At 42.4% G+C, this 44,436-nt stretch carries 40 protein-coding genes; 9 read left to right on the top strand and 31 right to left on the bottom strand.

The genetic code is table 11. The annotated features are described in order from the left end of the window. Positions 1–254 precede the first annotated feature (254 nt). From WCW66_05750 to WCW66_05845, 20 genes are all read right to left on the bottom strand, one after another. A complete protein-coding gene (locus WCW66_05750) occupies positions 255–1,691 on the bottom strand; it encodes a PEP-utilizing enzyme (protein MFA6392215.1) in 1,437 nt (478 codons plus the stop codon). Between the two features lie 28 nt (positions 1,692–1,719). After that, positions 1,720–2,514 (bottom strand): heliorhodopsin HeR, encoded by a 795-nt coding sequence (gene heR / locus WCW66_05755; protein ID MFA6392216.1) that lies wholly within the window; start codon positions 2,512–2,514, stop codon positions 1,720–1,722. 516 nt (positions 2,515–3,030) lie between these two features. Then, positions 3,031–3,792: a hypothetical protein gene (locus WCW66_05760; GenBank protein MFA6392217.1), complete on the bottom strand. Its 762-nt coding sequence runs from the start codon at positions 3,790–3,792 to the stop codon at positions 3,031–3,033. Further along, positions 3,789–5,090 carry a UDP-N-acetylmuramoyl-L-alanyl-D-glutamate--2,6-diaminopimelate ligase gene (locus tag WCW66_05765; GenBank protein MFA6392218.1) on the bottom strand — a complete coding sequence of 434 codons (1,302 nt, stop codon included), beginning with the start codon at positions 5,088–5,090 and terminating at the stop codon, positions 3,789–3,791. The genes WCW66_05760 and WCW66_05765 overlap by 4 nt, the downstream gene beginning before the upstream one ends. A 132-nt stretch (positions 5,091–5,222) precedes the next feature. Continuing rightward, positions 5,223–5,639 (bottom strand): secondary thiamine-phosphate synthase enzyme YjbQ, encoded by a 417-nt coding sequence (locus WCW66_05770; GenBank protein MFA6392219.1) that lies wholly within the window; start codon positions 5,637–5,639, stop codon positions 5,223–5,225. Between the two features lie 50 nt (positions 5,640–5,689). Further along, entirely contained in the window at positions 5,690–6,052 is a 363-nt protein-coding gene (locus WCW66_05775; protein ID MFA6392220.1) for a riboflavin kinase, read from the bottom strand. Continuing rightward, positions 6,053–8,653, bottom strand: a complete 2,601-nt coding sequence (locus WCW66_05780) for a S8 family serine peptidase (GenBank protein ID MFA6392221.1) — start codon at positions 8,651–8,653, stop codon at positions 6,053–6,055. Positions 8,654–8,720: 67 nt separating this feature from the next. Continuing rightward, complete coding sequence (locus tag WCW66_05785) at positions 8,721–9,044, bottom strand: hypothetical protein (protein MFA6392222.1); 324 nt, start codon at positions 9,042–9,044, stop codon at positions 8,721–8,723. 3 nt (positions 9,045–9,047) lie between these two features. Continuing rightward, the gene (locus tag WCW66_05790) at positions 9,048–9,641 is read right to left on the bottom strand and encodes a hypothetical protein (protein MFA6392223.1); all 594 of its coding nucleotides are present in this window, start codon (positions 9,639–9,641) and stop codon (positions 9,048–9,050) included. Between the two features lie 10 nt (positions 9,642–9,651). Next, positions 9,652–10,269: a CDP-alcohol phosphatidyltransferase family protein gene (locus WCW66_05795; protein MFA6392224.1), complete on the bottom strand. Its 618-nt coding sequence runs from the start codon at positions 10,267–10,269 to the stop codon at positions 9,652–9,654. Between the two features lie 9 nt (positions 10,270–10,278). Continuing rightward, complete coding sequence (locus tag WCW66_05800; GenBank protein MFA6392225.1) at positions 10,279–10,521, bottom strand: hypothetical protein; 243 nt, start codon at positions 10,519–10,521, stop codon at positions 10,279–10,281. Between the two features lie 35 nt (positions 10,522–10,556). Further along, positions 10,557–11,186 carry an HAD family hydrolase gene (locus WCW66_05805; protein MFA6392226.1) on the bottom strand — a complete coding sequence of 210 codons (630 nt, stop codon included), beginning with the start codon at positions 11,184–11,186 and terminating at the stop codon, positions 10,557–10,559. Further along, positions 11,183–12,184, bottom strand: a complete 1,002-nt coding sequence (locus WCW66_05810; GenBank protein MFA6392227.1) for a gluconeogenesis factor YvcK family protein — start codon at positions 12,182–12,184, stop codon at positions 11,183–11,185. Before WCW66_05810 ends, WCW66_05805 begins: the two co-directional genes overlap by 4 nt. A 5-nt stretch (positions 12,185–12,189) precedes the next feature. Beyond that, the gene (locus WCW66_05815) at positions 12,190–12,903 is read right to left on the bottom strand and encodes a sugar phosphate nucleotidyltransferase (protein MFA6392228.1); all 714 of its coding nucleotides are present in this window, start codon (positions 12,901–12,903) and stop codon (positions 12,190–12,192) included. Positions 12,904–12,998: 95 nt separating this feature from the next. After that, positions 12,999–13,997 (bottom strand): peptidoglycan bridge formation glycyltransferase FemA/FemB family protein, encoded by a 999-nt coding sequence (locus tag WCW66_05820; protein ID MFA6392229.1) that lies wholly within the window; start codon positions 13,995–13,997, stop codon positions 12,999–13,001. 7 nt (positions 13,998–14,004) lie between these two features. Further along, positions 14,005–14,592, bottom strand: coding sequence for a Holliday junction branch migration protein RuvA (gene ruvA, locus WCW66_05825; GenBank protein MFA6392230.1), 588 nt, complete (start codon positions 14,590–14,592; stop codon positions 14,005–14,007). A gap of 136 nt (positions 14,593–14,728) precedes the next feature. Continuing rightward, entirely contained in the window at positions 14,729–14,953 is a 225-nt protein-coding gene (locus WCW66_05830; protein ID MFA6392231.1) for a hypothetical protein, read from the bottom strand. 129 nt (positions 14,954–15,082) lie between these two features. After that, positions 15,083–15,274, bottom strand: coding sequence for a hypothetical protein (locus WCW66_05835; protein MFA6392232.1), 192 nt, complete (start codon positions 15,272–15,274; stop codon positions 15,083–15,085). Between the two features lie 341 nt (positions 15,275–15,615). Further along, positions 15,616–16,602 (bottom strand): pilin, encoded by a 987-nt coding sequence (locus WCW66_05840; GenBank protein MFA6392233.1) that lies wholly within the window; start codon positions 16,600–16,602, stop codon positions 15,616–15,618. Between the two features lie 104 nt (positions 16,603–16,706). Then, a complete protein-coding gene (locus tag WCW66_05845; GenBank protein ID MFA6392234.1) occupies positions 16,707–17,291 on the bottom strand; it encodes an HD domain-containing protein in 585 nt (194 codons plus the stop codon). Between the two features lie 303 nt (positions 17,292–17,594). On the opposite strand from WCW66_05845, the gene uvrB reads away from it, so the two are divergent. Beyond that, a complete protein-coding gene (gene uvrB / locus WCW66_05850) occupies positions 17,595–19,571 on the top strand; it encodes an excinuclease ABC subunit UvrB (GenBank protein ID MFA6392235.1) in 1,977 nt (658 codons plus the stop codon). Then, positions 19,568–19,969, top strand: a complete 402-nt coding sequence (locus WCW66_05855; GenBank protein MFA6392236.1) for an adenylyltransferase/cytidyltransferase family protein — start codon at positions 19,568–19,570, stop codon at positions 19,967–19,969. Before uvrB ends, WCW66_05855 begins: the two co-directional genes overlap by 4 nt. Positions 19,970–20,084: 115 nt before the next feature. Here WCW66_05855 and WCW66_05860 read toward each other — a convergent pair whose 3' ends face one another. The 3 genes from WCW66_05860 to WCW66_05870 form a co-directional block, all read right to left on the bottom strand. Then, positions 20,085–20,696: a hypothetical protein gene (locus tag WCW66_05860; GenBank protein MFA6392237.1), complete on the bottom strand. Its 612-nt coding sequence runs from the start codon at positions 20,694–20,696 to the stop codon at positions 20,085–20,087. A gap of 264 nt (positions 20,697–20,960) precedes the next feature. Further along, positions 20,961–21,596, bottom strand: a complete 636-nt coding sequence (locus WCW66_05865; protein ID MFA6392238.1) for a hypothetical protein — start codon at positions 21,594–21,596, stop codon at positions 20,961–20,963. A gap of 309 nt (positions 21,597–21,905) precedes the next feature. Next, the gene (locus tag WCW66_05870; protein ID MFA6392239.1) at positions 21,906–22,265 is read right to left on the bottom strand and encodes a hypothetical protein; all 360 of its coding nucleotides are present in this window, start codon (positions 22,263–22,265) and stop codon (positions 21,906–21,908) included. A 1,251-nt stretch (positions 22,266–23,516) separates the two neighbouring features. On the opposite strand from WCW66_05870, the gene WCW66_05875 reads away from it, so the two are divergent. Next, positions 23,517–24,389, top strand: a complete 873-nt coding sequence (locus WCW66_05875) for a helix-turn-helix domain-containing protein (protein ID MFA6392240.1) — start codon at positions 23,517–23,519, stop codon at positions 24,387–24,389. Here the strand turns inward: WCW66_05875 and WCW66_05880 are convergent. Together WCW66_05880 and WCW66_05885 are read right to left on the bottom strand one after the other, a co-directional pair. Then, positions 24,320–27,793, bottom strand: coding sequence for a hypothetical protein (locus tag WCW66_05880; protein ID MFA6392241.1), 3,474 nt, complete (start codon positions 27,791–27,793; stop codon positions 24,320–24,322). The two genes, WCW66_05875 and WCW66_05880, sit on opposite strands and share 70 nt — an antisense overlap. Positions 27,794–27,909: 116 nt before the next feature. Next, a complete protein-coding gene (locus tag WCW66_05885; GenBank protein ID MFA6392242.1) occupies positions 27,910–29,421 on the bottom strand; it encodes an amidophosphoribosyltransferase in 1,512 nt (503 codons plus the stop codon). 166 nt (positions 29,422–29,587) lie between these two features. On the opposite strand from WCW66_05885, the gene rpsT reads away from it, so the two are divergent. After that, the gene (gene rpsT / locus WCW66_05890) at positions 29,588–29,851 is read left to right on the top strand and encodes a 30S ribosomal protein S20 (GenBank protein ID MFA6392243.1); all 264 of its coding nucleotides are present in this window, start codon (positions 29,588–29,590) and stop codon (positions 29,849–29,851) included. A gap of 49 nt (positions 29,852–29,900) precedes the next feature. On the opposite strand, the gene holA is transcribed toward rpsT, so the two are convergent. Beyond that, positions 29,901–30,884, bottom strand: a complete 984-nt coding sequence (gene holA / locus WCW66_05895; GenBank protein ID MFA6392244.1) for a DNA polymerase III subunit delta — start codon at positions 30,882–30,884, stop codon at positions 29,901–29,903. Position 30,885: 1 nt separating this feature from the next. Continuing rightward, positions 30,886–33,654, bottom strand: a complete 2,769-nt coding sequence (gene polA, locus WCW66_05900; GenBank protein MFA6392245.1) for a DNA polymerase I — start codon at positions 33,652–33,654, stop codon at positions 30,886–30,888. A 104-nt stretch (positions 33,655–33,758) separates the two neighbouring features. On the opposite strand from polA, the gene WCW66_05905 reads away from it, so the two are divergent. Genes WCW66_05905 through WCW66_05915 form a run of 3 tightly spaced genes read left to right on the top strand, consistent with a single transcriptional unit; the run spans position 33,759 to position 36,457 of the window. After that, on the top strand, positions 33,759–34,667 hold the full coding sequence (locus tag WCW66_05905) for a hypothetical protein (GenBank protein ID MFA6392246.1): 909 nt from the start codon (positions 33,759–33,761) through the stop codon (positions 34,665–34,667). 45 nt (positions 34,668–34,712) lie between these two features. Further along, positions 34,713–35,624 (top strand): hypothetical protein, encoded by a 912-nt coding sequence (locus tag WCW66_05910; protein ID MFA6392247.1) that lies wholly within the window; start codon positions 34,713–34,715, stop codon positions 35,622–35,624. 59 nt (positions 35,625–35,683) lie between these two features. Continuing rightward, positions 35,684–36,457: a hypothetical protein gene (locus WCW66_05915; protein MFA6392248.1), complete on the top strand. Its 774-nt coding sequence runs from the start codon at positions 35,684–35,686 to the stop codon at positions 36,455–36,457. 451 nt (positions 36,458–36,908) lie between these two features. On the opposite strand, the gene WCW66_05920 is transcribed toward WCW66_05915, so the two are convergent. The 4 genes from WCW66_05920 to WCW66_05935 all read right to left on the bottom strand — a co-directional run bounded on the left by WCW66_05920 (position 36,909) and on the right by WCW66_05935 (position 42,922). Next, positions 36,909–38,138, bottom strand: a complete 1,230-nt coding sequence (locus WCW66_05920; GenBank protein MFA6392249.1) for an acyltransferase — start codon at positions 38,136–38,138, stop codon at positions 36,909–36,911. Between the two features lie 17 nt (positions 38,139–38,155). Next, positions 38,156–39,517 carry a F390 synthetase-related protein gene (locus tag WCW66_05925; protein MFA6392250.1) on the bottom strand — a complete coding sequence of 454 codons (1,362 nt, stop codon included), beginning with the start codon at positions 39,515–39,517 and terminating at the stop codon, positions 38,156–38,158. A gap of 110 nt (positions 39,518–39,627) precedes the next feature. Next, positions 39,628–42,348: a lamin tail domain-containing protein gene (locus tag WCW66_05930; GenBank protein MFA6392251.1), complete on the bottom strand. Its 2,721-nt coding sequence runs from the start codon at positions 42,346–42,348 to the stop codon at positions 39,628–39,630. A 10-nt stretch (positions 42,349–42,358) separates the two neighbouring features. After that, positions 42,359–42,922, bottom strand: coding sequence for a transposase (locus WCW66_05935; GenBank protein MFA6392252.1), 564 nt, complete (start codon positions 42,920–42,922; stop codon positions 42,359–42,361). A 282-nt stretch (positions 42,923–43,204) separates the two neighbouring features. Between WCW66_05935 and WCW66_05940 the strand changes: the two genes are divergently transcribed. Next, complete coding sequence (locus tag WCW66_05940; protein MFA6392253.1) at positions 43,205–43,942, top strand: hypothetical protein; 738 nt, start codon at positions 43,205–43,207, stop codon at positions 43,940–43,942. 341 nt (positions 43,943–44,283) lie between these two features. Continuing rightward, positions 44,284–44,436 carry a hypothetical protein gene (locus tag WCW66_05945; GenBank protein ID MFA6392254.1) on the top strand — a complete coding sequence of 51 codons (153 nt, stop codon included), beginning with the start codon at positions 44,284–44,286 and terminating at the stop codon, positions 44,434–44,436.

The raw sequence follows: 44,436 nt of genomic DNA on the forward strand, positions 1-44,436 counted from the left end.
ATTAAAACAACTTCCTCATTATTTGTTTGCGAGGAAGAATCGTTAAGACTATTCCAGTCGTGTTTTTATTAGATTGTTGATAAATAGATACTAACAGCTATTTTTCAGTTCTGTCAAGTATTTTGTCTAAAAAATGATCCAATTATTTAATATTTGCTAATATTAGCCTTTTTTGTAATCTGAAAGATGATGGTTTTTCAGTTTTTATTAAGTTTTTTATGTTTTTTTTCTGCCCTAAAACCACAACTCACAGGTTATCCACAGATTTTAATAATGCCTTTCTCCGAGCTGGCATCGACTATCACTCTATCCCCGTCTTTAAGCACCCGGGTTGCATGTTTTGTAGCGACAATACATGGTATTTCGAGCTCTCTGGCAATAATTGCCGCGTGGCAGGTAATACTTCCCTCATCCGTAATCAATGCAACGGCTTTTCTAATCGCCGGGACGAAATCTTGTCTGGTCATCGCGGTTACCAAAACATCCCCCTTCTTTACTTTTGCTAAATCTCGATTCGTATAAACTATCTGCACTTTTCCTTTCGCCCTGCCTATCGAACCGACCACCCCGTTTAATTCCTTCAACCTGCTGTGTGATATTACATTCAGCTCTGTTTTTGCTTTGCTCCTCGCTTTATTGCCGGAAAAAATTTCCACCGTATCCTTTTTCTGGATCAACAGATAAAACTTTTCCCGTGCCAGGATTTCCCGTTTCGGAAATTTTTTTTCTGACTTAATGTATTCAACAATTTCAGAATTTGTTAATGTGGCTGTCTGTTTGATTGTTAATCCAAGTCGAGAACCGATCTCCAGGTAAAATTTTCTTAATTCAATGTTCAGCTTCTGCCTGATCATATCCCGATAATCACGCAAAAAGACGTTTTCCTTCATGAACACCAGTAATTGACGTAGCTTTGCATCCGGCTTCAGCCGTAATAGTCTCGTTTTGAATTCTCGACCGCGCATCGAGAAATGTTTTTTTATTTCTTTTAATTCCTTCTCCGGATTTTTTATTTGTAGAAGCTCCTCCGTAAACTGTTTTTCATGATACGGCGTGTGATCAAAATCAAACATAGGAATATGCCGGTATTTGAGAACATGATTATTCAGCCGGCGGTTAAAATCTGCACTTTTCAGCTTTTTTCTCAATATCGCTAATTTTAAAAGATCTATACGTTCATTAATTACATCGTTTGGTTTGAGGGGAGAAGAAAAACTTAAAAGATATTCAGTAATTTTTGTCTGATATGAATTTTTTTTCTTCAAATGATTTAATACAACGTTGGATAAAGGCTCACCAATATTGAAAACTGTCCACATATAGATATAAAATTCCTCGGTATTCGGCAGAATAAATTTCTGGTACAAATTCAGCAATTCATGATTATTGAGAAGTGAAAGATCCTGATTTAATTCCTTTTTCGTAGTTATTAAGATTCTTTCCAATCTGTTTTGAGCTTTTTTGTGAAAACCCCTGATAAAATTCTTATCCGCAAGTAACAGATAAAGACCTTGGATGTATATCTCCTGTTGCTTTTTATTCACATAATACTCCGTCTTTTTTCCGTCACGATAAACTAAGGTATCGGTGATGGAAAGACCCAACGTCTCTTTCATCGCTTTTCCGAAACCATAGTTCCACTGCTGAGCAACCTGCACGCCCAGCCTTCTCGTAATATACTTATTCCACATTGAAGAATATTATCGATATTTTAATTTTCTATACCGGTCGGAGCGTTCCAGCCCAGACCTGCCAGGCTAAAAGCGACTTGGCCACCAGGCTTAAAATAATATAAGCCCTTTCTCCATACAGATAATCTTTCCACTTGCCGACTTTTTTGTATTGCAGAACCATGTTGATGGCAAAGACATTGAAAAATAGGAATAGTGAGACAAAAATCCAGTACACAAATGTCGGCGGTCCTTGGGTTTCTGATCCGGCATTGAATAAGTATATGGCAATCGCGACCCAGGGAATAGCTCCGGCCAGCGAACCGAACCAGAAAGAAGTCCAGTTGGTTTTTTCCGTTCTCTGATTATGTAACTCCATTACCCAACCGAACAGGATCATCATGGCGTTGAGAAAGAACATCAGCATCAGACTGACTCCGTCGTACATTCCCGTTATCATCGCAATTACTACGATCATTAGCGATGAACTGAAAGAATATTCAATCCATCGAGCGTAGTTTGCGCCTTTTTTGAGATTTTTTACATACCAGCGGTTAATACTCGGCATTGATATCATAAAATGGGCAATTGCTGACAAGAAAAGAAAACCGGCAATCAAAGGACCAATTGTCAATTGAAATACTTCCTTCAAAACCGGCTCTAGCTTCATAGTTTGTGTATTAAACTCTACAAATACTGAAGTTATTGGTAATGCAAAATCACTGCTCAAGATGACCATGGCGATACCCTGCGCCAGATGAAAAAATCCCATGATCAGGTTGAATTTCCTTAACCCTTTGAAACGCTTGTCATCGATTTGAGAATCTTGAACAGTCTGTTCCATTTTTATGTTATTTAATCATTATAAATTAATTATAGCAAAATTAAGGAATAATAATACTGCCAGTGTAGTTTGACTAATATAATATATTTATTTAAAATTACCGCAAGATGAACTATTCGATAACGCTACTAGTTAAACGCTCAAAGAAACACCCAACCGAATGTTGTGGAGTCTCTTTCTGCATTAACACATAGAATATCGTTTAATCGATAATGCAACCGGAACCTCTACAACAGAGGTTTTTTTCTTTGCCCTTTCAACCCAGGAGGAGAAACCGATGTCTCGCCAAGTAAAACCCAAGTACAAGTCGGCTGCCCCCTGCCAAAACGCTTCCGACACCCTAGTGGAAATCCCCATCCAGGACCGTCTGGGCGGTGAAGCGCTCGAGCTTTTTCTGCAGGGGCTGATCCTCCAGGACAAGATCCGAGCAAAATGAAAAACGGCTGCAAACCGCTCTTTTCTGAAGACACTCCGCTACTAAAACCAGCGGAGTTTTTTTATTGGTCTTAAATCCGATTACTTAATAAATGCGTGCCGATTCCACCATGTTTGGTTGTATTCTAATTCTTCTGCGGATTGCGTTTCCGGGCGAGGAAGACTAGGTGCAAGCGTCCCTGTATATGCGGTATATAAGTAAGGCGCGGAATTTTCCTCACGTTTTTTAATTTCTATAATCAAAGTATCTGTTTGAGGAGTAGGAATATTTTCAATTACATTGATTTGCACAAGATCTTTTGCCTCACCCTTACCTCTCTGTTGTTTGGAAACCTTTTCTTCAATTTCCGGAGTGATCGGGATCACAGATGCGGTTCCTAATTTGTCATCGACAGAAAGTCCAATTTGTTTTTTCATTTCTGCTGAAACATCCACCTGGAGTTTCGCGGAAAAATCTCCTCCCGTCTCCTTTACCCATGCTACGTCTTTCCCGGATTGAACTGAATGAATAATAAGATCTTTACATAATTGAATTATTTGATCAGGATCCTGCAATTTATCATTAAACTTTGATCCTGTTGATTCCAGTTGGGCATTTACAAACGTATCATCAATAATTTGCCGTTGTTCTCCGTTCTGCAGCTCCTGACCAACTAACTTACTTCGGGATTCAACACTCAGCCCGGTAAAATGGCGGACGATATGCATGATATTCTCTATTTTTATTTCCAATTGTTTTAATTCCTCTACTCTTAATGATCCAGAATGTTCTCCATAAACACGGACATCATCGACTTCAAAGAAACTGTTTTGTTTTTTAGGACTGTCAGGCTTAAAGTTCATACATTCTTTCTTAATAATTCACGCACAATTTTCCTATCATCCCAGGAAATCTTTCTGCCGTTTGCTACCGCCATCTGCTGTTCCGCGCCCTTGCCCGTAATTAATACTAAATCATCCTGACTGGCTAAACTCAGAGCCTTGGCGATTGCCTGTTTTCGGTCTTCGATAGTAAATAAATTTTGATTCAATACTTTACCGGCACTTTCTGCACCTTTGGCGACATTATTGATTATCTCCATCGGATCATCATCATAAGGATCTTCGTTGGTGACTATTACAACATCTGCAGTTTTACCGGACATCTGCCCCAAGACCGGTTGGCGGGCTTTGTCCCGTCCGCCACCGCAGGAACCTAAAACATGAATCAGACTGTTTCTGGAAATATCACTTAGCGCTTCATATAACAAACCGAGACTGGTCGGCTCCGGTGCATAGTCCACCATCACTTTGAACTTCTGACTCCCACTCTCTGACGTAATCCACTCCTGCCGACCCGGTACTCCCTGCAAATTTACTTTTGCCAGCGCGGATAGTGGAAATCCTAGTTGGACTACCGAGGTAATACTTGCCAAAATATTATACGCATTGAATTTGGCAATAAATGTACTGCTGATACGCTCACCATTCAATGCGAAAGAAGCTCCACTGCTTAGATCCAGGCCATCCGCCTGATAGTCAGCTGTGTGATCCAGAGCGTAGGTAACAAATTTATCAGCAGTAAAGCTCCTGAGTCTTTCTGTCTCCATATCATCTGCATTGCTGACAATAATCTTATCAATCAGTTTTCCATCTATGTTTTTCTTCTTGCACTTTGCCAGATGGTCGAACAGTTTTTCTTTGGCATCTCTGTAATTTTCAAAACCGCCGTGTGCCTCAATATGTTCCGGCGTGAGATTAGTAAAGACTAGTAGGTCGTAGTTGATATTAACGTGGCGGAATTGTTCCACGCCTTGCGAGGAAGTTTCGATCACCGCGTACGCGCAGCCCGCCCGCACCATATCACGCAGAAGTTTTTGCGTTTGAAAACGGCCGAGCATGGTCATTTTCTTGTCATTGAGCCACTCTTTTTTATCAACCTTAAAATTCACCGTGGAAGCCAGGCCGGTTTTCTGACCCTGGGATTCCAGATACTGGGAAATAAAATTAACGGTGGTTGTTTTACCGTTGGTTCCGGTAATGCCAATTACAATCAGTTTTCGAGATGGGTTACCATAATACAAAGCTCCCAATAAGGATAATGTCCGGTGGTAATACTGAATTGCGAATTTTGGAATAAGTTTTCTTATAAATGATTTCATTTTGTTTGGTAACGGGTAATCGGTAATTAGTAACAAGTAACTAATACTATTACTATTTACAAATTACATATTACTGATTACGAGTTACTAGTTACGAATTACATATTACTAATTACGATTTACAAAAACCAACTATTTCTCCCCAAATATCTTAATCATGACCTCCCTATTTGCACGCGGACCGTCCAGTTCCACAAAAAAGATGTTTTGCCATTTACCACGGACTAGCCTTCCTTCTTCAATTGTTAATGTTAGGCTAGTACCCAAGATACTGGCAATCACATGGGCACGCGCGTTGTTATCAATACGGTTGTGCTGATAATTTTCCCCATCCGGTGCCAGTGCCAAAATTCTATTTAAAATATCCTCCTTCAGCCCCGACTCGTTTTCATTAATGATCAGCGACGATGTGGCATGCGTAGATGTAATGATACAAATTCCCTGTTTAATCTCAGAATCATAAACTTCGTTCTCAATTTCGGATGTTAAATCCAGCAATTCAAATTGTTTCTGGGTTTCCAGACGGATTATCTGCGTTTTCCATTTCATACCTTTAAGACTACTTAAACTTAGGTAAAATAACAAGCTTTGCAAACAAATTACAAATCCAGTATCAACCTTGCCTGCTGACAGTCATTTTTAATTGTCTTCAACAATAAATTGCGCCGGTTGAATTTTTTTAACGGCCTGATCTTTTTGACTATTTGCACTGAAAGCCAATGATTATAAATCATCTTGCTGAAATCCAGAATATAGACTTCCAGTTTAGGTTTTTTTTCAACTTGCGAAGGCATCCCAATAACAACCAGTCCTCTATATTTAATCCCTTTAAACTTTACGTATCCCGCATAAACACCGCTGGGGATTGTTTTTTTCGGCATACGCAAATTGGCCGTAGGATATCCTAAGGGGGCGCCGAAGCCGTCACCGTGAATCACTTTTCCCCTGACATTCAGTTTCATTTACTTCACCCTCCCGGCAGAAATAATAATGCCGTTCGTAAAAGACTGTGGTAAGCCATAGAACTGGCTTTCAATCGTCGCACCGGTTTGATTGAAAACTCTGATTAATGGTGCGCTCCCCGAACCGACGCTTACTATTATTTCATCCAACCCGTCCTGGTTAGTATCGCCTCCGGCGACAAAAGACCCCCCGCTGAAACTTTTTTCAAAAGCAAAAAATCCATTTGTCACACTAGCTCTGCCATAACGGTCAAATACCCTGACCTGCGGACCACCGCCGATTCCAGGAACGGTCAAAATTTCTTCACGCCCGTTGCCGTCCAGGTCACCAACTCCCACTCTGACGCCACCGCGAAATGCAGAATTATAGGGAAAGAAACCCGGGGTAAAAACTGCATTGCCGATATAGTTGAAGGTTCGGACGTGCGGACCGGAACCTTTGCCAGTGCCGGTAATAATTTCATCCCTTCCGTTGCCGTCCAGATCTCCGCATGCTACATAAACTCCATTGCGGACGTGATCCGCGTAGGCAAAGAATCCGGGTGAAAAAACTGATTTACCAAAACGGTCAAAAGTACGCACATGCGGGCCGGAGCCCGTGCCAGTACCAGTAACTATTTCTCCTCTGCCGTCACCATTCAAATCGCCGACAGCCACATACACACCGTTGCGGACGTGATCCGCGTAGGCAAAAAATCCGTTGGTGAATTTTGGTACTCCACGGTAATCAAACACCCGTACTTGAGGACCGCCGCCGATTCCGGCACCTGTCACGATCTCATCAATTCCGTCCCCGTCCAGATCACCAACCGCTACATTCACACCCCCACGGAAACTTTCTCCATATGCGAAGAATTGTGAAACTAGCGTTCCATCCTGTTCAAAAACACGGACTTGCGGTCCACCGCCGGGACTCGGACCAATGACGATATAATCCGGTTCAGTATCAATGATATAGACAAACTGTTTTGCACTTGAAGCAATATTACCGTTGGTGTCTTCTGTCTTTAGATTTAAGTAATATGTTATATCATCCTCGCCCGAGAGATTGTCTGCGGTATAAAAATTATCATCTATAAACTCTCCTTCTAATACGGGATCCGCATTTCTATCCGTACCAAAATAAACATAATAACCGGCAATCCCGTTAATATCATCAACCGCCCTTTCCCATTCAAAATACGGAGTCAGATAATCATAGCGATCACCGCTTGTTAACGAATGTAATTTTTCTGAAGTATCAAATCCCATAATCTCCGGGTTAGCGGGCGGCATGGAATCTCCAGCCACATAACTGAAGGCGGTGCCAATATCAAGCCTGCCATATCCAAACGTGGTGTCATATCCGATACTGCCTAAATCTTCAGCATTGTCCTGTAATGCCACTTGAATATTTACAGGATCAACACCATATGCTAAAAGAAGTGCCACTGATGCAGATACGTGTGGGGTAGCCATGGATGTCCCATTAAAATATGCATATTGCACTGATGAACAATCACCCAGACCTTCACCAATGACTCTGCATGTCTGCTGATAAATCAAATTCCCCGGTGCCACCAGATCAATCCCCGTGCCATAATTCGAATAACTGGCAATTTCATCATTTACTCCTGTTGCACCGACCGCGATTACTTCATCATAACCTGCAGGATATAATAAGGTAGGAGTGCTACTGTTCCCGGTGGCTGCCACAATAACCACATTGGCAGCAAAAGCATCTTGGATAGCCTCTCTTAAAACAGCTGAGTCAACTGTTCCCCCCAAACTCAAATTAATAACATCCGCCCCGTTTGTAACAGCAAAATTTATGCCTTGCGCAATTGTCGCCATATCGCCGTTTCCCTCAGAGTTCAGAACTTTAACAGGCATAATCGAACTGTTAAAAGCAATACCGGCGGTCCCTAAACTGTTGTTGGTGTTTTGCGCAATAGTGCCGGTTATGTGAGTGCCATGTCCGTTGTCATCGTTAGGATGCGTGTCGCTATTAACAAAATCATACCCGCTGACAAAATTTGTATCCGCTAAATCCGATGCCTGGATATATGTATCATTGTTTTCATAAGCTACACCGGTATCCAGTACAGCCACAATAACTGACGGGTCACCTCCATACTCCGGCAATGTAATATCATAATTCCATGCATCTGGAACATTAATTTTTTCAAAATTCCATTGATTGGCGAAGTAAGGATCATTCGGCGCAAATGTTTGTGCCTGCACTGAATAGTTCGGTTCCGCAAATTCAACTAAAACATTATTTTGAAAATCATTCAGCAGTATCTGTAGATCATTTTCAGAATTAAAAGACAATTTATAAACTTGGTTTTCTGCCCCTTCTGGAAACAGCGGTTCTATAGAATTCAGCTCGTATTTCGCATTGAGATGGTTAACGCTCGGCAGATTAACTTTTTGCGCTTCAAGGTTGATTGCTTCTTTGACAGCTGGATTAAATTTTACCAGCAGAGTTCCTTTTTCAAATTCACCATTAACATTTTTTTCTTCTACATTTTCCGCAAATGTAATATTCTGCATGAACAAAAATATACCCATGCATACCAGGGCAATAATCGGCGATTTATAGGTAAACAATTTAATCATGCCAACAAAAATAGAGAATAATTTGCTATTCTCTAGTATAACGTATTTCAGCAGTTATTTTAAGCTGCTAGGTCAGATTTTCAACAGGATAAACATCATAGGCAACTTTTTCATACGGGTGTGCTTCAATCATTGCCTTTATCACCGCATTTACTTTTTCCCGGGGGCAAAGCACTTCAATCCGCTCTTCTTCAACTTCTTCCAATTTACCAATTTTGCCAATTGCCGGATCGGATCCTTTGATGGGTCTAAAACGACCAATCCCTTTGCTGGAAAAACTGCAAAAATCGTAATTACCCACATGGCCGGCTCCGGATTTAGCCAGAGCATCACGGACACGGTCAGCATAACTCACGGGCACATATACCACCAGTTTTACATTCTGGTTCATAAATTATTCCAACCCAAAATACTCTTTTAGTTCTCTGATCAAAGGGATCAGTTCAATGCAGGCTTGTTTTAAAGCGGATATTTTAAATGATGATCCGATTCTTTCAGATTCAAAATTCTCTAATGTGATTACGGTGTTTTCTATATGGATCGACACTAAATCAAACTGCCTACTGGCCAAATGGGGCTGAATAGTCTGCAAGAATATGCCCTCCGTAACCTTCAGTCCAATTTTAAAACTGTCATGCTGGAACTCTTGAATATAATTTCGAGCCACTTTCCTCTGTTCCAGTTCCGCGCTGAAAGCCACAATTAAATCATTAGTCCTGATTAATTGATTAATAATATGCGGTGGCATTTCGATACCTTCCGGGTGTTCTCCTCCATGCATATGTTGATTAGATCCTAAAAATGATTGCCCTTTACTGCTTTGATCCTTATTAAAAGGAAAGGGTGAAGTCGAAAACGGCGGTTTGGAAAACTGGTTGCCTCTGCCTATCGAGCGCGTTTCTGAAGACGGATCCATGAGAATCTTCAGGGAATGTTGGGGAAACTTTCGCGGAGTTTCATCAATTCTGATCATTTTGATCTTTTTCATTTTTTCTGATCTATTGTTGGGGATAATTTTTTGATTTTGTGACCGTCAGATAGATTGTTTGAAAAGTTGTAATAATAGAAAATATCGTAGTAAATACAATAATATACATTGACCAATCCAAACTAAACACAGCCATAATCAATGCAATCACAAACAATGGGTACATTTCCGTTCGGTGCAATATGCGCCAGATAACTTTTTCCGTCGGATCTGGAACTGCCAGGCGATGATTGGCGTAAGCCACGATAAAAGTCGGCATCAGGGCAAAATAAACAGCAATCACAATCCACCAGGAAATTGGCATAAAAAAATCCGGCAACTCTAAAAATAAAAAGCTGAAGATTAATAAAAAATCAATAAAACGGTCAACGGTCCCGTCTAAAAATGCGCCCAGGTGGGTTGTGCGGTTCTGTGAACGAGCTACCGCACCATCAATCGAATCCATCGCCCCTGCCAGAAAAAACATGATGATCCCCCAGATAATATTTCCCCAAGCGACCAAAACAAACCCGATAACCGCGGGGACAAAGGAAATTACCGTCCAAACGTTTGGCCGGGGAGTTATTTTTGCCGCTAAACGACCCAACCCTAAAGTAAACCGATCCGGATTTAAAAATTCTTTGATCATATTTTTTTGTTAGAACCAACCTCCGCCATCTTTTCTCTTTTCGACAGTATATGTCGCATCCGAATTCCTAGTTAAAGTATAGTTCTTACCGTGCCCATCTTCAAACTCAACCGATCCGTGCATTTTTGCCTGAGCAAAAAAAACCTCCGCCTCAGCTCTATCCAGTTTATGGTCCAAGTGATTGATCCCGTCCTTAGCATCGCTTTCGCCAAGTACGTGATGACCATGGACGTCCTGATTTATTTCACTCATATATTTGAAGTTAAGGATAAAGTAAGCAGCTAAAACTATTTTTTTGTATCGGAAATATATTTCAAAGCCTCACTGAGAGAATCCACCTGGAAATCCGTCCGTTCACAACCCTCATCATCGTAAGGAGTATTTGTCCGTTTGATCCATATAGTAATAATTTTTGGGTACTTTGTTTTAATCTCGTCGATTGTCTTACCGCGATTATCCAAAAATATTGCGCTTTGGAGATTCTCATTTTGATCAAAAAAAACCAGTTTAGATTCTATTGTATCGGCAACTTCGGCAAAATACGGTTTAATCCCGCTTGCCTCAACTTTTGCCTGTTGAAATTCATCCTGACCAAAAGTCAGTAAATAAAGTTCTGCGTCTGGTATTGATTTTAATTTTTTTAAAAAATTAAGCGCATCCGGATATAGAAATTCGTTGGCTGAACTGACAACCTCATTAAAGTTCAATAACAGATCATTCTCGTCGATCTTTACGTCTTTCGCCAGCAGTTTCAGATGTTCCTTGTAATTATAATATCCCAGTTGTTCTTTTATTATCCGATAATTTGAATTGAACTGGTTCGTTGTGACACCAAACAAAGACAGCCGGTCCTGCAGAGCCTGCTTAAACATCTCGGTATCAAAGAGTGTATGGTCGAAATCTAATACTATTTTCATTTGGATGCTTTTTGGATAATCTGCATAATTATTGTAGCAAGCTTTTTTGGATCGTGTCTAATCCCGGTCCGTTTCAACAAAACATCAGATTTTTTCTGTTGATAGACTTCCGTGGCAAGTAATAATGCGGAGACGGCCTGATAATCAGCGCTGTTTAATTTTTTCTCGTTGATTGGCATTATAACTTCATCATCAAGTTTACTTTTTTTCAGCATCTTTCCGCTGATTTTCTCAGAATTGTATATTACATAATCAATCACGCCCTTGCCAATGTATTTTTCAAAAAAATCTACTACTTCAGCTAAATCCATTGAATCGGTCTGACCTTTTTTATTTAATAGGTTTGCACAAAATATTACCGGTGCCTTTGAATTTTTAAATGCCTGCCGGATCCCACCTACCAAAAAGTTCGGTAATACGCTCCGCAGCGGATTACCCGGACAAATGATAATTGCATCTGCCTTTTTAATAGCGCTGATTGCGCGCGGGTTCGCTGAAGCCCTTTTGCTTAATAGTAATTTTTGAAATGTATTTTTTTTCTTAACCAAATCGTCAAATGAATGTTCCTGGAATATTTTTCTGCCCCCGGCAAGCTGCGCTACTAATTCGGTTCTGGTTAATGTCACCGGAATTACCTCGCCTTCTACTTCCAGATATTCGTATGCCTTCTTTATTGCCTGCTCAAAACTACCTAACTGTTTTTCGTATCCGGCTAAAAACAAATTTCCGGCATTATGGCCAAGCAGGTTAGCCTGATCAAAGCGGAATTCAAAAAAATCCCTGCGCTCTTTTTCCGCGCGGGACAATGCAAGTAATGCCTGACGAACATCCCCCATCGGATGGACATTGAAATCACGAACTAACTGGCCGGTTGAACCACCGCTGTCCATCATGGTTACAATCGCAGACAGTTTAACCGGATATTTCCTTAAGCCAGACAAAACTACAGAGGTCCCCGTCCCTCCGCCGATTGTGACAACATTCTTTTTCTTCGGCATTTAAATTATTTCTGCTTATTTTTGAGAAAATCACTGACCGCGATAACGTCTTCCGGACGGGTAAATTCAAGCCAATATTCTTTTATTTTTTTCACTTTTACTTTCTTCTGTTTTGCCAGATAGGAAATGCTGTCCGTCAGTTCATATTCTCCCCGTGATGACAGCCGGACCCCTTTAACTATTTCAAAAATTTCCGGGGTAAACTTATACATCCCGGTATTAACCAGGTCACCGACAAATTCTTTTGGTTTCTCAATAATCTTTTCCAAATATCCGTCGTTCGTGATCAAAACACCTTTTGTTTCCGGTGTTTCAGAAACTTTTCCGGCAACGTAATGGAAATTGTCGTTCACCATCATATTTTTCAAATCCGGAACTGAATACAGATCATCGCCACATACAGAAATAAACTGCTCGTTCCCAATCAGGTCCTCAACACATTTAATCGGACACGCAGTGCCATATTCATCACCCAATTTTTCAAATTGATTGATGATTGTCATAGTTGGATCATATTTGTTGGCAAATTTTTCCAGCACTTCTTTTTTATATCCAACCACAATAATAATTTCCGTAAGCCCTGCGGCTTTAAGATTCTCCAATAGATAATATAAAAACGGTTTGCCGTTGACCTCAATCAAATGTTTCGGCTTATCCTTGCTTAAACCCTGCATTCTGGTACCACGACCTGCCGCAGCTATTACCACTTTTTTGATCATTTTATAGTAAATATAAGTCTTAAAAAAATCACCCTTATCAGGCTAACGTACTCTATATTAAGTGATATTCTGTTTTCGTGCAAGACATGTAAATATTACCTGAATTTTCTTACTGTCGTATATAACCGGTACCAAAATGGACTGTAAACAGTATCATACGTCCCGACACTGTTGATTTGCCTTCCGCCAAAACCTCTTTTAAAACGGGAAATACCGGACCATTTATGGACATCATCATTTTCCGGTGAGACACCACCGAAGTCATAAATTTTGCTACCTTCATTTTTTGCATCCTGAATCGCCTGCCATTGCAATAAATATGGCGCCATCAGATTACGGAATTCGGAATTAGACCCACCATGTAGATATGTGGCTACACCGCCGAAATAAAGCATGAAATTGGCAGCGATAGTTTTACCGTCATATTCAGCAAGATACAGTTTGACCAAGCCGTGCGCAGACAGTGACTCCATCATTTTAGTATAGTAATTTTTACTATGCGTATTAATTCCGTTTCTTTTTGCCGTCTCATCAGCCAGGGCAAAAAACAATTCTATATCCTTAGCATCACATGATTTTCTGATGGCTAATTTCTTTTTCTCCGCCAGATGGATATTATAGCGTGTTTTCTGTTTCATCGCCGACAACAATTCATCACCAGATTTCGTAACATCCAAAACCCAGTTTGATTTTGGCTGAACCTCTTTAACTATTCTGGCTTTCAACTGAGATTGGATTTTTTGTGAAAATTCTTCCGGGAAGGCTGGTTCAAAACGCAGAAACAGCGAACCTTCGTTCTTTGCTATATGACCTATCTCTGAAAGTAGTACACCCAATGCACCACTGCCCGGATCGACAACTGGTCCCTTCGGACAGTATAAATAGCTTTTCCCGAGAGGAAGAGAAATTTTTAATACCAAAGCGACTCCTCTCAAATCTTCACCATCAAACGCGCCGAGATACCAATAAGACAAACCGCATTCCTTCTGGAACTCTCCCCAAAATTGTGTCTGTAAAAAAGCCCCGCTGGCCAGTGCGTGGTTAGAAACGAATTCATGCGCAGCCGCAAAATTCTCAATTTTTTTTATTTCCATAAATATTCTACTTTCTGCCTAAAACTTTGAGTGATGCTTTAACTTTTTCTTCCACCGTTTTTGCCTCTTTTGGAATATGCTTAATTGCCTCTCTTGCCTCTCTGAGCGAATACCCCAAACTGACCAGACCATCAATCGCATCCGCATCTTCTTGAAAACCGGATTCCTGCAAAAATTCCTTATTCTCTTTGTCCGAAATATCAATTTTATTTTTCAACTCCAAGATAATCCGCTCAGCCGTCTTTTTCCCGATACCGGAAACACTTGTCAGCATTGATGAGTCGCCATGAATAATCGCTCGTTTGATATCTTCGATACTTGCCTGGTTCATGACACCAATGGCTGATTTCGGTCCGATCCCGGAAATCTGGATCAACTGTACAAAAAATTCCAATTCTGAGATATTCCTGAAACCATACAACTCAACTTTATTTTCTGTAACATTCTGATATGTATAGAGTTCAATCCCCGAATCAACAATTGATTTTTCAAGCAAAAGAGGCAATACAAAAACCTGATATCCGACATCGTGAACATCCAGAACAATATATCCTTTATTCTTATACTTGATAGTCCCCTTTAAATACGTAATCATAGTCCAATTATGGCAAACTCAAGGCAGTTACGCAAGCAATAAAAAAATGGGTAACCGTGGGGCTACCCTGACTCTCGTATCTTGTTCGGGCGAACGATTTTTGGGACTGTTTCCTGAATTGAATTCGGGTGTTGGGCTAGTCTGCCTTGGGACTGGAATCGACCAGCTCGTTTGCCGGATCAAATTCAGGATCGAAGTCCTTTTCCGACCTCGGAACGAAGGTGTGGTGACAGCCGCACGGCAACCCCCTCATCTTGGGGGCATACGCCGATCTTGCGGCCACTTCGTCTGCGAACACATCGCCTGCTTGGAACAAATCGCTCCATTCAGGATAGGTCGAACCTGTTGATGAGCCTTCCATGGCACCCTCCCACTTTGAAAACAATGCAACGAGAGTCAATTATAATTTACTTGAATAAAGTGCCTTTGTCAATCCAAAAAAAAGCGCAACATCCAGGGAGAAGTGCGCCTTATGATCATATAGCGGGACTTAAGTCACCGCATCAAAGAAGGGCCAGCGAAGGAGATCCTTCGCAACAGAAATGGTTTTCAGATCAGGATCGGCAGGATCCAGAGCAACCATCTTACTTTCGGAGCACACAACTTCATCTCGCGCCCCGATATGGTAGACTCTACCAACTACCAGATGAACAGAAGCGCGCGGGCGTTGCGTACAACGCACAAACCCGGAAGTAATTAGCTCGATAGGAGCAGTGGTTTTGGACATGGCAACGCCTCCGCTTCTGGATGACGAACGCCACCCTCTAAAACCTGTTATGAGCGATTTACTACTTACATTATATTCCTAAATATTAAATAAAAAAATAGGGTAGAGGTTCTGACATAGTATCTAAGGTTAATAATTACTAATTTTCATAATGTTTGGATACTGCGATTATCTTACATTGGTATTTATTCATCAAATACTACTCAGAACAATTAGAAAATAAAAAATAGCATAAGCACAATTATTAACTAAAATCAGAGGAGAGCCTCTGATTTATACTTTTTTAAGCTTATTATTTAATTTCCATCACATGCTGTTGTACTCAAATGAGTGTGTGCATGATTATAAGAACCATCAGCCTTTTTATATATTTCAAATAAATCATAGCCAACAAGCGAATTACACGGACCATCTACCGCTGCCTTTATTTGATTATAGAGAATCGTTTCCCCATGTAGTGAATTGTCTCTTGCATTATAGTCAATTGCCTCTGCACCATTACTTCCACTAGTCCCACCATAGTGACAAGATGGTCTCTTTTTGGAAGAATGAGAACATTTGCCACTTGTTTCACATACTGGTTTACCTCGAGTATAATTACATGAATCATGTGAAACATCATAGGTAAAAATTTGATCAGTATCAACCAGACTCCAGGTAATATTAGTCTGAATACACGTTTTTAATCTCTCAACTTCGGGAGAATTCTGTCTAGGATATGGCACTCCGTATGCAGCCGCAACTGTTTTTAAATCAGAACATTCCGGTGTAACAAGAACTTCATTCCCCTGATCATCGCTAATATATACAGCCGGGATTATTTCTATTGGCGGATATTCTTTTAAATCAAACCAATTTTTTCCGAAAACAGTTCCATTTCCACCAGCCGCAAAAAAATAAATTGTATTAATAATCAGCCATGTCATCATGACAATAGCTGTACCGACAAATGAACCGGAGAGAATCTTTTTACCCATTTCTAGTCTCTGTGAACTTCCACCCGATGTCATCATCATGATACCGGCAAGGATAATAAACCCAACAGAAACTGCTCCAAGCAAACTGATTGCCATCTGAAAAATATTTACTCCCAGAACAAGCATATCTTCAAGTCTACAATTACCATCACACGTGCAAGGAGGAAGTATTTTACTTTCAACACATGCCTCTGCCTCTGCTTCAGATTCATCTACCGCCATACTGATGTGAGGGATTATCAACACAACAAATAACGCAAATATTGTTAAAAATCTGGGTAAAATATTCTTTGTTTTTTTATTCATATTCTTCATATTACTTATTAAGAATAAAACAATTTACCGATTTGGGCAAATAAAAAAAGAAGCGCTCCGAGGAGTGCTTCAAGAAAGGAACACTGGTAGCTGAGCTACCACTCCAGGCAGGCCTGCTGGATCACTCCGGCGAACTGCGGATTGACATACGCCATTTCGCATACCTGCCGGAATTTCTCAGCGACTTGTGGCCGCTGGACACACTGCGCATCCGTCCAGCCCTTGCCGGCCGTGTCGCAGGCAGCGATCGCCAGCAGATGACGCAACATCCCGACATCGCCCGCACACAGCTTGGACAGAATGTTGTCCGGCTTGTGCTGGTACGAGATGTCGTGATACCGGATGATGTGGAGTACGTCACCGCTCAAACCCTGCTCTTCCGCCAGCTTGACCGAGAGTTGCTCGTGGCCGGCGAAAAAGTAGTCGCCGGTGGCGATCGCGTTGTCGAACATGCCGAGCTTCCCCAGATCGTGGAAGACGGCCGCGGTTACCACGTCGACGCCGGTCAGTGCCAGGATGCGTTGAGCAGACTCCACAACCAACGCGTTGTGGCGCATGAGCGAGTGCTCGTGCCACGTGGTGTTGTGGTGGGCGGGATCGAACAGGAGCGGCTGGTTCTCCTCCGACACCCCATTCTGCACGAGCTTGCGCAGAAAGTCATGTGTCCATAGAACGTTCACAATGATCAACTTTCGTCAGGGTACATTCGACCAGGATGTTTAGAACTGAACGGAATGCCCAGATCTAAACAGGGGATGGTATAATATATTAATCATTTTGTCAAGCCTGTTTAGAAACAAAATTTCTAACGGGCTCAACCCTTTTCGCATCAGGATTCTACTGATATAATCATAGAGCGCCGCGAATTAATTCGCGGCTAACCATCACATTATGGTTCGACTTCGTCCCGCTCAGCGGGACTTCACTCACCACAGGCGGTCAGGATTTGTGCAGAAGAAATACTAATCTAATATTTACCTTCGATGAATAAATTTAAGCTGGAGTCTAGTTTTAAACCAACCGGCGATCAACCGCAGGCGATTGAGAAGATTGTGGCGGGACTGAACAAAGGTATGCGCGATCAGACCCTGCTCGGCGTTACCGGCAGTGGAAAAACATTTACCATGGCCAATGTCATTGCTAGGGTGCAGCGGCCAACTTTGATTATCTCCCATAACAAAACCCTGGCGGCACAACTGGCTTCCGAATTCCGGGATTTCTTTCCCCATAACGCCGTTCAGTATTTTGTATCATATTATGACTACTACCAGCCAGAAGCATACATCGCCCGCACTGATACATATATTGAAAAAGAAACTGACATCAACCAGGAAATTGACCGCCTGCGTCACGCTTCCACCCAGGAACTGATTTCGCGACGGGATGTAATAATTGTTGCTTCCGTTTCCTGTATTTACGGACTTGGCGAACCGACGGAATATAAGGATGAAGGAATTGTTATCAACAAAAAAAATAATCTTAATCGGAAGCAATTTTTAAAAGATCTGGTCACGATCCAATATAAAAGAAATGATACATTCCTCGGCCGTGGGACATTCCGCATCCGTGGGGATGTCGTCGATATCTTCCCGATATTTTCGGAAAAGATCGCCTATCAGATTCAGTTCTGGGGCGACAGTGTTGACCAGATCAAGGAAATTGACGCACTGACCGGTGCGGTACATGGAAATCTAGATGAGATTGTCATTTATCCTGCCACGCATTATCTGGTTCCTTTTGCCAAGCAGGAATTGGCCATGAAAAATATCAGGGCGGATATGAAAAAGCAGGTGGCACAATTCCAGCAAGAAAATAAATTGATTGAAGCGCAAAGGATAGAACAGCGGACCAAATATGATTTGGAGATGATTAAAGAAACCGGATTCTGCAGTGGGATTGAAAACTATTCCCGCTATTTTGACGGCCGGAATGCCGGCGACCCTCCCTATACTCTGTTGGATTATTTCCCGGATGATTTTCTGATGTTCATCGATGAATCGCACATGACCGTTCCACAAATCGGCGCGATGTACGGCGGTGACCGTTCACGCAAAAATTCGCTGGTTGATTTTGGCTTCCGCCTGCCGTCCGCGAAAGACAACCGTCCGCTCAATTTTGAAGAGTTTGATAAAAAAATAAAGCAGGTCGTTTATGTTTCCGCCACTCCGGCTGATTATGAACGAAAGCTAAGTAAGCAGATTGTAGAACAGCTGGTCCGACCGACCGGGCTTCTGGATCCAACTATTGAGATCAAACCGACCAAGCATCAGATAGACGATCTGCTGGCGGAAATACAAAAACGGGTGAAGAAACACCAACGGGTTTTGGTTACCGTACTGACGAAAAGAATGGCAGAAGAGATGTCAGAATACCTGAAAGAAATGGGGATCGCCGTTCACTATTTGCATTCGGAAATCGATACTTTCAAAAGATTAGAAATTTTAAGAGAACTTCGTTTGGGCACATACGACGTAATAGTGGGAATCAATTTATTACGTGAGGGACTGGATATCCCTGAAGTATCTTTGATTGCGATACTGGACGCGGACAAGGAAGGATTTTTAAGAAGTGCCACAGCGCTGGTCCAGACCATGGGCCGGGCTGCCCGTCATCAGGAGGGCCACATTATAATGTATGCGGACAGACTGACCGATTCTATGCGGAAAGCGATCAGCGAAACCAACCGCCGGAGAGATAACCAGATTAAATATAATAAGGAACGCGGGATTACCCCTCAATCAATCATTAAAGCAATTAAAACTGAACGGCTTTCGGGAGGAAAAATTGAGGAAGAGGAGACAGATAAATTTGATGCCAGTATTGTACCGAAGGAAGAATTATCCTATGTAATAAATAGTATGCAAAACCAGATGGATCTGGCCGCCAAGAACCTGGAATTCGAAAAGGCGGCGATGCTACGTGATCAGATAATGGAACTGAAAAAGGAGCAGAAAAAATGAGGAAAGTCATGGTGTTCGGCGCATTCGACATTCTCCATCCCGGGCATGTTGATTTTTTTGAACAAGCAAAAAAACACGGAGATTATTTAGTGGCTGTTGTTGCCAGAGACAATACCATCAGCCAGGTTAAAAACCATATCCCGCAAAAACCGCAAAATGAAAGGCTGGAAGCGGTACAAAATCAACCCACTGTTGACCGGGCGGTACTGGGATATGAAGGTGATAAGTACCAAATCATCCGAGAGATCGCACCAGACGTTATCTGTCTGGGATATGATCAGATAGCTTTCACTGAACTTCTGGAGACCAAACTGAAAGAGTTCAATTTAAATACTAAAATTGTCCGGCTTAAACCTTTTCATCCGGAAAAATTCAAAAGTTCCAAATTAAACAAATAAAAAACCGCCAGTAATTCGCAGAGCATTTTAAAGATTATGATATATTCTAAAGAGAGAGATTAAAGAATATACTTTTAACCTTCTTTGCCCTGCGAATTACTGGCGGTTTTAATCATTAATTATTTTTTTCCTCTGCTAAAGACTTTGTGGTAATCTGCCCGAACAACTTCTTGCGAAGCTCGTAACCATTTACGGCTATGGCATAGAACACGATGTCCGCCGCCAATTTTCCGATCATGATTCCTCCCAATACAGAACCGGTACCTGACTGGGCAGCTAGCATAAATCCTGGGCGAACCAGCGAGCTGTCTATGAATTCAGCAGGACCGAATTCCATAACTAAATTGCGAAACGTCCGCCAGGCGATTTTCCAAATCGAGCTGTTCTCCGAACGCCTGAGGAGATGAATTTCCCGGATTACAGCGAGGCCGTAGAAACCGACATTTTCACCAGCCGTTCCCGCATAGGAGATCACGATGGGATTCGAGGTGAACAATTGGGCAATGAATGCACCAACAATCGCGGTCGCCGTCCCGAGAATTTCTTGCGGAAGATACCGCTTGGTCCACTCGGGTAGCTCCACAGCAAGTCCATTCACAGAATTGTGCCTTTTACTAGATTCTAAAACAACATCTCCCATAGAATATGCACCCATTTCTGTATTACTTAGATGAGCAAATTTTGGAATTTGGAGATTCAGATGCAACTGTTTAATTTTTATCTTCATTTGGCTAAAATATTTAATTATTTGAAAAATCATTTTTCAGCTATTTTTACATTTTTTAGGAACAAGATTTTTCTATTTTCCTCCTCTGCTTCAGCATATTATTCTTCTGAATAATAGTCTGAAGATAAGAGGGAAGTTTTTGCGAGAGAAACTTCCGGAAACTCTTTAACCTTTTTAACCTCCCTTGAAAAAGAACGATGATGGAGAGGGAAGCCGTATCTTCTCTCCCCAGAACCTTGAAGCGCTTACACGGAGCGCTGGTGTTTACTCGGAGACTTCTTCGATCTCGATCTCCCTCTCCGGCGGAGCGAGGAGGGAGGTAACCACCCGGTGGATCGGTAGAGTGTGCATCGGGTCTACCAAACAGCCGTCATCGTCCGCCTGGTACGTCCTCACCAGAACATACTCGGAGAGCGTACTCCCCTCGTAGGTGTGGATCCATGCGTACCCGGGCAACGCGGAGTTCACCTCGTTGTGCCGGACGTACCCGCGTTCGGTCATAACCGGATCGAGGATGATGTACCCCCCAATCCGACCACTCCAATTCCAGACGAGGAGCGGTAGGAGACAGGGTTTATTCGCACCCAGGGCAATCGGTTCACCCCAGGAGTCCTTCCTTTGGGGTGCAATCGGTTCACCGCGGAGCTCGCGTGTCACGCTGCCAGCGGTCACTAACGAGCCGACCCCGCCGGCGCAGATCCTGAGGGTCGGTACGTAGATGCCCTCAGGGGCGTCCTCCCTCACCTCGGCGACGAACAGTCGCCGCGTGCTGGCGCCGCTGGCCGGAGAGTGGAACTCGACGAGCTCCACACGGGCAAACTTGCCCGAGATCGACTCGAAGTTGTCCCCAGTCCAAAGCTTTCCGGGGGTTCCAGTACCCATCTCAATCTTCGTCCACATGGCTTTCTCCTCTTGTTTGACCCCACGGGTAGGATCATTTTTGTTTGCAGGGGATTCCTGCGCTCAAGAAACAAATCATTATTTCCTAAGCGCAGAAATTTACACTAATTTTCGTACACTTTCCTTTTCGCCCTGCATTATTTGGTTATGGGCTCATCAGTGCCGAACTCATCGGCAGAAGGATGGAAGTTTTTGCGAGAGAAACTTCCGGAAAACTCTTAACCTCCTAAAAGAACGATGATTGGGAGAGAAGCCGTATCTTCTCTCCCCAGAACCTTGAAGCGCTTACACGGAGCGCTATTGAAGGGCCTAGCGCGTGAAGCGCTTGACACCCAGAATCTTCCCCTCACCGTCGCGAACGACGGACTGGGGACCCGTGTCCGGGGAGACGACGTCCCCCCGGTTGATGCCCAGCGCCCGGAGGGCGCCGATGACGAGAATGGACACCACGAACGTGGTACCCTCCTCGACCTCGGGCAGGTTCTCCACCTGCCCGTAGCTGGTTTTCACGACGGGGATTTCGACCCCGTCGATCGAGACGACCCCCGCCTCGGTCGTCTCGGTCAGTACCCGAGCGACCTTGCCGCTCGCCTCGACATGGGCGACTTCCGTCGCACCGGTCGAGTCGAAGATCACCATAGCGTGGGGGGTCAAGTTCATGATCTTCATGGATTTCTCCTTATGAAGTTTCACCGATCGGCTCGGTGAATGGCCAAAAGTCGCACCATGCGACTCCTTATCAAATGACGCGGACACATCATCTTATAAGGAGCCACATTTTTTACAAACTTCTGACCTGATTTTCTTATCAAGGAGATTCCTGGAGACAAAAGGGGGTTAATCTCTTTTCTCCAGCCGATCTCCTTATGAGAACAGTTGATAGGTTTGCCTTTCAGCGGTCTGCTTCCCCGAAACGGGACTCTCGACACTCACTTACTTGGAACAATGTACCGACACAAATTGGCTCGCTTCTGCCAACTTGATAAGTACCGGCTTCAAAAATTGAAGCGTTTATCCTATCGAGCGAATTAGCAAAGTATTGCGCTTAGGAAATGAACTCTCTCCTATTCCACAAATCCATTTCTCTCATGAATCGGACTGCGGAATATATAATGTTGGTTCATTTTAATTACCTAAATTCGATACCATTGCTTGAATAAAGAACAACTTCGATAAAGAACGATGTAACTCTTAATTTTAGAAGAGTTTGGTGAGGAGACAGGAGGCGGTATTTTTATGATTTCTGCGCCTCTTCAAATACCTCTCTCCTCGCCAAACCTGCTAAATCAAAACGGGCCCTTTCATTTTGGATGAGAGGGCCCGCGTCAAATTTAATACTATCTTATTATTTTGATAATCATTAGGCTAACAGTTTTCACTGTTGGTCCATCATGTCCCGATAGATTGGGATTTAGATGCTCTCTCCGTTTTGATTACCATATTCAGTTGTCAAATTGCTTGATTGTCTTAAAGTCGCTTCTATACTTAGCACTGGCTCCCCGGCCACTTGATGGTGATCGGGAAATACACTGACAAGTATTTTCTAGAAGATTTATTCCTGCTTCACCAAAGCCTGTCTCTCTTTGACCAAGCTTTGAGTAAGCAGTGAGGATAAACCTTTTGAAAATATTACCCGCTTGATTGATGACTTAGTCATCTAATCTAGTTGGGATAATCGAGTGTTTAAAAAGAACAAAATTTATGTTAACTAGACAGTATATACCCATTCGCAATTCTTGTCAATACCTTGCGCCATTCTTTATTGATTTTTGTCATTATTCAATATTATCAGTGCATTTTGTTTATATTTTATTGATTACTTTTGTCATTTTCTATTGACATTTATTTATTACGATGCTATCATAAAAGCAGAAATATCCTTTCTGTGATAAGCATTTAATAAAATTAATCTTCACTTCCATGCCCAAACCTGGCTCCCCTATTTCGAAAATCCTGGTCCAAATCGGCTTAACTGACAAAGAAGCAGTCGTCTATGAAGCGCTCCTTACGCTGGGCAAGGCCGGCATGGGAGAACTATTAAAAAAAATACCCTACAAAAGAGGGAATACTTACGATTTAATGCGTGCATTAATTGACAAGGGCCTCGTAACAGAAACGATGACAAAAGGTAAGAAAGTTTTTGTGATCGAACCTCCGGAAAGAATAAAAGTCCTGCTAGATGAAAGAGAGAAGACAGTTCAACAACAGGCAAAAACTTTAAACGCCAACTATGAATCATTGAATTCACTTTACCGTATTACAATGAATAAACCGGGAGTACGATTTTATGAAGGCATTGAGGGTATTAAGCTAGTGCTTAAAGATACAATTGTAAATAATACATCTAAACAGATTAAAACATTTTCAGATGTGGCAGGCTATGCTAAATATCTTAAAGTATGGAACCAGTCATATTATGCACCGCTCAGGAAAAAACTTGGGATCATAGAAAGAGTAATTATTCCTGACAATGCCGAAGCGCTTGCCCATATGCGCAGTTATCAAGCAAATGAAGTTACTCAGATCCTCTTCATTGATCACAAGAACTATCCTTTCGCAACAGAGATAAATATTTATGAAAACAAAGTTTCCTTTGTGACTTTCTCAGATCGAGCGCACATCGGGATCATTATTGATAATATGGAAATCTTTCAAACATTTTCGTCAGTGTTCGAACTCTGCTGGTCACTCGGGTCTGTTGCACTAAAGAATCGTCAGCCCGATTATGCGGCATTATCAAATTCTGTGCCGGCGAGTGTTGAAAGACGGGATTCAACTGGTTCGACCACATAGTGTTGAATAAATCGCAATAGATCTATTAACGTACGCGATTTCTGGCATTCCGCGATCAAAGCTTCCCGATTACTCTGCACGGAATCGAAGTATGACTGAGGAGCGTGATCGAGAACTTTAAAGAAGTGACGAAGAAGCGGCATAACTACTTCTAATGTATATCTTTCTTGTTCTTGGGGCGGAAGCGCAAGGATTTTTCCGGCAATCGTACCTTTTGCTACAGCAACAATCTGGTCACTATTAAGAAAAAGTTCGGCACCGTCCCGAAAAAAATATGTACTGTATGGTTCTTTGAATTTACGCACCCCTTCTTCCCCTTGTGACCCTGTAGAACGCCACCCGAAACTTTGCGCGCCCGTAGAAGGAATCGCCACGTTTAAGCGTACGCTCTTCCGGTCAAAATTATCCGGTACCCGTGTGGCGTTAGGAAGATGAATAAGTCCAAGATGTCGCCGAAAAGCATCACAGTACTGCGCGGTCGGAGAGCCCTTATCTGCTTTCGCTTTAAGCCGATTGAGCTGGTCGGAGAGTACCCGTTGCACACCATAAACCAGCGAATTGAATGCCTCCCTTTGCGAGGAATCGTGCAAATCAATCTGGTTTTCTTCAGCCAACTTTTCACAATTTTTTAGAACTGTTGCAATCGCATCATAACGAGCTTCATTCGGATGACTTACCTTTGTTCCATCCGCAGCCATAATCCAGCTCAGCTCCTCTATCGCATAGGGCAGATACTCCTTTTTTTCATCTAATGTCATTGGATGTCCAACAGACTCTTGCACCATGCCTGTAAAGGCATCCACCCAATTTGGATCCTGACTTAGTTGCTCGCACCATGTTCGATACAGATCAACTCGTTCCTGCTGATCAGTAATAAATGGTTCATAACCCTGGACCTCTATGTTAGAAAGGCCGAAGGTTTCACACATTGCTTGATACATAACTTGTTCGCTTTCGCCAATTCTTTGTGCATATTCCTGAGCGGTTTTTTCCGGTTGATCCCCCAAAAGATCAGGATAGAGCTTTTGGTAATTCGAAGATTGTATAGTATCGCAAACTACAAGACGGGACGAACGACCTTGGTTTTGTAACCAGAAAAGGTAGCTAAATATCTCAATAGGTTTTGCGGTTTTGCTTTCACCATTCCAGACTCCTTCCCAAGCTGGAAGATCTTTGGAAATTCCTACGGGAAAATACAGCGGTTCAGCATCCGAGAGATTTTCTGATTCGAGTGCTTGCGATTCTTGTTCCAGATTAACTAATAATTTTGATGGTAATCGATATTCCTGCTCACCGAGGACCAGATGACGGAAAGACTGTTCTAGTCTTAAAAAAAGTTGCGAACCGCGTGGATGTTCTGCTTTTTTTACTTCTGCAGCAGTATTGATAAATTCCTGCGTCATCTGCTGTAATAAATCACCTTCTTCATGAAACGCATCAATCGTTTGTGAAACAGCAAGTTTCGGATCCACGCCATCTTCTAGTTGTGTGATCAATGTTGGGAAAAGATGATTCACACGTCGAAGCAAATGTTGTGCTACATCTGCAGATAGAGATGTAAGATTATCAAATACTTGTCGCCCTACCTCAAGGAGTTGATCTGATTTTTGGTTTATTTGATCAACAAGTTGTACATAAGTTGAAAAAATCTTTTGCGCTTCCTCTGGACTATTTTTCTGTAAATATTCTGCAATATCTAGGATATCATCACCGCTTTTTGAACTTTCGGCCACCGCAAAAAATGCTTCAGCTGTTACTTGAGCAGATTCCTGATTGGATTGAAAAACTCCTTGTAGTCGCTCGAATTTGTCTGCATCTTCTCCGGCAAGATACCTTAATAAATGAACTTGCGATCGCAACGGTAACTCACGCAATGAAAAACCAATTGATTCTTCAATCTGCTCCCTAATTGCAGGGCGATGGAGATGCTGGAGCAAGAGCATAATGTCCTCACCCCTTTCAATTGGAAAGGGAAACACGCTTTCATCTGACACAAGGCTCTCATAATGATCAAAGTGTACGGTCGGTAGTTTTTCACGATGCTCTTTATTAATTGGAGCTAGGTATGTCTTTGCGCACTCGGTAAACGCCGTAAACTGTTCTCGAAGTATATTCCATGTTTCATGCGTCCGATAATCGTACTCAGGAGCATTGCCATTAAGGATTTCATCCCATTGATCAACAGATAGTTGCGGTGCAAAATCGTAAAATGCTTGACCAAGCGATCCTGAATGCTCAACGGTTTTTTCGGATTGTAAACGACGAACAACACGGTCACGCAAACCTCTAACAATTTTTCCAATATATTTGTAATCCGAAGCGTCCGGCCGATCAATCGCCTCTTGGATATTCTGAGTATCCATAGGAGACACTAATACACTCTCCGGTAAATTCTTTACATCAAAACGACCGATAGAGCGGGGTAAGCCACTATGGTCAAACACGCCGATTGCATCCCGTGCAATTACCTGTAATCGGCCACCGTTTTCAAACGGAGATAATGTATCAGGAATCAATGCGGTGCGCAACCTATTGTGTTCATCTGCTTCCTGGTGACTATAATCAATAAGACGCCCTTCAGATCGATTTCCTTGCAGTTTGACCAATCCAACATTTGGATCGATTTCTTCCTTTTCCAGACGTTTTAATGCGGAGTCAACAGCAAAATCAATAATTGGTAATGATGCAGCGTCTTTCATTATCCTGAGAATTGCCCGACTGTTTTTGAGTGCCGGTCTTGCGTTTTCACGATCGACTGTCTCAAGCGTACGAAGCGCCGGAAAGCCTCGAGTGGTCGCATTTGCTCCGATCACCGTAAATTGGTGAATAATATCAAGTTGTTCAGAAAGTGGCGCGTTAATAAGCTGTTCGGCAATAACTTGTATATCAGCTTCCGAGCACCCGTCAAGTTCATCGGTCAATTCTCCAACCATAGTTGAACCCATCCATCCTTGAGTTTCAGGTTGCCGAGAAAATTTTGCAGTCGTTAGTATTTGTTCTGGAAGTGGAAGATGATTGATAAGACATGGCGATACAGAGAACAATCGTTCTTGAATATTTACAATAAATGCAGATAACTGATCATGATCCTTTGGATCCTGAGATCGGAATGTAACAAATTTTAATAGTTCATCCAGAAATGCTTGGGTGACATCAGTTGGAAGATAATGAGATTTGTCAGTTTGAGCAATTGAATAAAGATCCTGCATTAAATCATTATCTGTAAAAAATTGATCATTTGTAGTAAATGGGTCAGAGTCTTCATATAAATCTTCAAACCAATCACGTGCAAATAAACGCGTCCGATTTTCTGGCGAATTTAGTTGTTCTGCATTGTCTTCCAGGTAATCATCTTCCTCGGTATCAGAATCTTCAATAATTGGTGAATTGTCTTTTAATTCCATTTTCATATTAGCTAGTTAGTATAATTTCATCCTAGCAGATTATTTGTATCGTGCAAACTCTTCCCAAATAAACCTCCGGCAATAAAAAAACCGGGAAAGTTTTCAGATTCCCGGGGTCAGACGATGGGATAGACCCCCGTCCAACACGATGTGCAATAGTTGCCGGCGTCAGTGCCGAGCACTTTTTTCATTCCCTCAAGAGAGAGGAACCGCAGACTGGTAAGACCCAGCATCTGCTGAATCTGCTCAACCGACATGTCTGCGGCAATCAGTTTGCCCTTTGATGTCATGTCGATGCCGTACTTACAGGGCGCAATCACCGGCGGACAGCTCAGGCGGGCATGTACTTCCCGCGCACCGGCCGCCATGAACATGCGGGTCAGCTGTTCGAAGGTTGTACCGTAGACGAGCGAGTCGTCCACGACCACGATCCGCTGATATTTGGAAAACAGGCCACGCATCGGCCGATACTTCAGAGCGGCTTGTTCTCTGCGTGCATCCCTGCCCGGAACGATGAAGGTCCGAGCCACATAGGGACTCTGGACCAGACCGATCTGGTAAGGGACTTTGCTTTCATCAGCGAATCCGAGTGCCGCGAAATTACCCGAGTTGGGCACCGAGATGACACAGTCCGCGCCATCAACCGGATGCTCACGAGCCAGCTGTTTGCCCAGGCGGAAACGGAAACTGCCTACTTCTTCGATGCCGTCAGTCAGCATCTGGATGCTGTAACGGCCGTCTTCGCCGTGTTGGACCAGCAGTTTATAAAACAACCGCTGGGTTGCATTGTGCGGAGCGCCGAAAACGTGACCGTCGGGGCGTGCGAAGTAGACGAGCTCGAAAGCACACATTGCAAATTGCGTCATTGGCGCCACGCCCTCGAGATATTCGATCTCACCGTGCATGGTGATTCGGATGATCTCGCCCGGGAGCACCTGGTTGATCTCGACCGTCCCGTCCTTGTGCCCCTGATTCGCCCGGTGCACCAGAATCGCGTGCAAAGCACAGTCCTCCGACGCAAAGACGAAGTAGTTGCCGACCCGCATGTAGTACAGCGGGCGGTTCGCAAACGGATCACGGAACAGGTAGACGCTATCCTTGGTTGCAAGCCAGGCTGAGTAGGAAGCAGGGACCTCCCGCATCAGACTCACGATGCCTTCATGCAGTCTGTCCGGGTTGTCCTGGGCATTCAGAATGATGTGATGCAGAAGTGCCTCGCTATCATTCCTGCTGACAAATTCGCACTTTGCCTTTTCCAGCCTAGCGCGATGACCGGCATAGTCCGGAATGTCTCCGTTCGCTCCCAGAGCAATCGTGCCCCAACGCGGACGCATGTAGTGCGGCTGCGCGTTGACGGCGGTACTGCGACCCTGAGTTGAGAAACGGGTCTGGAACAGCATCATCTGCGGAGCAGCATCCTGCATCTTGGTAACCATCCTGGGGTTACCTAAGAGTGAGGCAATCAAACCAACCTGCTTCTCCACATGGAGCATGTCTCCGCCCGAGTACGCGACACCGACCCACTCATGGCCGCGATGTTGCAGATCGGGAGCGCCGACCCAGCTGAACTCCATAACCTCGTGCGGGTCCGCGTTTTTCAACGCGATGACCCCGAAAATCGAGCACATAAAGGCACCCTCCTCTCACCTCTGGTTGAAGCTAGAAAGATCAAACACCCCTCAAAACGTGAGGCTCTTCACCTTATCATTTACTTAATTGTACGTCAAAGACCCTTGCACATTAATATTCTGTATGTTACGATTGGTTTACTTTAAAAATAATTAAGGATATTTTATGCCAATTAAAAAAGCCGGTATCAAGGCTCTAAGACAGTCGAAGAAACACCGGATCCGAAACGTTTCGGCAAAAAACAGCTTGAAGGATCTTACTAAGAAAACGGAAAAATCATTGTTATCCGGAAAAAAAGAAGAATCAAAAGAGCTGGTTCAAAAAACCATCAAAGCACTGGCCAAAGCAGCTAAGACCAATCTGATCAAAAAGAACACTGCTTCCCGAAGGAAATCAAGACTGATGAAAAAACTGAACAAATTAAAATAACATACAAAAAAGGCGGAGCATCAAAAGTGCTCCGTTTTTTTATTACTGATTATTTACAAACATCCATTACCATCAAATCAAACAGCAATTCCGGTTTGGTTTGTGAATTTTTCAGTTCAAAATCAATATCCGCCAATTTTTGATAAATAAATTTCAATTGACCGGCCGTGAATCTTTTCGCCTGCGGAACAGTTTTCTGAACTACAAATGGATGCAGTTTTAATGTATCAGCGATTTCTTTTTGCGTTTTATTCGCTCCCAGCATTTCGTTGATCAGAATTAAATTTCTGAATTGCCATATAAATTTAGAAAGTAACTGAAGCGGTTCAGTCCCCAGCGCCAGCTGGTCACGCACCAGACGCAGTGCCTGTTCTTTATTCTTCTGTCCCAGAGCATCCGTCAGATGGAAAATATTTTCATCATATTTTGATTTTACAAATTCTTCCACTTGCTTTGCGGTAATAATCTGATCACCGACATAGTTGACCAGTTTTTCAATCTCGCTGTCCATCTGCCAAAGATCTGTTCCTACTTTAGCGACCAGTTCTTCCACAGCGCTTCTCTCAATTTTACCGCCCCGGTCCTTTACTTCAGTTTGAATCCAGGTAGAAAGCTGGCTGTTCGAAAGCAATGGGAATACTTCTTCCCGCTCTTTTTTTAACTGCGCAAGCAGTAATTTTTTGGTCTTGGCTCCGCCTTTGATTTTAGCCTTCCCTTTTTCTTCAATAACACCCTCCCAGACAATTAATACATTATCTTCAGGAAATTTTTTTTCTTTCAATATCTCTGATACGCCATCAACTAATTCTGCATTACCTCCAGAGATCAGATTCTTAATCACAATCAGCCGTTTACTGTCCAATAACCCGCCGGTAAAACTAACGGACCGGAATTTTTCTAAAGTTGTTTCCGCGCCGTCAAGCTGAACCACATTAAAACCGGATGAATTGTATTTTTCAATAAATGCATCCTTTAAATGTTTCAGACGTTTCAGCGAACGGAAAGTATCTTCGCCGTGAACTAATATTATCATCTTAAACTTTTAATTCTGTTAAATCCCCCCAATTTTTACCGGACTTGGCTTCCGCGATTATCGGGACTTTTAATTTATACACTGTTTCCATAATTATTTTGATCATCTTGGCCATTTTTTCCAGCATATCATCCCGCACTTCAAATACTAACTCATCGTGAACCTGCAAAATCATTTTTACCAGTTTCCCATCTTCGTTTCCTTCCATATTTTTCAACTTTTTTTGCACTTCAATCATGGCAATCTTGATCAGATCCGCCGCGGTGCCCTGGACCGGCATATTGACCGCCATGCGTTCCGCCGAATTCCTGATCATCGGCACTCCGGAATTAATTTCGGGCAGATATCTGCGCCGGCCGAACAGTGTCTCCACATAACCAAGCGTCCTTGCCAGTGTTTTTGTGCTATCCAGATATTCCTTAACTCCTTTGAAACTCTTAAAATATTTTTCAATAAAATCCCTGGCCTTGTCCCGGTCGATGTGGGCGCGCCAAGCCAGACCGTATGCTCCCATGCCGTAGAGAATCCCGAAATTTACTTCCTTGGCGGCATAGCGCATTTCTTTTGTAACTTGCTCAAGTGGCACGCCATTGATCTCTGCCGCGGTACTTTTATGGATATCTTCACCGGCATTAAATATTTCAATCGCTTTTTTATCATTAGCCAGCGACGCCACAATTCTTAACTCAATCTGTGAATAGTCAATCGCCAGAATGCTATATCCCTTGTTCGCTACAAATGCTTTTCTGATTTCTCTGCCCATTTCCGTGCGGATCGGAATGTTCTGTAAGTTAGGATCAGATGAGGAAAGGCGCCCGGTTGCGGCAACTGTCTGGTTAAAACTGGTATGCACTCTACCGGTCTTCTTATTGATTAATTCGGGCAGGGCATCAATATAGGTTGACTGCAGTTTAGTGTATTCACGGTATTGGGAAATCAGATCAATAATCGGATGCAAATCACGCATTTTTTCCAGCTCGCTTTCTGCTGTGGAAAAACCCGTTTTGGTTTTTTTAATATTGTCAGTCGAAACACCCAGGTCTTCAAATAATATCTTCTTGAGCTGCAAGGGCGAGCTGATATTAAACTCACTGCCGGCCAGTTTATAGATTTTCACTTTCAGATTAGCTATTTCCTTGGTAAATACCACGGACATCTTCTTCAGGAAAGCGGAGTCCACGATAATCCCGTCTCTTTCCATTTCTGCTAACACTGGAACGAGTGGCATTTCGATTTTTTCAAATAGTCCCAAATTCACCTTTTCATCCAACTGTTTTTTCAGCGGTTCTACCAAACGATAAGTGAAGTCGGCATCTTCTGCGGCATAGTAAGAAACATTTTCAATCGGTACGTCTTTCAGAGTCTTTTGATCTTTACCCTTCTTCCCAATCAGCGCTTCAATCGGAATCATCTCGTGACCCAGCTCAGAGAACACCACACTATCCAGTTTCAGCTGACGGGAACCGGAATTGAGCAGGTAGGCAGCAATCATCGTGTCAAAAGCAACACCCTTAATGAAAATTCCATACTGAGTCAAAACTTCCATATCAAATTTGATGTTGTGTCCGAACTTTTTTATCCCTTCATTTTCTAAAATTGGCTTTAGTTTTTTAAGAAATTCCTTTTTTGGTAGTACATAAAAAGCATATCCTTCCTTCCAGCAGAAGCTGATCCCCAAAAGCTCGGTATCAAAGGTATTTAATCCGGTGGTTTCTGTATCCACGGCAAACTCTTTCTGCTCGGAAAGCTCTTTGAAAAATTTATCAAACTTTTCCGATGTATCTACTAGATGATACTCAAAATTTTTATCAAACTTTATTTCTGACTCAGCTGATTTTTTGGAAAATAAATCAATTTTGCCTTGTGTTTCGGTAAATGGGATTTTATTCAAAAGACTTTTGAATTCCAAATCCTGCAGAATAGCCACGATCTTTTCCCGGTTATAATTCCCCGCTTTGCATTTTTCCAAATCAAATTCAAATGGTACATCGGTAATAATCGTTGCCAGCATTTTACTCATTAGCGCGTCATCCTTGTACTCTAGGAGAAGTTTCTGATTCCTTTCGGAAATAGTTTTACTTTGTTTGTCCTCTTTATCAAGTGATGCATAAATCTTTTCGATTGTGTCAAATTCCTTGAGTAATGCGATCGCCCCTTTTTCACCAATTCCTTTCACGCCCGGAATGTTATCCGATGGATCCCCGCGCAAAGCCTTGTAATCAATCATCTGCTCTGGTTCTAGTCCGTCGAATTTTTCTTTGACTGCCCTCCGGTCATAGGTAACTGTATCGGCAATGCCTTTTTTCATCGTATAGACTTCTGTATTACTGTTCACAAGTTGTAGAGCATCCATATCTCCCGTAACAATAACTGATTTAATCTGATTGTCAGTGATTGTTTTGTTCCTGGTAATCGTGCCGATCACATCATCCGCTTCAAAGCCCTCCTCTTCATAAATTGGCATATTAAAAGCCCTCACAAGATCTTTAATAATCGGAATCTGGTTATAGAGCTCGTCGGGTTGTTTAATGCGGGTAGCTTTGTATTCTTTATATTCCTTATGGCGGAAAGTCGGCCCTTTCAGGTCAAAAGTAACGGCCACATATTCCGGATCTATCTCCTTTAATACTCTAAGTAAAATTGTGGTAAACCCATACACTGCGTTCACTAAAGTACCGTCCTTTTTCTGCAATGGAGGTAATGCATGAAAAGCCCTGTGGATCAGGGCATTCCCGTCTATAATAACTATCTTCTTTTGCGCAGCTTTCATACCTATAATCTACTGGAAATCAGCTAAAAAGGAAAGTGCATTTTTTTTGGTGAGTGGTATAATGGTATTGAGTATAATAAGTATATTTTATTATTAAATAGCTTATGAAAAAATACATAATATCATTGAGTGTATTACTAGTTGCCGTCCCTTCTCTTACTTCTGCGACATTACTTGGATTTGTTGGACAATCTATTACAAAAACAACGTCGGGCTTTAGTACTATAAATGATTGCAAAATATCCGATACAGACCGAGGCCCCTATGTAGTCCAAGTTAAAAAACTAGAAGATGCACAGGCAATTAATAATTTGTATACAAGCAGCTGGGGTAGAACAGCAAATTGCGATGAATTACAAAAACATATTGATTGGGGAACTCCCCTAACAACACTGGCGACTTGGCTTAATAAAGATCCAAAAGCAGTGATTGGAAATTGTGCTTATCCCGTTGGCACAACAAAAGATGCGGTACAAAACCTGAATAATATTTACAAGGAAGAGGCAGGAAGAGACATGACATGCACTGAAGCTTTGTTCCACCTCCAAGGCACCACACATGATGCCTTAAGAAACTGGCTAGTTAATATTGCTCCGTTCAACAGAAGCTTTCAGGAATGGAAGAGCACTTTTCAGCTGGTTGAAGGTGCCACCTATAGAGTGACAACGAAATACGGCTCAAGTTTTTGGCTTGTTAAAAACGGACAGAAACACTGGGTACCAGATATCGCCACGATGTTTGCCTGGGGTCTATTGTATGATGACAGCATTGCTACCGGTACGTGGTTTGGCTCTACAGTACCGTCAGGAGATACGTTGCAATTCCAGAATGCACCTTATCGAGTAGCGATCCAGAATCGTTTCCGCGGAAGTGGCTACGGAGAAATGCCAGAAAATTTAGAAGAAGCGGTTTCGCAATACCGTAATGTTTACAGTCATCCAGATTCACTTTGGTATGGATATGAAGAATTCCGTGATGGCTACTGCTATAAAAACGCTTATTGTAATTTATAATCGAGTACAATATATATGATAGCTAATCATTCAACAAATTGGCTTATGAAAAAATATGTAATTATTTTGAGCATATTCTTTTTTTCTATTCCCTTTCTTACATCGGCCTCTCTCCTTGGAAACGTTGGAGGATATATAAAAACAATACCGCAACTGCCAGGTTTTGGTTCTAATGTCAGTTGTAAGATATCCGACACTGACAGGGGAACTGACTTAGTACAAGCTAGAACCTTAGCTGATGCCGAAGTAATTAATAATCTATATCAAGAACATTGGAATAGAAGAGCTAATTGTGACGAATTACAAAAACACCTCGATTGGGGCACTCCTCTAGGCACGTTAGCGACTTGGCTTGATAATCAAGCGAACTCGGTAATTACAAATTGTACTTTTCCGGCAGGCACAACAAAAGATGCCGTAAAAAATCTAGACAATATTTACAAAGAAGAAGCGGGGAGAAATATAAAATGCAATGAGGCTTTGTTTCACCTAAAAGGCACCAAGCATGATGTCTTAAGAAACTGGCTAATAAATGATGCTACATTCAATAGAGATTTTCAGGAATGGAAGAGCACTTTTCAGCTAGCTGAAGGTGCCACCTATAGAGATGGAGAAAAATTCTGGTTGATTAAAGACGGGCAAAGGCATTGGGTTCCAGATTTTCCCACTGCATTTGCTTGGGGACTTATCCCTGGTGACAGCACTTATATAGGCAATAGTACTTGGTTTAGATCAGTAGTAACAGAGGGGGACGTAATGCAATTTCAAAATGCGCCTTATCGGGTAGCGATCCAGAATCGTTTTCGCGGGAGTGGGTATAGAGAAATACCAGAAAGATTAGAAGAAGCAGTTTCACAACACCGTAATAATTACAGAGGAGATGATCAAAATTGGTATTATGAGTACAATGAATTTATTTATGGTTACTGTACTAGAACCGCCTATTGCGCTTTGTAAATGACTTCAGCTAATGAATTCCAATAACCATGTCGATTAATTCTTAATCTCATATATCAATGAAAAAAATATCATTTGGAATAGCTATTTGTGCTTTTGTGCTATTCCAGCTATCTCAACCCGCCCAGGCCAAAATCTGGCGGTCACCGAGTTACCCTTATGGTGATTTAGTTGTTGGACATTGTATATTGGTTGATACTATTTCAGAAGCGGATGATACGCATGTTTATACTCTCAACCCGGATAATACAACAGCTATTAATTTCGAATATTATGAACACTGGAATCGCAATGCACGCTGTGATGAATTGCAGTTTCATGTTGACCATAACACACCAATAATTAGATTGCGGGAATGGCTCAGGGGGGTTGCGATAGGCTGGTATCAGAATATTGGTACATCTCATTTTAAAAATCAAACTGTTAGTACACCTAGTCATGAGTGGTTCTTTATTGATGAAGCTGGGGCTCATCGTATTCCAGACTGGCTGACTGCACTTTCCTGGGGATTGTTAATGTATGACAGGATATCGATTGGACTCCCCGTATCAGGCGATTTCCATAAATATGTTAAATTTAGTACACCACTAAATTTTGGTGATGGTAACTATGCCGACAAGGTTTCCTCTATTTGGTTAGAAAATGACACTGACTATTCTACTCTTCCCAATAGGCTTGTTGAAGAAATAAACAGAAAAGATGCTGATTCATCATATCCGGTACTTGGTAATGGTGTATGCACTTATCCAGGAACATACCCTGGAGATCCATATAGAGCACTCCTTGACTGGGGCTGGATGTTAAGAAATCCCGGCTGTCCGATGGCAAATTAGGGTAATAAGTAAAAGGGCGCTCCATTATTGGGGCGCTTTTTGTTTAATAAAAAACAGGGGTAACCAGAAGATGCCATACTACACTCTGTGCATACGCAATTCCTAGGTCACCCCCAGCGGTGTACGATTTTTAGAACTTCCGTCCTACTTAAGCTTTTTCCGCCCCGAAGAGCCTGCGACGACCGCATAACAGGGATTCGAACCCCGTCTTAAGCTTAGAGGAAGCCACCCTCTGAATAGGACTAGCTGGGTACTCCTTAGTTGTTGCCTGTTAGTGTTCTGCTGGGATTGTGAATCGCCCAACCACGGCAACAACTGCAACTTAAAACAAGTTGCGACCTTAATATAAGCAAATGTTGTTTTGTTTGTCAATAATTGTGCAAATTAAATCAGGCGAGAATGCGCATCCTCGCCTGCTGTTTTTATATTCCTTTTACTTATTCATAAGATATTATTGATCTTCTATCTTATAAGCCTTCTCTGATCTGACTTTCATACCCCTGTAGAATTTACCGAGTAACCATTCCAAGCTTCCTTTGTTTTCTTGTTTCTTCCACAAATATACAAACCCCGACCATATAATTACCAACGTAGCACCAAATAACAATGTCATATTAATCGTATCATTCCATCCCGGCCAGATCCCGTTCCAAAGATGGGCGTATAATTCGCGCAGGGGCGTTTCCAAAAAGAAAATAGATAGGGATATGATACCAAAATAATTTATCAACTTCATTTTATTTCTGAAAAAACTTTCCCTTTTTGGAGAATCAACTAGAGCCTGTGTCCCTAAAATGATCAATATGAATATGCCAAGCTGTGCAAGCATAATAGAATACCAAGTCCAATCAATAGTCCGCTCCAGCATGGTGTCGGGCAACATGAACATAACCGTTACACCTGTTATCAGCCAAAATAAACCGAATATATATGCAAATCTTTTTTTGAAATGCTGCCATCCTCCCGAGGAAAAAATACCGAATGCAGCACCAATATATCCGAAACCGATGTATGGAATAATAGGGTTATTTTTGTTGATAAACTGACTTACTAACCACACCATAAAATTATTCCCGGTTTTGATATAGTTTTCATACCACTCAAAAAGCGGGATTCTAACCGCCGATGATAAAACGATCAAACTGCCCATGACTAATAACACTTTTGCAAATTTGTATTTATTCTCTGCCCGGGGTTTAAATAGCCAAACCATTAAAGATAAAAATACTAAATTCCAACCCATCATAGCCAGAGCATCCAGATAAACAAAACGCTCGAATGAAAATGAAGGGAATTGCCCCCTCATCAAAAGACCATCAATCATGGAAGTCAGAAAACTCCTGGAATCAAACTCGATGATTGCCGGTCCGATAAAAACAAAATAAATGGAAGCTAGTATTAATAATATCGCTCCTTTAAAAAATATACCCTTGGCAAATGTATTTTTATTTTCACCTTCATCCAAACGGTTAGATAAACGATACGCATACCCAAAGCCAGAAATTATTGCAAATAGTCCCGCCCACATCAGTAAGAAACCAATAATAGTGACTACGAGCGGGGGGTTATCCATATCCAGATCAAATATGCCAGCAAAATGATACAGCGCAGCGTGTAAAAAAACAACTCCCATAATACCTACTCCTCGAATCAAGTCTAAGGAGAGAATTCTTTTGTTCATTTGTTTTATTTTAAATATTAAACCGGTTCCGGAAATGACCGGAAGATACGAATAAGTTTACCCGATCGTTCATTGGGCACGGGTTGCTCCCATTTGATAATAACATGCGGCTCCAAACACTCAAAATTTGAAAAAACATTTTTTACCGCACTGACTATTTTCTTTTCGTCGTCCTCATTCAATTGTGGTTGTATTCTGATTACCAATGATTCAGCTGACTCTTGGATAACCTGGTATTCATCAATTTTATCGCAAGCGGAAATTATCGCCCTGCTGATAAAATCAGGAAAAATTGATTGCCAGGAATTATTTTGTTTATTGTGTGCCCATAATATGTCATCCGCCCGGCCTTGAATTTGTTTGATTACGCGAAACGCAGAACCGCAGGCGCACTTGTTCGGGCTGATGGAAATAATATCATTCAATGCATATCTGATTATCGGCATAGAAGTCTTATGTAAATCAGTAATAACCATCTGTCTGCACGGCTGACCGATCGGTGTGGAAGTTCCATCCTTTTCCAGTAACTCAACAGCAACTAAATCTTCATTAATATGCAATGAGCCAGCCTTACAGGTTAAGGCAATTGAACCCTCCGTCGCTTTATAAATCTGGTGAACTTCTGCCTGAAATATTTTACTAATATACTCTTTATCATCCGGCGACAATACTTCCGCATAGGAGATTAATCTTTTTGGTCTAGCCTTAAGTTTTCCACTGATTATTTCTTTTGCCAGCAAACGGAGTACAGAAGACGGACCGGAAATCATATTCGGATTAATACTATTTAGTTGATCAACAATTTTATCTATTGACTGCATCTGATTCACATAGGTCACGCGGTGGCCGAATTTATTAAAATTAAATGCGGGCGTAAAAACCCGCAATATAAATGCCAGATTGAGCTTCGTTCCGGATATAAATGGAAATCTGGCTAAGAAACAAGTCTTGATATAACTTTCCTCCCTGGGCGTGGTTATCTCAACACCTTTGTTGCCACTGGTACCCGATGACATCCCGATATTCAATCCCTGAAATCTCCTGGTAAAGTCCCGGCTTTTCTCTATCTCCAGGCAGAAATTAAAAATCTCTTGTTTGGTCAGATCGAGTGTATTTACATCCGTTAAATTATCAATAATTATTTTCTTATTAACAGTAGGTAGGTTCCAGACATCGTTGGTATTCTTGTTTTGATAGTACTTCTGATAGAATTTGGAATTATCAACAGCAAATTTGACCATTTGTCTTATTCTCTTATTCTGGTATTTTTTAATATCGTCTGCAGACCAAAGTTTAAATCGGTATCGGCACAACAAGAACCATAACGGCGCAAAAAACGTCCCACGGTCTGCAATAAAATCCCTAATTTTCATCGACATAAATTAAAAATTACCTTTCAACTTAATTGGCATATATATAATTTACTTTAATTTTACAAAAAAGAACAGTAGGCGAGGATGCTCATCCTCGCCTACTGTTTACATCACCGCTATTTTTTTATAAATTTATTCTTAACCTTCTCAACCAATCCAAAATGTTTTGCGAGTAAGCCGGCTCCGGCAATTACTACCGCCACACCCGCCACAATCAAATATTTCATCATTTCTTTTTTTTCTTCCACCGGAGCAACTGCTATTTTCTCATCAGACATTTCGGTAGATTCTCCTAATACTTCCGGCAACACGATATCTTCCTGATAGCGCGGTAAAATTTGGTATGTTTCGTTTGACTGGCTAACAATCCCCGTCACCTGCACCACCTGCCCGTCTCCTAAATCCGGACTTTCAATATTCGTAGTACTTTTAATTGATACTTTAATCTCTTCCGAACCACCAGAGTCCAGATAAAAAGTTTTTCCTTTTTTATCCACCAAAGGTCCCTCAATTCTGACCAGCATTCCTTCCAACGGTTCATCAATCAGTTCTGCGATAACCGGTTCAGGAATGACCTCCTGCGACTCAAGCACGATAATATCCTCTGCCACGCTAATATTAATCTTTTTCTCGCCACTGGCTTCCGACAGCTTCCCGGTCACCTGAATATAATCACCGAGTGCTAATTCAGGAAAATCTTTTTTCGAAGAATAAATCTGGATCCCTGCTTGCTGATCCATAATATAGAACTTCTGTGTCCCTAATAATCCCGGCTCGACTATTACCCAGCCGGCTGTTTTTACATAAACACCTTTCTCCAGATTCTTTACAGTCTGGATATCCGCCTCTGTTACCGACTCCGGCTCATCTGTTTCCTCTCCCGCATCCTTCGCCTCTGCACTTATCTCTACGGCAATAAATTCATTCACCGCGCCCGGAGTAGACTTTTCCGTCCAGAGCCATTGATCAGAAAAATCCTTCCGCGCGAAGGAAATATCTTCCGGTGCTTTACCATATTCCACACCATTCACAACCTTGCCGGCAGGATTAATCAACAGAATTGATTCGGCTGAATTGTTTAATGTTATCTTTGATTCAGAACGGTTAATAACCAGATATTCTCCCCCTCCCAGTAAAGTCGGTTCGGTAAAATAATAAGACGACTTAGTATCCGTAATCTGCCAGCCGGATAAATCTACATCTTGTTCTCCGTTGTTTACCAGTTCAATCCATTCACCCTCGCTGTCCGAACCCGCCACATTGACCATTACTTCGTTGATTAATACCCGATCAGAATAATCAAAGTCGGAAATTTGAATTACGATTGAATCTATTGATTCAGCTCTGTTTTCATCAATAGCAGTTAGAGTAACCGTATAAGAACCCGGCTTGGCAAATTGATGAACGGCTTCTGAACCTTCTCCATTTTGGCCGTCGCCAAAATCCCAAGCGAACTCCATCTTGTCCCCGTCTTCATCCGTAGAGTCAGACGCGTCAAAGGTAATTTCCTGATTCACTTTCGCTTGGGCCGGAGCGTCAATTTTAGCATCCGGAGGATTATTACTATCCTCAAATGAATTGACCGCTCCGGGAGAAGGTTTGGTCCATACCCATTCACCGGAAGGAAGCAAACTAAACGACTCGCCTTCCGGCGTACTACCCGAATATTCTATTTCATTAACTACTGTTCCGTCCGGATGATACAGAGTCACCTTTTCACCGCCACTATTATTCAAGGAAATATCCGTCACTTCCCGGAGCACGGCCAGATATCCCTGTGGTTCAATTGATTGTGGTTCAATTGATTGTGGTTCAAAAGAAAATAATAAACTGCTTAAATCTCCCAATTTCCACCCGGAAAGATCAATCTTACTACTAGTAATGTTGTGCAGTTCAATAAATTCACCTTCCGCATCAGACCCAGCCGGATTGGGCAGTAGTTCACTGATAATTACTCCGACCGGATAACCACCCGGAGGCGGGGTAATCGGAGCCTCGGTTATCGATACGGTAATCGAATCCGAATTCTGTGACTCCCCATCGCTCACAATCAGACTAACCAGATAACTATCCGGATTACTATATGTATGCGTTGGTGCAATTTGATCACTTCCGGTCCCATCGCCAAAATCCCATGCAAACGAAAGTACATCACCATTAGGGTCAGAAGAATCCGACGCATCAAATTGAATTGCTTCGTTCGTTACTCCATTTAGGTTGGATCCGGCATCTGCTCGTGGTGCTTCATTTGGTAAAACAATAATATTTTCCGCACCCGGTGAAGGGAGAGAATATTCTATAAAGTCCAGAGCACAGTTATCCGTATCTGCTGATTGAGAATCGCGACCCAAGCTGAAACTCGCTGACACGTCGGATGCGAAATTTATCCCGGCAATACCCGTATCATCCGTTAAATTATTTGAGTTTGGTTCGTCATATAATACCGTATCTATGACTTCGCTATTTTGATTAATAATACGAACCCCGTCCGTCTCTGATCCGCCGTTTTGAAACTGCAGGCGATCAACTATTAGATCAGCCTCAACAATATTCAGTTCGCCCACCACAAGAAATGATTGTGGCTGAATGGTAATACTCTCAAACGTAATAACGTTGCTGAAAGACGCCCCTCCCATTTCAACAGACCAGCCGTTTAAATTAATAATTTCATTGGTCGGGTTATATAGTTCGATCCATTCATACCCCAGATCTGACCCGGATGGATCGTAAAGCACTTCGTTGATAACGACATTCTGCCCTTGCGAAAATACAAATAAAGGGCTGAACATTTCAAAAGTAATTATGACGAGTAAAAAATATAATTTTGCTTTTTTCATTATTGTTTGATTAATGATAATGATTTTTTTCGCGAAAGAGTGAGAACTCTTCTACTTGTGAAAAATTAATAATTGGATATGTGAAGAAATAATCCGCCATTACAAACTGCCCGAATTTTTGTAAGTAATTCTGATAACTTGAATACTGATAATCCGCCATACTATTGGCTAAACCATGCTTTACTGGATTGTGGTGAATGTAATTTAAATATGTAAAATACTCTTTATCTGTGCGAACAACTTTTTCCCAGTAGTCACGCCATACTCGCCAGTCGGTGTGTGGACTGATCAGTCCACACACCAGTGATTTCTTCAATCTTCTTGAACTCCGACCATTAATTAGTTTCATCAATTTCGGCAAATCATTTCCATGTTCTATTTTTACCAAAATGTGATAGTGATTACTAAGCACTACCCAACCAAATAATTTACAATGCATTTGATCAACACACTCTTTAATTATCTGCGCCAATAACAACTTACTTTTGTCTTGCTCAAAAAACTTACGGCGCCCGCGGGTACGTGCTGTAACAAAATAAATTGCATCGTCCAGATATATATGTCGTGATCTCATTTCTTTCTCCGATTAATAATCCCTAACAAACAAAGCGCCCTTGAGGACGCTTTTTCAAAATATTCCGAAAATAAAACAGGGCAACCCAGAGGATGCCCATTTGTATTTACAGCCTAGCAAAGTGCCAATTTTTGGTCAAGGGTATTAACCCGTGTATTGGCAAGCAAATGCATGGGTTGACAAGAGTCATATATTGTGCTAGTATGGTCTGTTTAATGGCGCATTGTCATTGAACGCTACCCAGAGCGTGCTGGGCCTCACGGGTTTCTCGGAGGAAATGAGATGGCTAGCAAGGGTAAGAACAATTACTGGTGGAATTTCGGTCCGGCGAGTCTGCCGAACCTGCACAACAACTTCACGCTGATCATTCCCCGTAGCCAGCAGGAAAGACTGGCAACGACCTGCTTCCGTGGAAAAGGTCGCCCTCTCGCCGGCAACTTTCTCTTCTGGGAATCAGCCGGAGAGATGATGTCTGAGATCGGGTCGATGGTCGCCACCCGGTGTGATGTGGTGATGTCTGAGATCGGGTCGATGGTCGCCACCCAGTGTGATGAGGAGTGGTGCTCTCAAGCTTTCGAAGCGCGCCTCACAGTTCAGTGTGATCGGGTGATCGGCTGGCAGTCGACTACCACCCAGTCGCAAGAAGGGGTCCTGCAGGAAAAGGAGCTCGAGAAGTTCCACCTCAATCGGCGCACGACCGCCTATCGTGTCAAACTCGAAGTCGGTCATCACGACATGTACCAGCCGGCGATCGATCCCTCCTTGGGAGTTCCGATGATACGGATGCTGGCACCATTGACCAACCAGGTGACGATGGCCATCACGTTCCACTGGCAGTCCAACGAGGGCCGCTGGAAGGGATTCATCCAGACCATCTACCCGGGTGAGGACATCGGCAGGCTCCGTCCGACCACCCGCAAGGGGAACTTCCTCAGGGGAGTTACCTTTTTCGGATGGAATCATCCGGGAGAAATCGACTCCGACAAGATTCCGGATGACGTACAGCTCATTTTCGAATAGATAACAGCTTCACCGCTGTTAGCACGACACGGGGCAAGATGCTGGTTCAACTCCACTTCTTGCCCTATTTTATTTCCAAAATAAAAACCATGCACAAAACCCTTGCCCTTGACCCGTGCATTTGTGGGCAAATGCCAGGGGTTGACACATCCTAATTTCAGCGCTATAATGCAGGGCGGAAGGCACGTTTACATGTTAAATAAAAGTCCCCTCTAGTGAAGACGAGATTTACAAAATTCTCTGGTCTCCTCTTCTCTGGAGGGTACCGAGAAGTATGTATCGGGGTTAGTCTCCCGAACTATTATTGGCCTCTGGTCTATAAGATCCTTAACAAATAACATATGTTCAGGACAATCGCGACCTTCGTGGTCATAGTCATACTTCTCGGGATGTTCTTTCCCACACTAGTTTCGGAGATCGTCTCTCTACTCGAAAAATCACTCGCCATAGCTAATGAGCTACTGGCCACCCTCCTTGAGACGATGCCGAGCTAG

The organism is Patescibacteria group bacterium, assembly GCA_041664365.1.
Classification (GTDB): domain Bacteria; phylum Patescibacteriota; class Patescibacteriia; order UM-FILTER-42-10; family UM-FILTER-42-10; genus JAHJEX01.

Excerpts from the sequence above, each read along its gene's own strand:
- WCW66_05750 (MFA6392215.1), bottom strand. The coding sequence starts at position 1,691 with ATGTGGAATAAGTATATTACGAGAAGGCTGGGCGTGCAGGTTGCTCAG.
- heR (MFA6392216.1), bottom strand. The coding sequence starts at position 2,514 with ATGGAACAGACTGTTCAAGATTCTCAAATCGATGACAAGCGTTTCAAA.
- WCW66_05760 (MFA6392217.1), bottom strand. The coding sequence starts at position 3,792 with ATGAACTTTAAGCCTGACAGTCCTAAAAAACAAAACAGTTTCTTTGAA.
- WCW66_05765 (MFA6392218.1), bottom strand. The coding sequence starts at position 5,090 with ATGAAATCATTTATAAGAAAACTTATTCCAAAATTCGCAATTCAGTAT.
- WCW66_05770 (MFA6392219.1), bottom strand. The coding sequence starts at position 5,639 with ATGAAATGGAAAACGCAGATAATCCGTCTGGAAACCCAGAAACAATTT.
- WCW66_05775 (MFA6392220.1), bottom strand. The coding sequence starts at position 6,052 with ATGAAACTGAATGTCAGGGGAAAAGTGATTCACGGTGACGGCTTCGGC.
- WCW66_05780 (MFA6392221.1), bottom strand. The coding sequence starts at position 8,653 with ATGATTAAATTGTTTACCTATAAATCGCCGATTATTGCCCTGGTATGC.
- WCW66_05785 (MFA6392222.1), bottom strand. The coding sequence starts at position 9,044 with ATGAACCAGAATGTAAAACTGGTGGTATATGTGCCCGTGAGTTATGCT.
- WCW66_05790 (MFA6392223.1), bottom strand. The coding sequence starts at position 9,641 with ATGAAAAAGATCAAAATGATCAGAATTGATGAAACTCCGCGAAAGTTT.
- WCW66_05795 (MFA6392224.1), bottom strand. The coding sequence starts at position 10,269 with ATGATCAAAGAATTTTTAAATCCGGATCGGTTTACTTTAGGGTTGGGT.
- WCW66_05800 (MFA6392225.1), bottom strand. The coding sequence starts at position 10,521 with ATGAGTGAAATAAATCAGGACGTCCATGGTCATCACGTACTTGGCGAA.
- WCW66_05805 (MFA6392226.1), bottom strand. The coding sequence starts at position 11,186 with ATGAAAATAGTATTAGATTTCGACCATACACTCTTTGATACCGAGATG.
- WCW66_05810 (MFA6392227.1), bottom strand. The coding sequence starts at position 12,184 with ATGCCGAAGAAAAAGAATGTTGTCACAATCGGCGGAGGGACGGGGACC.
- WCW66_05815 (MFA6392228.1), bottom strand. The coding sequence starts at position 12,903 with ATGATCAAAAAAGTGGTAATAGCTGCGGCAGGTCGTGGTACCAGAATG.
- WCW66_05820 (MFA6392229.1), bottom strand. The coding sequence starts at position 13,997 with ATGGAAATAAAAAAAATTGAGAATTTTGCGGCTGCGCATGAATTCGTT.
- ruvA (MFA6392230.1), bottom strand. The coding sequence starts at position 14,592 with ATGATTACGTATTTAAAGGGGACTATCAAGTATAAGAATAAAGGATAT.
- WCW66_05830 (MFA6392231.1), bottom strand. The coding sequence starts at position 14,953 with ATGGAAGGCTCATCAACAGGTTCGACCTATCCTGAATGGAGCGATTTG.
- WCW66_05840 (MFA6392233.1), bottom strand. The coding sequence starts at position 16,602 with ATGAATAAAAAAACAAAGAATATTTTACCCAGATTTTTAACAATATTT.
- uvrB (MFA6392235.1), top strand. The coding sequence starts at position 17,595 with ATGAATAAATTTAAGCTGGAGTCTAGTTTTAAACCAACCGGCGATCAA.
- WCW66_05855 (MFA6392236.1), top strand. The coding sequence starts at position 19,568 with ATGAGGAAAGTCATGGTGTTCGGCGCATTCGACATTCTCCATCCCGGG.
- WCW66_05860 (MFA6392237.1), bottom strand. The coding sequence starts at position 20,696 with ATGAAGATAAAAATTAAACAGTTGCATCTGAATCTCCAAATTCCAAAA.
- WCW66_05865 (MFA6392238.1), bottom strand. The coding sequence starts at position 21,596 with ATGTGGACGAAGATTGAGATGGGTACTGGAACCCCCGGAAAGCTTTGG.
- WCW66_05870 (MFA6392239.1), bottom strand. The coding sequence starts at position 22,265 with ATGAAGATCATGAACTTGACCCCCCACGCTATGGTGATCTTCGACTCG.
- WCW66_05875 (MFA6392240.1), top strand. The coding sequence starts at position 23,517 with ATGCCCAAACCTGGCTCCCCTATTTCGAAAATCCTGGTCCAAATCGGC.
- WCW66_05880 (MFA6392241.1), bottom strand. The coding sequence starts at position 27,793 with ATGGAATTAAAAGACAATTCACCAATTATTGAAGATTCTGATACCGAG.
- WCW66_05885 (MFA6392242.1), bottom strand. The coding sequence starts at position 29,421 with ATGTGCTCGATTTTCGGGGTCATCGCGTTGAAAAACGCGGACCCGCAC.
- rpsT (MFA6392243.1), top strand. The coding sequence starts at position 29,588 with ATGCCAATTAAAAAAGCCGGTATCAAGGCTCTAAGACAGTCGAAGAAA.
- holA (MFA6392244.1), bottom strand. The coding sequence starts at position 30,884 with ATGATAATATTAGTTCACGGCGAAGATACTTTCCGTTCGCTGAAACGT.
- polA (MFA6392245.1), bottom strand. The coding sequence starts at position 33,654 with ATGAAAGCTGCGCAAAAGAAGATAGTTATTATAGACGGGAATGCCCTG.
- WCW66_05905 (MFA6392246.1), top strand. The coding sequence starts at position 33,759 with ATGAAAAAATACATAATATCATTGAGTGTATTACTAGTTGCCGTCCCT.
- WCW66_05910 (MFA6392247.1), top strand. The coding sequence starts at position 34,713 with ATGAAAAAATATGTAATTATTTTGAGCATATTCTTTTTTTCTATTCCC.
- WCW66_05915 (MFA6392248.1), top strand. The coding sequence starts at position 35,684 with ATGAAAAAAATATCATTTGGAATAGCTATTTGTGCTTTTGTGCTATTC.
- WCW66_05920 (MFA6392249.1), bottom strand. The coding sequence starts at position 38,138 with ATGAACAAAAGAATTCTCTCCTTAGACTTGATTCGAGGAGTAGGTATT.
- WCW66_05925 (MFA6392250.1), bottom strand. The coding sequence starts at position 39,517 with ATGTCGATGAAAATTAGGGATTTTATTGCAGACCGTGGGACGTTTTTT.
- WCW66_05930 (MFA6392251.1), bottom strand. The coding sequence starts at position 42,348 with ATGAAAAAAGCAAAATTATATTTTTTACTCGTCATAATTACTTTTGAA.
- WCW66_05935 (MFA6392252.1), bottom strand. The coding sequence starts at position 42,922 with ATGAGATCACGACATATATATCTGGACGATGCAATTTATTTTGTTACA.
- WCW66_05940 (MFA6392253.1), top strand. The coding sequence starts at position 43,205 with ATGGCTAGCAAGGGTAAGAACAATTACTGGTGGAATTTCGGTCCGGCG.
- WCW66_05945 (MFA6392254.1), top strand. The coding sequence starts at position 44,284 with ATGTTCAGGACAATCGCGACCTTCGTGGTCATAGTCATACTTCTCGGG.